We start from the raw sequence: 56,634 nt of genomic DNA on the forward strand, positions 1-56,634 counted from the left end.
AGCCGGAACGGGAGCCGGGTCAGCCGGAACGGGAGCCGGGTCAGCCGGAACGGGAGCCGGGTCAGCCGGAACGGGAGCCGGGTCAGCCGGAACGGGAGCCGGGTCAGCCGGAACGGGAGCCGGGTCAGCCGGAACGGGAGCCGGGTCAGCGGGAGCAGGCGGTCCCGGATCAACTGGCGCCGGCGGCTTCGGATCGGACGGTTCAGCCAGTGCAAACTCAAAGCTGTTTGTCCCGGAAACACTGAACCCATTCACAGTTTCCGCGGTGAACCGAAGCGCCTCATCGCCGTCAGGCGCCGGGAAGCTCCAGTTTCCTGCGGGATCAACCTGGACTTCGAAAGGATCCTCTCCGTCCAGCGTGATCCGGACTTTCGACCCCGCGGCGACGGCGGACGCGGGAGCCGCAGGAACCGTCCCGGTGACGCGCTGCCCCGGCTCATAAGTAGCGCCAGGCGCAGGCGTGGTGACGGTGGGCTTGTTGAGGAAGAGTTCCAGCTCATAGCCGGGCAGGACGGCCAGGCTGTCCGTGAGGGTTGCGGCGATAGCCATGTTTTGGATGACATTGCCGTTTTCGTCGGGGGTATCCCCTGCCGCATGCGTGCCCACCGCGTAGTTGCCGCTGACGTAGGGGCCGCCGGAGTCCCCGCCGCTGGACTGCACGGCGTAGGAGAGGAAGCCGCGGAAGGCGCGAAGGTCTGTGGGGTCGGCCGCGTAGCCGGGGCCTGGAACAACAAAGATGCCCACAGCGTCGATCGTCCCGCAGGACCAGAAGGACGACCGCCCGGACCGGCACACCGGCATTCCCGCCACTGGATCCGCGCTGCCGATGATCTTCACGTCGGGACCGGGCTCGGACTGGTTGCCCCAGGTACTGGCCGCCGGCAGCGGGTCAATGTCCGGTCGCAGGGACTCGATCACGGAGATGTCGGTGCCCACGTTTCCGGGATTATCCGGGTCCAGCGGATTTTCGATGATGCGGGAATTGCCCGGGCCACCGTACTGGCTGAACCCAAACCGGCCCAGCAGCCCTACCTGGTTGAACTGGAATTCCAGGGTCGCCGTTTCGGCTGCACCATCCGACGCGCAGTGTCCCGCAGAGAGGACGGCGGGAAGGCCAGCGGCGTCGAAGGCAGAGAAGCCAGTGGAGCAGATCCAGCCGGTGTCGGCAATGTAGCCGACTCCCCCGGGAACGTCCGCTTCAAGCGCAAGGGACGCACCGCCGTCGAGCTCCACGTTGGCGTACCGTGCCACGAACTCCGCGGGCGACACCTTTCCGGAACCGGCGGCCGGAGCACTGGCGCGCGCGTCCGACGTCGATTCCGGTATGTTGATGCCGCCGGTCCGGATGACAAATTTGCCATCGGAGGCCACCACGGACTGCAGGCCTTGGGGGCCCACCTCGCGCAGGTACGCCTCGAACAGTTGGTCGGCGCTCACCGCGAACTCTGCACCTTCGGTGGAGCGGGACTCCGGTGAAACGCCAGCACCGGGTTGCCCAGCCGCCGCTGCCGGCGCAGGTGACCCCGCAGGGGCCGGCGCTTCAAGGGCCAGTTCAGGGATCGTGACGGCAAGGGCCGCCACCTTCTCGAGCAGCTCTGCTCCCGACCCCGAGACCACAATCTGCCCGGCTTCCAGTCTGATGCCGGTGTATCCCGGCACATCCCGAAAAACCGTTGCCGCGTCGGCGGCTTTGGCGCCCAGCGCTCCGGCAGCAGCGAACTCCTCCGGGGTAAGCCCGAGGTCGCGCTGCACAGCCTCGGCAAGCGCACGCTCCGACAGGCCGGAGCCCGAGGCGTCCGGACCGTCGGTGGTGGCACCGGCAGGCTGGCCGGTTCCAGGTTCGCCCGTTCCCCACGCGGGCGCGGCCACATATGCGGACGACGCCAAAACCCCGGCGACGGCGCCCAGCGAGAGGAACCGCCGGAGGTTGCGTGCCCTCATCGGGCCACTCCTGCTCCGCACAGTGACAGGACGGCGTCCAGCTCATGGGAAGCCAGGCCGTTCCGCAGGAGGAAGTTCCGCGTATCAAGGGTCCGCACGAACTCCACAACAGCCAGGCCGCGCTGCTCCAGCAGGGGTTCAAGCTCGGCGTCCTCCACATACCGTTCCCGATCGTGTGGCGGGCCGTGGGTGCGGTAGCGCTCGTTGATGCCGCGGGCCGCCCGACGGTAGCCCTCCGCGATGTCCTGGTCGGAGTCCCCTGCCAGGTCCTGCACCATGGCGGCGACCATGCCGCTGCGGTCGCGGCCGGCCGCGCAGTGCAGCACTACGTCGCCACGGCCTGCTGCCGCGGCCAAGGCCTGGAAGACGCCGACGAGCTTTTCCGGGAAGATCCGGGCATTGTCGGCGTAGTAGGCGGGGTCGTTGAGGTAGGGGCCGGTGACGGCGGTCAGGCGAGGATCGCCGGGCTCCTCGGTGGGCGCTGCGACCACTGCCATGCCCTGCAAGGCCGCCCTGGAGACGACGGGATCGGTGTCCCGGCGCCGCGCTTCCGCTGCGTTCCGAAGGTCAAGAACGGTGCGGATGCCGGCGTTGTACGCCTGTTGCCAGCCCGCCTCCGTCAGCCATTCCCGGCGTCCCATCCGATAGACACCGCCGGCCACATGCCAAGCGTTGACAGCACCATCCCAGTCCATGGACCTGCCCGGTTTGCTCATTCGGACAGCTAATCACATCAGTCACAGGAGGCGCACGTCACAAACAGGTACACGTTCGCAAAGATGAGTACGTGGGCCCGGTGACCGGCGCGGAGGGTAAGCGTACTCTGGCTCCTAGATGTTGCCTGCCCCCCGCAGTTGATGTTCCAAGGAGAAGCCAATGGGAAACACAGCAGTACGACGGCGTCACGCAGGTTTTGCGGCCGGCCTCGCCACGCTCGCAATGATGTCTGGCGTGGCTTTAGCCCCGGCCCAGGCAGTAGACAAGACGAAATACATCGCCTTGGGAGATTCCTACGCTGCCGGACAGGGAGCTGGCCCCTACCTGGATTCCTGCTACCGAAGTGACAATACTTACTCTGAGCTCGCTGACGAAGCAAAAGCCATCAATTTGGTCGTGAACGAGGCCTGCAGCGGCGCCACAACTCAGATTGTGGTGGAAAGCCAGCTTGACGAGCTCAACAAGAGCACTGACCTCGTCACGATTACGGCTGGCGGCAACAATATTGGTTTTGGGAGCATCGTCACCTATTGCGGCGCGCTCGCCTTTGGCGATACGCGCGCAGCAGAGGCGTGTGCAGCTGCCACTGCCTACGCCGAGGCGCAGCTCAGTGGGCCTCTGTATGACGACCTGGTCGCAATGATCAAAGCAGTACAGGACGCCGCGCCAAACGCAGACATTGTGGTGACTGGCTATCCCTACCTCTTCGATCCGATTCCCCCGGGAGCAACCGATGCGCTGTCGCTGTTCATCTACCAGGCCACCGACCTGGCGGACAGCCTGAACGCCACCATCGAGGCCGCCGCATTAGCCACCAAAGCTGAGTACGTCGACGTCGCCGACGATTTCGCCGGCCACGGCGTCAACTCGGCCACGGGGGACCCATGGATCAACCTGGACCTCACCAAGCCGCTAAGTCCCGAGAATTTCCACCCTAACGCGGAGGGCTACGAGACGTACTTCACCGCGATCTACAGCGAGGGCTTCTATAACTAACGCCGTTACCCGCGCCGGGCCAGCCGGTACTCCAGCCCGGCGCGGACCATTGGCCACTCGTGCTCGAGGATGGAGAACACGACGGTGTCACGCAGGAGTCCGTCGCGGGTTCGGGAGTGGTTGCGCAGGACGCCGTCCTGCTTTGCCCCAAGCCGGGCGATGGCCTCCCGTGACTGGTGGTTGAGCCAGTGCGTGCGGAACTCGACCGCCGGGCAGCCGATGGTTTCAAACGCGTGCCGCAGCAGCAGAAGCTTGGAATCCGGGTTGGTCCCGGTCCCTTGCACGGACGCGGCGTTCCAGGTGGAGCCGATTTCCACCCGGGGCGTGCCGGCGTCGATGTTCATGTAGGTGGTCATGCCGATGATCCTGCCCGGGCCGCCGGTGGCCGGGTCGATCAGCCTCGTAGTAAACGGCAGCATGGAGCCCTCCTCCTGCAGCGCGAGCCGCCGCCGGATTTCGGCAGCCATCTCTTCCGGCGCTGGAACGGACGTGTACCAAAGCTTCCACAGTTCGCCGTCCTTGGCGGCCTCGACCAGGCCGTCGTGGTGTCCGGCGGCCAGAGGCTCGAGGATTACATGGCGCCCGGTCAGGGTAAGGGGTTCAAGGAAAGTCACTGCACCAGCCTAGGCCCCGTAATCAGGGCCGGTTACGCTGGGGGCAGCACCAGGACGACGAGCAAGGGAGTTGACGTGTCAGGAACCAACCCGGATCCGGAGGACGACAAGATCACAGGCCTGGAACCGGGCGGCGGAGTCCCTCCCGGCGAAACTCCTCCAGGTGAAGGTTCGGTGGCAGGCACCCGGGAGCCCAGGCAGCCGGGATCGGGGAAGGCCCAGCAGGTCTTCTGGATCGGTGCCATCGGAGCCGGTGTGCTGCTCTTCCTCCTGTACTTCATCGGTTACATCGTGGGCTTCTTCGACTAGAAACTGCTCAGCCGCGGGAGTACAGGATTTGTTCCAAGGCGTCTTCTCCCGGGGACAGCCCAAGGTGCACCAAGTCCGGGTAGCCGCCCACGGCATCACGCAGCGTTTCCGGCCAGTGTGGTGGTTCCCAGTCCTGGTGTTCGCTTTTGTATCTTCGGCCTGAGGGTGAGATCCAGCCGGGTGGTTCGTGTTTCGTGGCCGGGGTGGGTGTCCAGCCGCTGGTGTGCCTGAGGCGGTGGTGTTTGCGGCAGGGCTGACCCAGGTTGGATATTCCGGTGGTCCCGCCGTGATGCCACGCCAAAAGGTGGTCCGCCTCGTTGTCCAGGGAGTTGTTGCTGCAGCCGGGAAAGGGGCACTTCCCGTCCCGCATCCGCAACCAGCGGCGGATAGCCTTCGTAACCCGGTAGCTGGTGCGGCCGATCTCCAGCGGCGCCCCGTCCCGCGGATCCACCAGCACCCGGTAGAACGAGCCAGCCCCGTCCGCCACCAACTTCCGCGCCATCGACGCCGGGATCGGGCCGTGCCCGTCGAGCATCGCCGGTTCATCCGTCAGACCCATGAGCGAGAACACGGGCACCGTAACCAGGACCTCCGCGTGCGGGGTGCGGACCTCCGCAACCGTACGGCCGGGGCTCTGCCCGTTCTGCCTGTCCTGTCCGTTGCTGAGGACGGCGGCGGCGAAGATGTCGGCGCAGAGCTGGGGCAGGGTGCGGAACTCGTCCGGGCCCTGCAACCCCCGGGCGAGGGCGGTGGTGCGGTTCCACATCGCCGACGCGGTGTCGGCAGGGAGGTAGGCGTGGAACCAGGCCATTCCGTCCTGGTCAGGACGGTGTTCCACGCGCCGCTCCGCGACACTCCTGGCGTGCGCTTCTCAAGGGATTCGGGGTGGTGGCGTTCCCGCCAGGTCCGGGCCTTGTGCCGGAACCGGTGCGGCACCAACTCACCGGGCGCCGGCGCGGTGGCCGGACTGGGTGCGTCCGGGTCCAGGAAATGCGCCTCCAGCGCGGCGGCGCCGGCCCGATCCAGGGTGGCGGTTTCCTCCACCATGGCCTTCGCGTGAGCCCACGACAGGCTCCCGTCCTGCAACCCCGCCAGGGTCAACGGCAAAACATTGGCCAGCACCTGCGACTGCTCCAGCAGCACACCGGCAGCCCGCGCACCAATAGTCAACACACCCGCGACCTCCGCGACCATCGACGCTTCCTGCGCCATCGCCCCGCACGGCACCATCGCCCGTGACGCCACAGCCTTGGCAGCCTCTGCATACCCTGCAGCCAGATGCACCTTCAACGCAGCTGTCCCGGCCTCAAGCCGGGCGACCCCGGCGAGCCCGTCCAGGCTCCGATCCGCCTGCTCCCGCAACGGATCAAAACCCTCACCGGTCCCACGGAGCACAGCACCCAGCTCAGCAAGGGACGCCTCAAGGACCTCCAACGCTTCCAATGCCGCCCTGCCCGCCATAAGAAAACTATGACAGTGGGGTCTGACATTGTGCGGCCGAGGGTCAGGCCTCGGCAGCGGAAAGCCTAGCTGGGCCAGTCAAAAAAGCCCTTGCCGGTCTTGCGGCCCAGCTCGCCCCGGGCCACCTTGTCCTTGAGGATCTGCGGCGGGGCGAAGCGCTCCCCCAGGGTGGAGTGCAGGTATTCAGCGATCCCCAGCCGTACGTCCAGCCCCACAATGTCGGTGGTCTTGAGCGGCCCGGTGGGGTGCTTGTAGCCCAGGACCATAGCGGCATCGATGTCCTCCGCAGACGCCACGCCCTCCTCCACCATGCGCATCGCCTCGAGGGCGATGGCCACGCCGAGCCGTGAGGAGGCGAATCCGGGGGCGTCATTAACGACGACGGCGGTCTTGCCAAGTGCCTCAACCCACCCCTTTGCCGCGGTGGCGAGCGCGGGGGATGTCCGTTCGCCGAGCACCACTTCGATGAGCGTGGACGCCGGCACCGGGTTGAAGAAATGCAGGCCCAGGAAGTTCTCCGGCCGCTTCAGCTCCCGGGCCAGGCCATTAACGGACAGTGATGACGTGTTGGACGCCAGGTACGCGTCTTCAGCCAGCCGCTCCTCGATGCCGCGCAGCGCAGTTACTTTGAGGTCCCAGTCCTCCGGCACGGCCTCGACCACGAGCTGGCGTCCGGCAAAGGCGTCATAATCCACGCCCACTGTCAGCCGCGAGACCATCTCATCCAGATTGGCATCCACCACGCCGCGCTCAATGCTCTTCACAGCCGCCGATTCAACCCGTTCACGCGCGGCTTCGGCGGACTGTTCGTCGCGCTCGATGACCATCACGTCGGCGCCCTTAACCAGGAAGGCGTGGGCGATACCGGCACCCATGCGGCCGCCGCCCAGGACGCCCACCGCTGCGGGCAATCCGGAAGCTGCGGGCAGGCCGGAAGGAGGGAAGGAGTTGTTCATCAGTTCTTCTTTCCGGGCGTCTTGTCGGCTTTTTTGTCCAGGAATTTCTGCATCCGGTCGAACTTGGCCTGTGACTCAAAGAGGATGCCCTGGGCCAGCTGGTCGATCAGGGGATGGGCCTCCGCCGGGGCATGGAAAACGGACTTGGTGATCCGGACAGCCAGCGGGTCCTGCCGGCCAATGCGGTCCGCCAGGCTGTGTGCTGCGTCCAGGAGGCCGGCCGCGTCATGGATTTCGGTGATGAGGTTGACCGCCAGCGCTTCGTCGGCGCCAAGTACCCGCCCGGCCAGCAGGATCTGTTTGGCCACCGGTTCCCCCACCAGTTCCTTGAGCCGCCAGCTGGCACCGGCGGCCGCGAGAATGCCAAGCCCGGTTTCCGGGTTGCCGATGCGGACATCGGGCGTGCCGATCCGGAAATCCGCGGCGTACGCGAGTTCCGCTCCGCCGCCCAGGCAGTAGCCGTCCAGGGCCGCGATCACCGGCATGGGCAGTTTGGCGATCCGCACGAAGATGGTGGAGTTGATGCCATGGAGGGCGTCATCCCTGCGCCGCTCGCGCAGCTGGGCGATGTCGGCACCGGAGGCGAAAACGCCGTCGACGCCCGCCAGGATCAGCACCTTGGGGTTCTGTTCCAGGGCGGCGCAGACGGTATGCAGTTCATCCACCATCTGCTGGTCGATCGCGTTGCGCACCTCGGGCCGGTTGAGCAGCACCACCACGCGGTCGCCGCGTTCCTCCACCAGGAGGGCGTGGAACTTCTCCGCCGCCAGGTCCACGGCGCCCGGCATCAGACTTTCTCCAGCAGCATTGCAGTGCCCTGGCCCACGCCGATGCACATGGTGGCGAGGCCCACCTTGGCGTCCTCGCGCTCCATGCGGCCCAGCAGGGTGATGGCGATCCGTGCCCCGCTGGAACCGAGTGGGTGCCCGAGGGCGATGGCGCCGCCGTCGAGGTTAACAATGTCCGGTTCCAGTCCAAGCCGGCGGATGCACGCCAAAGACTGAGTGGCAAAGGCTTCGTTGAGTTCGACGGCGGCAAGGTCGCCTACGCTGAGTCCGCTCCGCTTGAGGACTTTCTGGGTGGCGGGCACCGGACCGATGCCCATGATTTCCGGTTCGCAACCGGCCGACGCGCCGTCAATGATGCGCGCGCGGGGTGCCAGGCCGAGCCGCTCAATGGCCGCTTCGGACGCGACGATGATGGCTGACGCGCCGTCATTGAGGGACGAGGAATTCCCGGCGGTCACCACAGACCCGCCGTGCGCCACCGGCTTCAGCCCGGCGAGGACGTCCATGGTGGTCCCGGGCCGTGGGCCCTCGTCGGTATCCACTACGGTTTCCGACTTGCGGCCCTTGACGGTCACGGGCACGATCTCGTCCTTGAACCGGCCTGCTTCAATAGCCGCCAGGGAACGTTCATGGGAGCGGACGGCGAAAGCGTCGGCGTCCTCCCGGGAGATGCTGTCCACGCGGGCCACTTCCTCCGCGGTCTCCGGCATGGAGTACGTCATCTTGCCGTCGCGCGACAGCCCGCCGTGCTGGAACCGGGGATTGGTGAAGCGCCAGCCGATGGAGGTGTCGAAAATATGGCCGGGCTTGGCGAAGGCGCTGGTGGGCTTTTCCTGCACCCAGGGGGCACGGCTCATGGATTCCACGCCGCCGGCGATCACGATGTCCGCGGCGCCGGCTTTGATCATGTGGCTGGCCTGGATGATGGCGCTGAGGCCGGAGGCGCACAGCCTGTTGACGGTGATGCCGGGGATGTGGAGCGGCAGCCCGGCCAGCAGGGTGGCCATGCGTGCCACGTTGCGGTTCTCTTCGCCGGCACCGTTGGCGTTGCCCAGGATGACTTCATCGATGCTGTCCGGATCAAGGCCCGCACGGTGCACTGCCTCCCGGACCACCAGGGCGGCAAGGTCGTCGGGGCGGACCGACGACAGCGCGCCGCCGTATTTGCCCACCGGCGTTCGGACCCCGCCAACAAGGAAAGCCTGCGGACCTGCGGTTGCAGCCATGGAAACACCCTTCACGCGATAAACAGCACTGTCATCGGCGCCCTGCGCAGCGGATTCCTCCACTTACCGACCGTTCGTTCTGTAAATAGTACACGGCAGGGCTGAGGATGCGTACCTCCGAGCGAAGCCGGTTACAGGACCGTCACGCCAAGGTGCGCCGCGAGCAGGGGTGCCAGGAGGCCCAGCTGGTAGTCGTCAATGACGATCCCGGCCATGCTGCCGAGTCCGCTGATGGTGCGGAAGTCGGTGCCGCGGACGTCGAAATCCTTGAGCTTGGCTCCGTTCAGGTCCAGCGTGCCGATGGCGCAGTTCTTCAGTGCTACCCGCGTTCCGGCGGCCGAGCCGAGGTCCAGTTCATTGATGATGCAGTCGCTGATCAGGACGTCTGTCAGCTTGGCTCCTCGAAGGTTGAGGAAGTCGAGCTTGCCGCCGTCGATCCGGACAGACTGCCAGCCGCTCTCGTAAAGTTCGGCAGACCCCAGCCGGGGATTGCGGAATTCCACGTCCCGCCACGTGGTCCTCGCTGCCCGAAAAACCGGGGCATACAGCTCACCCAGGATGCAGTCGCGGAAACCTGCCCCGCGCAGTTGGGTGTCATTGAAGGACACACCCGCAAACTCACACTCGGCAAAATCTGCGCCGCTCAACTCCAAACCGTCGGCGGCCGCACGGCTGTACCGCCCGCCGTCGTACTTTCCACCACGCTCGAAGTCCGCAGCCGGCCGGTCCGCCAAGTCCTCCAGCACCACCGGCGAAAGCCGGGGCGCGGCCACTTTCAGGCCGGCACTTTTCCCCGTCCCCGCCCGCGCGCCCGCCACTACAGCGATTCCGCTTTGGCAGCGATTTCCGAAAGGTCCTTCGCGAGTGCTTTGCGCGTGGCCGCCAGGCTCAACTTTCCGAAAAGCGCCATCATGATGCGGCTCGCGGCGTTGGGTTTAGTAACCTCAGCCCCGAACGCGAGGGTCAGATCGGTTCCGTCGCCGCGCGGGGCAAGGCTGAAGCGCGTACTGTAATCCGCGCCGCCCTGGACTGCCTTCACTGTGGTGCTCAGCGGCGGGTCAGCCTGGGCAACCCACATCTCCACGGTCTCAGACCGGCCCAGCATTTTCCGGGTCTCCTTCCACCGCGTGCCCTCCCCGTACGGGCCGTCCGTGAGGAGCTGCACCGCCTGCACACCGGACAATGTTGCGGCCGAACCGGGGATGTCGGTGATCACGGACCAGACCTTTTCGGGCGGAGCCTGGACGTGCTGGGTGAGGCTTGTGCTGTTCTCCATGAATTCGAGCCTAGCCGCGGGCAACGACATTCAACAGGCGCCCGCCCGCCAACCGCCAGCCCCACCTGCCGGATCAGTTGGACTTGAAATAGTAAGCAAGCTTCGTGTTAGGGTGAAAAGGCATTGTTTGATCAACGGAAACGAAAGGAAGCCACCACCATGGGCCTCGGAGACAAGATCAGTAACGCAGCAGAAGATATGGGCGGCAAGGCCAAGGAAGCTGCGGGCAACGCAACCGACAACGACCGCCTGAAGGCAGAAGGCCAGACCGACCAGGTCAAGGCAGACGCCAAGAAGGTCGGCGAAAGTGTCAAGGACGAGTTCAAGCGCGACTAGTCCTTCCTGATGCAGCCGCAGCGAACGGCGTGCTGCAGCAGTCAGAAATGGCGGTGGATCCCACGGGATCCGCCGCCATTCTGGTATCCAGCCACTTCACCATCCGCTGCGGGTGGGGGTATGCCCTTCCCGGGAGTCTGCGGGCATGGTCATTTCTGCCCGCAACCCCAGGAGCCGGATGGGCCGGTCCGGCTCGATTTTCGCCACCAGGTCGAGGGCACGGGCCAGCACCTCCGCGGGATCCGACGTCTCGGGGATCTTCCGGGCGTACGTCTTGGTGATGAACGGGGCGTAGCGGACCTTGAGCGTCAGACCGATGACCGGCCGGCCCTCGCCCGCGACATCGTCCAAAACGTGCGCTGCCAACTCCCGGACGGCGTCGTCAATCTGCCCGGGCTCCGTCAGATCGTGCTGGAAGGTGGTTTCCCGGCTGTGCCCGCGCGCCACCCAGGGCGTGTCATCGACTGTCCGCGAGCCGTCGCCCCGTCCGAGCTGCGCGTACCAGGGACCCATTTTCGGGCCGAACTCGGGAACCAGGTCATCAGGATTGGACGCCGCAAGCTGGGCAACAGTCTTGATGCCGAGCGTGACCAGGCGCCGCGACACCTTGGTTCCCACGCCCCACAGCTCGATGGTCGGCCTGCTCCCCATGACGTCCAGCCAGTTGTCGTCAGTAAGCCGGAAGACACCGGCAGGCTTGCCGAACGTGGTGGCTACCTTGGCGCGGACCAGGGTGTCACCGATGCCAACGCTGCAGTGCAGCCGGGTCTCCTCGAGTACGGCCTGCTGCAGTTGCCGGGCGTAGGCCTCCGGATCCGCCGCCTGCACGCCAATGAACGCTTCATCCCAGCCGAGCACCTGGACCGTGGCGCCCGGCTGCGAGCGCAGCACCGCCATGACCTGTTCGGATGCAGCGAGGTAGGCGTCCTGGTCGACGGGCAGGATGACGGCGTCGGGCACTTTCCGCGCGGCGATGCGCAGCGGCATTCCCGAGCCGACGCCGTACGCCCTGGCTTCATAGGACGCCGTGGACACAACCGCCCGCTCGGTGGGATCGCCGCGGCCGCCAACGATCACCGCTTTGCCCGCGAGCTCCGGCCGCCGGAGCACCTCGACGGCCGCAATGAACTGGTCAAGGTCCACATGGAGCACCCAGGGTTCGGTCACATGCCCCAGTCTGCCCCGGTGTCGTCGCGCCGCCAAGCATGCGAAGCAGCAGGCACCGGAACTTTGTGCGTTCCTGCCCGGTTACTACCGGTGCATGCCAGGCGCAGCCGCGACACCAGCCTCCTCGGGCCAGTGCCGCGGCGACTAAGTGGGCAGGAACGCACAGGAGGAAACGCCAACGGCGGGCCGCCCCCTCGAGGGTGACCCGCCGCCGTCGTACGGGCAAGGAGCCTAGCTGTAGAGCACGTTCTTCGGCTCGTTGTTCTTGACCTTCTGCCAGCCCAGCCACAGGACCACGGCGAAGAACGGGATGGTGGCCAGGGTCCACAGGCCCAGGTAGAACACCTCGCCGCTCTTGCTGGTCATGGTGTCGAAACCGATCAGCACGGTGATGGCCAGCAGCCCGATCAGTCCCGCCCAGCTGGTCCACGGCGAACCGGGCATCGGCAGGCTGGAGGTGACGCCCTTGCGGTGGCGCAGCGCGATCTGGCTGGCGAAGATGGCACCCCACGTGAAGATCACGCCGATGGAGGCCGTGTTGAGCGCCAGGTCGAACGCGTGGGAGCCGCCCAGCCAGATGTTGAGCAGGATGCCCACCAGGTAGAAGGCTGCGATGGCGAGGATGGCCGCGTACGGGACGTGCCGCTTGGACATGCGGGTGAGCCACTGGGGTGCGTGGCCGTTGTTGGCCATGGTGCGGAACACGCGGCCGATCGAATACAGGCCGGAGTTGCAGGAGGACAGGGCGGCGGTGATAACGATCATGTTCATCACGTCGCCCACCCAGGCCAGGCCCATCTGGCCGAACACGGTGACGAACGGCGAGGTTCCCGCCACGTACTGGTCGGACGGCAGCAGCATGGCCAGCAGGGTGACCGAACCAACGTAGAACACCACGATGCGGAGGACGACGGCGCGGATCGCCTTGGGCACTTCGCGTTCCGGGTTCTGCATCTCACCGGCGGTGATGCCCACCAGTTCGATGCCGTTGTAGGCGAAGATCACGGCGTTGAGGACCAGGACCATCACCAGGGCGCCCTTGGGGAACATGCCGCCTTCCGCGGCGAACAGGTTCGCCACCGATGCGTTGCCGTCGCCCACCTGGGCGTTGGTGATGACCATGAACGTGCCCACGGCCAGGAAGATGAGGATGGCGCCCACCTTGAGGCAGGAGGCCCAGAACTCGAATTCACCGAACGCCTTGACGCTCAGCAGGTTCACTGCCACCAGGAGCGCCAGCGCGGCGATGGCGGAGGCTTCCACGGGGACGTTGGGGAAGAAGAACTGGAAGTACAGGCCGATCGCGATGAGTTCGGCGATGCCGGTCATGCCCCAGTTGATGAAGTACATCCAGCCGGACAGGAAGGCGCCCTTCTTGCCGAACATTTCGCCGGCGTAGCTGACGAAGGAGCCGGAGGTCTGGCGGTACATGATGAGTTCGCCCAGGGCCCGCATGAGGAGGTAGGCGATGACGCCGGCAATGGCGTAGGAGAAAATCAGGGCCGGGCCGGTGGAGGCAAGGCGGCCGCCGGCTCCCATGAAGAGGCCGACGCCGATGGCGCCACCCATGGCGATCATGGTGACATGGCGCCTGCCCAGCGTCTTGCTGTAGCCCTCGGCGCTGAGGGAGGAGTCGGCGACGGCGGTGGATGGTGCCGTGCTGTTCTGGAGATCTGTGGGGGTACTTTGAGGCACAACGGTTCCTTGTGGGTTGGGGGTTGGCCGCATCCGGGATACGGATGATTTAGCTCACAAAATTCGGTCATTCTCTTCCGGGGCAACCGTTTGTGAGCGTAATTCTCCGTACAGCCGAAGCTTCGCGCGGCTCGTCCATCCTACAAGACGTGAGGGGGTGCTACGTGACGTGCACTACACGGCCCCCGTCTCCAGCACCAGATTCTGCTCGCCATCCAGGCTCACTCGGTAGGTGGCCAGCGGTTCCGTCCCGGTGGTTGAGCACCCGCTGAGAAGGTCGAAGGCGTGCTGGTGCAGCGGGCAGATCACCACATGCTGGTCGATGGTGCCGTCCGCGAGTGGTCCCCCGCGGTGCGGGCAGACCGCAGACACTGCCCGCAGGGACCCGTCCCGCAGCCGGAAGACGGCCACCTGTTTCCCGTCGACGGCGAAGGCCCGCCCCTCCCCCGGCGGGATCTGGTCAGCCGGGCCCAGGTTGTGCGACCGGACGCTGCCCATGCCGCTCATCATTCCGCTCATCGGACCGGCACCTGCGGCAGGACCGTCAGCGGCAGCGAGGTGCGGAACTGGCCGGGCGTCAGCGGGTCATCGCGCTCCCGCCACGGGTCCACGTAGCCGTCCACCGAGGCCTGCATGGCGGCGTCCAGTCCGGCTGCAAGGCCTTCCGCATCCTCCACGATCACGGCCCGAAGGTGCTCGATCCCCACCCGCGGCACGAACGCGTACGTCCGCTCCAGCCAGTTGGCGCGCTCGCGGTAGTACTGCATGAACCGTCCGGTAAGGACCTGGACCTCTTCCGGGCTGTCCACGGTGGCCAGCAGGTCCCCCTTGCGGATGTGGGCTCCGGCCGCTCCCCCTACGTAGATTTCCCAGCGGCCGCCCTCCACGGCCACCACGCCCACGTCCTTGACCAGGGATTCGGCGCAGTTCCGCGGGCAGCCGGACACCGCCAGCTTCAGTTTGGCCGGTGACTCCAGGCCCTGGAAGCGGGACTCGATCTCGATGCCGAGCTTTGTGGAATCCCCTGTGCCGTAACGGCAGAAGTCCTGGCCCACGCAGGTTTTGACGGTACGGAAGCTCTTGCCGTACGCGTAGCCGGAGGGCATGTCCAGGTCCGCCCACACCTGCGGCAGGTCTTCCTTCCGGATTCCCAGCAGGTCGATCCGCTGCCCGCCGGTCAGCTTGATCAGCGGAACCTTGTGCTTCTCGGCCACGTCAGCAATCCGGCGGAGCTGCTGGACGCTCGTCACTCCGCCCTTCATCTGCGGCACCACGGAGAACGTGCCGTCACGCTGGATGTTGGCGTGCACCCGGTCGTTGATGAACCGGGCGTCGCGTTCGTCGATGTACTGGTCCGCGAGCATCATCTTCAGCAGGGACGCCAGCCCCATCTTGGATTTTGCGTCCTCCGCGCTGCCGGGAGCCAGGGCCTGGAACACCTGGGAGACCGAGCGCAGCCCGCGTTTCCGGATTTCGGCCATCAGCATCGGCTTGTCCAGCGGGATTCCCGGGACGTAGTAGCTGGCGGCCGGGTCTTCCTCCACGGCACCACCGGCCGCCCATTCCACCACCTGCTGCACCAGCAGCTTGCACGAGCCACAGCCCTTGCCGGCACGGGTGGCGTCCATCGCTCCGGCGACTGTGGTGCACCCGCCCCGTACGGCTCCGGCGAGCGCCTTCTTACTGACGCCGTTGCAGTTGCAGACCTGCGCGTCGTCGTCGAGCTCTGCCACTCCCACGTCTTCCCCGGGGGTGCCGAGGTCGAACATCAGGCTGAGCCGTTCCTCCGGCAGCGGCAGCCCCCGGTCGAAGGCCTGGGTGAGGTAGGCCACCTTGCGGCTGTCGCCCAGGAGCGTGGCGCCCACCATTTTGTTGTCGCGGACCACGATGGATTTGAAGACGCCGCGGCTGGGCTCGGAGAAAACGATATGTTCGTCGGTGTCCAGTTCGGGCCCGTGCAGGCCCATGGAGGCCACTTCCACGCCGGCCACCTTCAGCTTCGTGGCTGTCCGGGAACCGAGGTACGCGGCACTGGTGTCGGCACCGGTGACGTGGTTCGCCAGCACCACGGCCTGTTCCCAGAGCGGGGCCACCAGCCCGTACACCTCGCCACGGTGCTGGACGCACTCCCCCACCGCGTAGATGTCGTCCTCGTCCTGGACCCGGAGCTGGTCGTCCACCACGATGGCGCGTTCCACGGGCAGCCCGCTGAGCACCGCCAGGTCCACGTTGGGGCGGATTCCGGCGGCCACCACCACCATGTCGCAGTTGATGTCGGGCTTGTCCCGGAGGCGCACCCCGGTCACCCTGTCGGTTCCCAGCACGGCCGTGGTGCGGCTGCCCGTGTGCACCCCGATCCCAAGTGCCTCCACGCTCCTGCGGAGCACCGCGCCGCCGTCGGGTCCCATCTGCGCACTCATCAGGTGCCCGCCGGAATGGACCACCTCCACCTCGATCCCGTGGCTGCGGAGGCCGTACGCGGCCTCAAGCCCCAGCAGTCCGCCGCCGATCACCACGGCCCGGCGGTGGTGCTCCTCCTTCGCGTGGGCCACCATTTTCCGGGTGTCGTCGATGGTGCGGAACCCGAACACCCCGGGTTTCACCGACCCGGCGGGCGTGTGCAGCCCGTCCATGGGCGGCATGTGCGAGCGGCTGCCCGTGGCGATGATGAGGGTGTCATATGGCGTCACCCGGCCGTCGCTGGAAAAGACGTGCTTGGTAAAGCGGTCGATCCGCTCCACCCGCACCCCGGCGTGCAGGTCGATGCCGTTGTCCCGGTACCAGGGAAGGGAGTTGAGGAAAATGTCGGCGTCGGACTCCTCTCCGGAGAGGACGTGGCTGAGCATGATCCGGTTGTAGTTTCCGTAGGGCTCGTCGCCGAACATGGTGATGCTGAACTGATCCGCGCCGCCCCGGGCCAGGATCTCCTCCACCGTCCGGGCTCCTGCCATCCCGTTGCCGATGACCACGAGGCGCCGGCGCGGGTCCCTGCCGGTTTTCCGGGCCCGGGGCGTGTCCAGGACGCTGGTCATCAGTGTTCCACCATGCCCAGGTCGATCACCACGGAACCATGGACACCTTCCGGCGCCGCCACATACAGCTCGATGACGGAGCCGCCCTCGATGTCCTCCACCACCCGGAGCGGAACGTGCACCTCGCTCTTGGCGCCGATGGGAAAGTACCGCATGGGGACGCCGTTGCGCAGGAGCACCACGGCGATCAGCTCGGCGCTGGAGTTGCCGCCGCGGAAGTAGAGCGTCTGGTTGATGACGCCGTCCGGGACGTAATGCGAGAGCTCACTGTGGATGGGCACGGGCTTTTCCATCCCCACGCCCTGGAAATGGTAGATGCCCTGCAGGAAAAGGTTCTTGGTCAGCACGGGGCGGAGTCCTTTCGGCCGGCAAACAACTGGCACAGCCCATCCTGCGCCGCCGATGTTTCCGCGCGCCGGTTCCCCGGTAAAGATCCCTTAACGCAAACCTCACCGTTTTCGGGGGTGGCCGCTTAGACGGTTCCCTGCAAGGTCGACGGCGGGCAATATCGAGTGCGCGGGGAACCGTCGAATCGGCGGCTATCAGACGGGGCGGCTAAGCCGCTGCGACAGCGCGTCTCCGCCGGGCCTTGGCCATGCGGGTCCCGATCAGGCCCTGCCGCGGGCTGAACAGGTAGACGAGCGCGAACACCACACCCTGCGTCAGCACCACCATGGCACCCGACGCCGTGTCCAGGTAGTAGCTGATGTAGATGCCGGCGATGGAGCACACGGCCGACACCGTGGGGGCGATGACCAGCATCCGGGAGAACCGGTCCGTCAGCAGGTAGGCCGTGGCGCCGGGAATGATAAGCATGGCCACCACCAGCACCACGCCCACGGTCTGCAGCGCCACCACCGATGTCAGGGCGAGCAGGCCGAGCAGCAGAGCCCCGAGCCGTTTCGGGGAGAGCCCGATGGCGTGCGCGTGCGTGGGGTCGAAGGCGTACAGGGTGAGGTCCCGCCGCTTCAGGATCAGGACGGCGAACGCCACCACGCCCAGGACCAGCACCTGGATGAGGTCCGGGACGCTGACGCCCAGCAGGTTGCCGAAGATAATGTGGTTGAGGTCCGTCTGGCTGGGCGTGACCGAGATCAGTACCAGGCCGAGCGCGAACAGCGAGGAGAACACGATGCCGATGGCGGCGTCCTCCTTGACCCTGCTGGTGTTCCGGACCACCCCGATCAGGGTCACCGCAACCAGGGCAAACACCAGGGCCCCCAGGGCGAACGGGGCGCCCACGATGTACGCCAGTACGACGCCGGGAAGCACCGCGTGCGAGACGGCGTCACCCATGAGGGACCAGCCGATCAGGACGAGCCAGCAGCTCAGCACGGCACAGACGACGGCGGCGAGCGCGGTGGTGACGATGGCGCGCACCATGAAGTCGTAGGTCAGGGGCTCGAAGAGGAGTTCCATCAGACGGCCCGCCTTCCGCCGTTGGCGGGCAGGCCGTCGCGGGTTTGGCCGTCGCGGGTTTGGGGGCCGGGATGAGGTTTCGTTTGGCTGCTTGTGGTGTCCCGGTTCAGCACGTCCAGGCCGAAGGCCATCGCAAGGTTTTCCGGCTGCAGCACCAACTCCGGGGGCCCGTGCATCAGGACCTTGTGCATCAGGAGCACGGCTTCGTCGCAGAGCTGCGGCAGGGCGTGCAGGTCGTGGGTGGAGACCAGGATGGTGCAACCGTCTCCCGCGAGCTCACGGAGGAGCCGGGTGATGGTGGCCTCGGATCTTTTGTCCACGCCTGCGAAGGGTTCGTCCAGGAGCATGGTGGTGGCGCCCTGGGCGATTCCCCGGGCCACGAAGGCGCGCTTCTTCTGGCCGCCGGACAGCTGGCCAATCTGCCGCCCGGCATAACCTCCGAGCTCCACCCGGTCCAGTGCTTCCTCCACGGCTGCGCGGTCCGCCTTGGAGGCGCGGCGGGTGAAACCCTGGTGGCCGTACCTGCCCATCATCACCACGTCGCGGACGGAGAGCGGGAACTGCCAGTCCACGTCCTCGCTTTGCGGCACATAGCCGATGCCGCCTTCCCTCCGCGTCCGCGAAGGTGACTGTCCGTTGATGCGGACGGTGCCGGCGTCGGGCTTGATCATCCCCATGATCACCTTAAACAGGGTGGACTTGCCGGAGCCGTTCATGCCCACCAGGCCGCAGATCCGCGCGGGGTCCAGGGTGAGGGACGCGCCATCCAGTGCCATCACCTCGCCGTAGTGGACGGTGACGTTGTCCACCAGGATGGCCGGGGTGGTCATGACCCCGCTCCGGTCAGCGCCTTGGTGATGACCTCCGCGTCGTGCCGGATCAGGTCCAGGTAGGTGGGAACCGGACCGTCGGCTTCGGAGAGCGAGTCCACGTAGAGCGTGCCGCCGAATTTTGTACCGGTGGCGCCCACCACCTGCTGCATGGGGGCGTCGGAGACGGTGGATTCGCAGAAGACCGCCGGGACGTTGTTCGCCTTGACGTACTCGATGGCGCGGGTGATCTGCTGGGGCGTGGCCTGCTGCTCGGCATTGACTGCCCATATGTAGAGCTCGTTCAGCCCGGCGTCTCGGGCCAGGTAGGAGAAGGCCCCTTCGCAGGTGACCAGGGCCCGCTGGTTTTCCGGAACACCGGCAAGGCTGGACGTCATCTGGTCCTGCACGGCCTGCAGCTCGGCCTTGTAGGCCTCGCCGTTGGCCTTGAAGGTTTCGGCATTGTCCGGATCCAGGTCGGAGAACGCCCTCACCATGTTGTCCACGTACACCTTGACGTTCAGCGGCGACATCCAGGCGTGCGGGTTGGGTTTGCCCTGGTAGGCGTCCTCGCTGATGGACATGGGCTCCACGCCCTCGCTGACCACGGCATGAGGCACATCCAGGCCCTCCACGAACTGGCCAAACCACGCTTCCAGGTTCAGGCCGTTGTCCAGGATCAGGTCCGCCTTGGACGCCTTCCGGATGTCTCCCGGAGTGGGTTCGTAGCCGTGGATCTCGGCGCCGGCCTTGGTGATGGACTCCACGCTGAGCTTGTCCCCCGCAACGTTCCGGGCGACGTCGGCCAATACCGTGAAGGTGGTCAGGACTACCTTCTTACCATCATCGCCGTTGCCCTCAGCCCCGCCTCCGCAGGCGGTCAGGAGGAGGGAAAGCACGACGGCGGCAACGGCTGCGGCGCGGAAGCGCACCGTCCGCGCGGCGCTGGTCCGGGCGGCTACTTTGGCGCACCGAAACATAGATTTAGGCATACCGAATATTCTAGGCGAAGCACGTTTTCTTGACCAACGTTCCCCGGAACACCCGGCGCCATCCCGCCACGGGACCCGTCCGCCCAACCAGGTCGCGCTAACTGTCGTTATGAGGCCCCATAACGACAGTTAGCGCTACCTGGTTGGGAGGCTAGGCTGAAGTATGGCCACCGTCCACCGCATACCGCCCGCACCGCAGCCACAGCTGTACCGCTTCTCGCCCCTGGATTTCGCCACGCTGGCGATGTACGTGGCGATCGCCGGGTTCTTCACCGTGGCCGGGAACCTCCTGGCACCCTTCCTGCGGCAGGTGGCCCCGAGTCCGGCGGCTGCGTCCTACGCCGTGAACCTGCTTTTCTACGGCTCGGTGGGCATCCTGGCGCTGCTCGCCGCGCGCCGGGTCATGGCCCGGGACCTGAAGGTCCTCGCCACCCGGCCGTGGTTCACGGTAATGATGGTGCCCGCAGCGGTGGTGGCCATGCTGATCCTGACGGCGATCGTGGTGGCGATCGGCGGCGAGGTGCAGACGTCGGAAAACCAGGCGGGACTGCAGCAACTGATGCAGCAGGTCCCGGCCTGGCTGATGGTGCCGGTGGTGGTGATTGTTGGCCCATTCGTGGAGGAGTACATCTTCCGGCACCTGCTCATCGGCAAGCTCAGCCGGCGCATCAACATCTGGGTGTGCTGCGCCCTGTCCGTCGTCCTGTTCGCAAGTATCCACATCGCGGGACAGGAAGCCATCACGCTCACCGCCCTGCTGCCGTACCTTGCCATGGGTGCAACGCTGGTGTTCGTCTACGTCTGGACCGGCAGGAACCTGATGTTCTCCTATTTCGTCCACGCCGCCAAGAACCTGCTGGCCGTCGTCTTCATCTACGCGATCCCGCCGGAACTCTTCGAGCAGATCCAGCAAGTGCCCGCCTAAACAGCCAACGCGGGGTCAGGTATCGCCCAAAAACCGGGTTCTTAAGGGCCAAAAGTGACTCCGCGTTGCTTCCTAACCTCGCAAGCTCGGCCAGGGCACCCTGAGGCGTGGGCCCCCGTTGTTGTCCGCACCCTATCGCCGGGGCACCTGCCGCCGTACCTTGGGTGGATGGGACTGAACATCCAGATTGTCATCGACTGCAAGAAGCCGCACGAGCTTGCCGACTGGTGGGCCGAAACCCTGCAGTGGGCGGTGGAGCCGCAGGACGCCACGTTTATCCGCTCCATGATCGACCAGGGCTTCGCCACCGAGGACCAGACCATGACGCACCGGGGAAACCTGGTGTGGCGGGACGGGTGCGCCATCCGCCCACCGGAGGAAATCGAGGCGAAGGCACCCAGCCGGCGCCTCCTGTTCCAGACCGGTGAGGACGAAAAAGTGGTCAAGAACCGGGTGCACTGGGACGTGCACCTGGCCGGCCGGGACAAGGACGAGGTCCGCAGCGAGCTGGAAGCGAGGGGCGCCGCCTTCCTGTGGACGGCCAACCAGGGTCCGCATTCCTGGCACACCATGGCCGACCCCGAGGGGAACGAGTTCTGCATCAGCTGAGCCCGATTACTAGACTTGGACGGTGAGCAACCAAATCCCCGCCCCGGTGTCCGACGTCTTCGATCCCACCCGCTGGCGGGTGGTGTCCGGATTCGAGGACTTCCAGGACATGACCTACCACCGCCAGGTGGAGCGCGACGCCGACGGCGCCTGGGTGCGTGACCTGCCCACCGTGCGGATCGCCTTCAACCGGCCCGAGGTCCGCAATGCGTTCCGGCCCGGCACGGTGGATGAGCTCTACCGGGCCATGGACCATGCCCGCATGACCCCGGACGTTGCCACCGTGCTGCTCACCGGAAACGGCCCCTCCCCCAAGGACGGCGGCCACTCGTTCTGCTCCGGCGGCGACCAGCGGATCCGGGGCCGGGACGGCTACCGCTATGCCGACGGCGAGACGCAGGAAACCATCGACCCCGCCCGCGCCGGCCGGCTCCACATCCTGGAAGTCCAGCGGCTCATGCGCACCATGCCCAAGGTGGTCATCGCCGTCGTCAACGGCTGGGCAGCCGGCGGCGGCCACTCCCTGCACGTGGTCTCCGACCTCACCATCGCCTCCCGCGAACACGGCAAGTTCAAGCAGACCGACGCCACGGTAGGAAGCTTCGACGCCGGCTACGGCTCGGCGCTGCTGGCCCGGCAGATCGGGCAGAAGGCCGCCCGGGAGATCTTCTTCCTGGCCCGTGAATATTCCGCGGAGGACATGGTCAGGATGGGCGCAGTCAACGAGGCCGTGGACCATGAGCGCCTCGAGGAGGTGGCCCTCGAGTACGCCGCCGACATCGCCCGGCAGTCACCCCAGGCCATCCGCATGCTGAAGTTCGCCTTCAACCTCGCCGACGACGGCCTGGCCGGCCAGCAGGTGTTCGCCGGCGAGGCCACCCGGCTGGCGTATATGACCGACGAGGCGGTGGAGGGCAAGGAAGCCTTCCTGCAAAAACGCGACCCCGACTGGTCCAGCTTCCCGCACTACTTCTAAGGCAGGAACGGCATTGAATAGCGGCCCCCTCAACATTGAACCGGCCCTGAAAGCCCTGGCGGCCGCCCTCCACGGCGAGGGCCCCGCCGTCGAACTCTCCATCGGCGCGGACGGCGCCCTGGTGGTGGGCCACATCGAAACGCCCGGCTGCGACGACGCCGTGGCCGTGGTCCGCACCTCCGGTTCCACCGGGTCGCCCAAGGCTACCGTCCTGACCGTGGAGTCGCTGGCCGCATCCTCCATGGCCACGGCGCTGGCGCTCAAGGGCGAAGGGCAGTGGCTGCTGGCGTTGCCCGTGCAGTACGTCGCCGGGATCCAGGTCCTGGTCCGCTCCCTGTTCGCCGGCACCCGCCCATGGGTCATGGACATGTCCGGCGGGTTCACTCCCGAGGCCTTCACGGCCGCGGCGCTGGAACTGACGGACAAGATCCGCTTCACCTCCCTGGTCCCCACCCAGCTGCAGCGGCTCCTCGACGATCCTTCCCCGGAGACGCTGGCTGTGCTCCGCCGCTTCAACGCCGTCCTGCTGGGCGGCGCGCCGGCAGCGGAATCCCTGCTGGCGGCAGCCCGGGAGGCCGGCGTGCGCGTGGTCACCACCTACGGTTCCGCCGAATCCTCCGGCGGCTGCGTCTACAACGGCTACCCGCTGGAGGGAGTCTCGGTCCGCGTGGACGGGGACGGCAGGATCCTGCTGGGCGGTGACACCATCGCCGCCGGCTACCTGGAAGCCCCGGACCAGGAATCCGGCACCTTCTTCGAGGAGGACGGCGTCCGCTGGTACCGCACCAGCGATCTGGGCAGCATCGACGACGACGGCCGCCTCAACGTGCTGGGCAGGCTGGACGACGTGATCATCACCGGCGGTGTCAAGGTTTCCGCCGCCCACATCCAGGAAGAGCTGGAAAAGTCCGACGCCGTCGCCGCGGCTTTCGTGGCAGGGGTGCCGTCCGCAGAATGGGGCCAGGCCGTGGCGGCCTACGTGGCGCTGGCGGGCGAAGGCGCCGCACAGGCCGGCGGCGGTCCGGACGGAAGCAGGGACCACGCCGTCGTGCTTGAACAGGAGTGGCGCCGTACGCTGGGGGTCCTTGCCCCCAAAACCGTCCTGGCCGCGTCCTCGCTGCGGATGCTGCCCAACGGCAAACCCGACCGGCTGGCCATGACCGCCGAACTCAGCGCCCTGCACCAGGGAAAGTAGAGTGGACGTGCACCATTGCGGCGGGAACGTGCTTTTCGCCCCGCCGAACTCCCGAACCAACATGAGGTACTGACCGTGGCCACAGCCGCACAATGGATCCAAGGCGCACGACTCCGAACACTGCCGGCTGCGATTGCGCCGGTGCTGATCGGCTCTGCCGCCGCCTACGAGATGGATTCGTTCCTTCTGTTCAACGCCATCCTGGCAGCGCTGGTGGCCCTCCTGCTCCAGGTGGGCGTGAACTTCGCCAACGACTACTCGGACGGCATCCGCGGGACGGACGACGACCGCGTGGGACCGCTGCGCCTCGTCGGTTCGGGGGCGGCCAAACCGGAGCACGTCAAAAGGGCCGCGTTCGGCACGTTCGCGGCGGCCATGGTGTTCGGGCTGGTCCTGGTGGTCATCACCCAGAGCTGGTGGCTGATCCTGGTGGGCCTGGGCTGCGTGATGGCGGCCTGGGGCTACACGGGCGGCAAGAACCCCTACGGCTACATGGGACTGGGCGACGTTTTCGTGTTCGTGTTCTTCGGCCTGGTGGCCACCCTTGGCACCACCTACACCCAGGCGGGACAGATCAACCTGCCCGCCATCATCGGCGCCATCGGCACCGGGCTGATCGCCACCGCCCTGCTCATGGCCAACAACGTGCGGGACATTCCCACGGACATGCAGGTGGGCAAGAAGACGCTGGCGGTACGGCTGGGCGACAAGCACGCACGGGAGAGCTACGTGCTGATGCTGGCCCTGGCCATCCTGCTGGTGATCATCCTGGCTCCGGGCCGGCCGTGGATGCTGATCGTGCTGCTGCTGATTCCGGCCTGCCTGATGCCTTCGTGGCTGATGATCAACGGCCGCAAGCGCAAGAGCCTTATCCCGGTGCTCAAGCAGACGGGCCTGATCAACCTCGGCTACAGCCTGCTGTTCTCACTGGGCCTGGTGCTCGGCCACGGGTTCTAGGGCTGATCCGGTCAGCCGCCTCGGCTAGCCGCGCGCCTTGGGGTCCTTGGCGTCGTTGCTGATGGCGACGTCCGGGTTGGCGTCCAGCAGGGAGTCCTCAGCGTGCGCGTCCTGGACTTCGCCGGCTGAGCGGAGCGGCTTGGCCTTGCCGGAGAACCGGTGGTGCAGGGCGGCGGCTGCCGCGTCCCGCTGCTTCTGGAAAAAGAGGTAGCTGACGGCAAAGGCAATGAGTGCTGCGCAGATAACGGACATCAGCACGCCCAGCTGCAGGAGGGTGAAGAGCACGAACAACGGCACGAAGAGTGCCAGGCGGATCAGGGAATATTTCAAAAAGGCCACATTCAAGTTTAGCGGCCTCCCGCCCGAGGTTCCGTGGGCCTCCTGACGATAGACTTAATGGCATGCTCCTCCGTGTGGCTTTGGCCGTGGCAGTCCTCGTCATCTTTGTGTATGGCCTCGTGGACGTGATCCGGACCGATGGCCGCCTCACGCGTGGGATCTCGAAGCCTGCGTGGATTGTGGTCATGATCGTCCTGCCCGTGCTGGGCGCCATCCTGTGGCTGCTCATCGGGCGGCCGCGCGGGACATCCCCGCAGCAGCAGAATTACCGCCATCCCGCAGCTCCGGATGATGATCCGGACTTCCTCCGCAAGCTCGAGGTCCGCCGCCGCCAGGAGGCCGAGGCCGCCAGGCTGAAGAAGCTCGAGGAAGATCTGGATGCCAAGGCCAAGGACGGCGACGGCGGGAAAGACAAGCACGAAACTGACGAGCACGATACCGACGGACTGAAGTAGGACGCATGGCTCACGAATCTGACGGACAAGAACGGCTGCGGACCGACCCCTCCGGGACCGCCTCCCCGCCAGAAGGGCCAAGCCCTACCCAGTCAGATTCACCAACCGGCCAGCCTGCACCACCGCCGCCTACCCAGCACGCGCCGCCGCCGCGGCCGGGTTTCTCGTATTCCGCCCCGGCACCGATCGCCGTTATCCCCCCTGCGCCCGGAACTATCCGGCACGGCAGGACACTGTGGCTTGTCAGCTTCGTGGCGGGGCTCGCCGTACTGGTGGGTTCCTTCCTCACCCGCGACGGCCACCTGGAGCGGCTACGCAGCGTGGTGGAGGAGATGGCTCCCGGTGGCGACGCCGAGGCTGTCACCACGGCCACCGGCATCGTCTTCTGGGGAAGCGGCGGCGCACTCCTGCTGGTGATGTTCCTGGAGGCCGTCATGCTGGGCGTAGTGCTGGGCCGCCAGGGCTGGGCCCGCTGGGCCCTGGTCCCGCTGCTGGCCGGCCACGCCTTGGTCATGCTGGTAGCCACCGCGTTCCTGGTTCCCGACGGCGAGGGCGGCAGTTACGTCATGCTGCTCTGGGGCGCCGAGCTGCTCCTGGCCCTGATCGGGCTGGTGCTGTTCTTCCTGCCCTCATCCGGCGCCTGGCTTAAGTCGAGCCGGCCCGCTTAGGCGGTGGCTGAGCTGAACTGGTTTCGACAAGCTCAACCACCGGACTTACGGCGATTGAGCCTGTCGAAACCAGGTTTCGACAGGCTCAATCGCCGGTGTGCTTAGGCTGGCTGGCGGTGGCGCTGACGGGCGGATGTCTCCGCCAGGATGCCCTCGCAGCTGCGGATGACCACGCGGCAGGCGTCAAGGGCTGACCTGTCCGTGAGCGGGTTTTCGGCCACGGCGCGCCACCGCAGGAGGAAGCGGCGCGCCTCATCGGACAGTTCGTCCGGCGTCGCGTCCGCATCCAGCCCCAGGCGCACGTGGGACGCAGCGCCCCAACCTCCAATGAGGCCCTCGGCCTCGTTCGCCAGCTCGGAGCTCAGCGACACACCGGTGGTCCGGAGCGTTGCAAGCAGCCGCAGCTCCCGGAACTCGTGGGCGTTTGCCTGCAGCCGTTCCAGGGCGGCGGCCAGATGCTCCGTTCCCGGGCGGGGTGAGGTGCGCAGCAGGGATTCCACGCCCACCAGCGCGGTCCGTGCCTTCAGCGCCTCGGCGCGGGCCTGGAACTGGCGGCCCAGCAGGTCCAGCAAGGGATCCAGGCCGCTGCGCCGGGCGAGCTCGTGCGCAAGTGGGGTCGGTTCGTCGAAGCCGTTCCGGATCAGGACCACGGCCAGCCGGATGCCGAACAGCCCGTACCTCGCCAGCAGGGAAGCCCTTGCCTCCGCGGTGAGCGATTCCGGGTTTGTGGACCGGAGGAACCTGTCGGCCGAGAGCAGCATCTTTTCCCGGTCTGCGCGGTCCAATCCGGCCAGCTGTTGGAGCGACACAAAATCCTGCTGGCGCATGGCCCGGGCGCTCTGAGCGAGGAGCCCCGCCACCGGGACAACCCCCAATGCCAGCTTCCGCAGGTTATGGTCCCGCCGGTACCTTTCGGCGATCTCGCCTGCGGACAGCAGCGAATCGATCCGGCCGGCGCCTACCTCGTCGGCCCTGGACAATACCGCGAGTGCGTTGACCGTGCCGGAGCGGCCCGCTTCCGTGTCCCGAAAGGATTCGAGGAAGCGCAGGTCGGAGGCGTGCATGTGGCGCATCAGGTAGATGACGGCATCCGCCTCCGACGGGGTGTCCTCGGGCGTGAGGAAGCTGGTGGACCGGGCGGATACGTCCTCGGACAGCGAGGCGATGCCGGGGGTGTCGATCAGGGTCATGGTTTGCAGCATCGGTGACGGCCACTCCACATCAAGCCGGTCCACGTCCTCCGCCTGCACGTCCCCCAGCACGAACACCAGCCGGCCGTCCACGCGTTTGAGTGGCAGGTTCCGCGGTTCCCCGGTCTTCGGGTGCAGCGTGATCCGTGGCGTGTGGCCGTGGCGGTACCAGGTGACGATGCGGGTGCATTCCCCGGTGTCCGTGGGGGCTATCTCCTCGCCGATGATCGCGTTCAGCAGCGTGGACTTTCCGGCTTTCACCATGCCTGCGATGGCAATCCGCAACGGCTCCGCGAGCCTCCGGGCATAACCCCGCAGCACGGCAGCTGCGGCGTCATCATCACCGTAGGCTTTCAATGCCTCCTGGACCAGGCTGGCGGCTCCGGAAACAGTTGTGGCAGTCATCAGACCGCCACCGACGACAGTTTCCTGCTGCCGGCCACTTCAGCCGCAACAACTTCCGCTGCCCGGTGGAGCGCATCCACCTTCTTCAGCTCCGCCTTGATTTCCCGGATCCGGACGTCCTTCTTCAGGGCGTAGGTGGTGGCTGCCTTTTGCGCTACCGTCACCGAATCCGTCAGGGAGCGGTGGTGTTCCTCCGCGATTTCGGTGAAGTGGTCGCGGATGGAACGCTGGACCAGCCGCAGCCGGTCCTTCAGCTGCTTGCCTACCTGGAAGGTGACGTCATCGATCTGTCGTCTGACCAGGGCCTTGGCTTCGCCCTGCCGGCGCTTGAGCCGGGCTTCCTTGTCCTCCCGGTATGCCTTGCGGCCCAGCAGCAAGCCGGCGCCCACCGAGAGCGGGTTGATCAGTGCCATACCGAAGATGCCGGTGAGGAGGCCAAACATCAGCACGCCGCCGTAGGATCCGCGCATGCCGATCAGTACCTTCTGCATAGGGTTGATGCGTCCATCCTCCATGCCCGGCATCGCGTCCACGGGGTCAAGTGCGTCACCGGAGTCGGACACCCGCATCACCGGCAACGACACCTCATCGGCTGCAAAGTGTTCAGCCACCTGGGCTGCCAGCCACTGGGCACGCTCGTTGGTCCAGACGAAGGTGTCGGAGATGGCAGCGGCCGCGCATTCCTCCAGCCACTTGGAAAACTCATTCCAGCTGGGGCCCGGGTCACCCTGGTCGATGGCGGTCTCGGCTTCCCGCTGGATGCGGCGGAGACGGTCCCGGAGGTCGTACTCCATGTCGGCGATGAGGTCGCTGATGCCGTCGTTGAGGGTGATCTGCCAGCGTGCGGACCGTTTCCGGAGGTCGTCGGCTTCGGCGCGGGCCAGTTCCAGCTGCGCGATCATCTGGGGCGTGCCTGCAGGGTTTTCCAGTGCTTCCAGCTCGGTCTGCAGGGAGAGGCGCAGGTTCTCGGTGACGGACAGCAGGTCCTGGCTGACGGAGCGCCGCTGCAGGCGCTGAGCGTTACCCACGATCTCGTTCCGGAGGTGGCTGATCAGCCCGGGAAAGCCGGATTCGTTGTTCAGCTCGCTGTCCTGCAGGCGTGCGGCCTCAAGGCGGAGGTCCGAAGAGACCGGGAACAGCGGGATATCGGGGGCCACCTTGCTTAGATGGAACCGGTCCGTCTCCTCCACCCGCCGCCAGTCCGGGTACAGGTCGGTCTTGGACAGGACACCCACAACGCTGGGGGTGATCCGCATGGCCTGGCGGAGGAAGCGCAGTTCCGGTTCGGTGTACTCCTGGGAGGCGTCTGAAACCAGGAGCATGGCATCGGCGGTGGGCAAGGCCGTAAGGGTGGTGAGGGTGTGGGAGGAGCCCATGCCGCCAACACCGGGCGAGTCGATGACGGTGAGCCCGCCGGTGAGGACCTTGCGGGGAAGGTAGACCTCGGCGGCGACGAGCTTCTTGCTGTTCCCGGGGTTTCCCTGCTCGGAAACGTAAGCCGGGAGATCGGCCATGGGGATCTGCTGGCGTTCAACGGTGCCTTCGTCCCCGGCATCCCCATCGGCTTTCGGGACCAGGATGGCCGCCGAGGCCGGATCACCGTACCGGACCACGGTGGGGACCGATGTGGCAATGTCGTCGTCAACGGGGCACGCCGGTGCGTTGACCAGGGCATTGATGAGCTTGCTTTTGCCTTGCTTGAATTCACCCACCACGATGACGCGGATGCTGGGATCCTTAAGCCGTCCCATGGTCTGGTCCAGGCGCTTGCGGAGATCTGCCCTGTCGCCCGTGCCAACCAGTGTGAGTCCATGCTCCACGAGTCTGACCAGTTGCCCGGCGGTGGCCGGTGCTGTCGATTTTGCCGGTCCTGCTTCTGCCACAGCGTTTCCTTTTGCGTTGAGCCCCGAATTGGAACGTGGGATGGGTTGGGAAGAGCCCGGCAGGAGGTGGGAACCTCCTGCCGGGCTTTCCTGTCCGGACTGGCTGCTAGCCCGCCGTGGCCTCGGCGTCGTCCGCGGCGAGTGCGAGGTTGTTGTCCTCTACGTTCACATCGGTGTTGATGGAGTTGTCCTCAGTGAACTCGAGCTCGTTGTCGGCGACAACAACGTTGTCCTCGACATTGACCGGGTTGAAGGAATCCTCGACCTCTACCTCGACATCGGTCTCGGTGGTCTGCGAGTTGTCGTTGAACGAATCGTTCAGCTCGACGTCCGTCTCGGTGGAGTTGTCCTGGAAGGAGTCCTCGATCGTGACTTCGGTGGTCTCGGAGTTGTCCGTGTTGAAGGAATCCTCGAGCTCGACGTCAACCTCGGTGTTCGTCGAGTTGTCGTTGAACGAATCCTCAACGTCGACCTCGGTGTTGGTGGAGTTGTCCGAGTTGTCGTTGAACGAATCCTCGACGTCGACCTCCAGGTCGTTGTTGGTGGAGTTGTCGGAGTTGTCGTTGAACGAGTCGTCGATGTCGGCATCGATGTCGACGTCGGTGTTGAAGGAGTCCTCGATGTCGGTCTCTTCGTTGCCGATGTTGACGTCGCCGCCGGCGCGGATGGAGTTGTCCGTGGAGTTATCCGTGGAGTTGTCCGTGTTGTAGGAATCCTCGATGTTGTTGGAGTCCTCGACGTCAGCGTCGTCGCCGGCGGCGATGGCACGGTCACCGGAAGCGACCACCGAGTCGTTGTCGAACCACTGGGTGACGTCGCCGTCGGCCCAGATGTTCTGATTCACGGACTGGTCCGTGATGGTGTCGCGGTCATCCACCGTGGAGGTGTAGGAGTAGTTATTCACAACGTGGTGCAGCTGCTGGACTGCGTGCGCGTGGTCGTCGCCACCGTGGTTGTTGCCGCCGCCGTTGCCGCCGCCGTGGTGGCCGCCGCCGTGGTGGCCTCCACCATGGTTGCCGCCACCGGTGCTGCCGCCGCCGCCGTTGTCGTCAGTGTGGGAGCGGTTGCCGCCGGTGTTGTACTCCCGGTCGAAGCGGGAGGCGTTGACGGTGACCGGAGCGTAGTCCAGGACTACCGGCATTGCGGCGTCGACGTCTGCCGAGCAGACCTTGCCAAGTCCGTGGTCTTCAAGGACCTTCTCCGGGTCATCCAGGAAGTCCTGGGCGGCCTGGCGGTCTCCGAAGAGGTTCATAAGGAACTGGACGAGATCGTTTGCGAGTGTCATTTGAAGGTCCCCTGCTTTTCTATGAGTTGCGGTTCGCCCTGCGTCGTTGCTGGGCTTGAATCAAACGTATGGGCCGGGGGTAGGACCGGGCATCGGGCCGGTTCCCCCTACCGGCAGTCCCCCGCGTGGGGAACCGCCGGGCCCCCGGTTAGGGGCATTAGGGGCTTACTCCTGAGGGGGATTCTCGGAGCTCAGGGCAAGGCGCAGCCGGGCCAGCAGGTCCGAGCGGTTTTCGGCACCCAGGCGGCGGCGCATCCGGGCTATGTGGTGTTCGGCAGTCCTCGGGGAGATGTAGATGGCCTCGCCGATCTCCCGGTATGTCTTGCCCTCAAGCACCAGCCGGGCAACCTCTTTTTCCCGTTCGCTGAGCCCTGATCCGTCCGGCTGCACGCCGTTGCCGGTTTCTGCGGTGGGAGCATTGCGCGTCTCGCCGGAACCCGAGGTTCCGTTGCCCGTGGACGTTCCCTGCGGATGGAGGTCCCGGGCGCAGGACAGCAGGCGCACCATGTCCTTGCGCTCTTCCGCCCGGGCTGCGGCGTGTCCGGCAAGCCTGGCGCCTTCCCACGGCATCCCCACCCTGCCCAGGCCACGCGCGGCGGCCTCGACGTCGGCGGGCTGGAACCTGCCGGCCAGCACCGAAACCCATGCCTTGCCCGCGGTAGCCAGCACGGCTGCCAGGTGGCTGTGGTGCGCGGCCCGGGCCAACGCTGCGGCATGAGGTGCCAGGTCAGCGGGGCTTTCACTGAGCAGGGCGGCCTGGGCAGCTGCCCAGTGGAAAGGCACCGCCCACAGCGGCGGGTTGCCGAGGCGCTCCAGGAGCTGCTTTGCCTCGTCCAGGTAATGCGCCACCCGCCGGGTTTCCCGCAGCCGGGCTGCCGTGATCATCAGCTCACCCCACGGCAGCAGGCTGTAGAGGTCCACGGACGTGTGCAGCATCGCTTCGCGGGCGCGTTCCCACGCCATGACAAGTTCGGGAATTTCGCCGTTCCGCCGGGCGAGGCCCACTTCCAGCGCCGCCCGCAAAAACTCGTCCCGCGGAACCAGGGGCCAATGATTGGCCTTGGAAGCCTCGTTGATGGACAGCCGGGCGTCCTCGAGCTTATCCTGCTGCATCGCGGACCATGCCTGTAGCAGGTAGAGCCGCGGCTTCGCAGCATTTCCGCCCTGGCCGGCGGCAGTGGCTGCCCGGCAGACCGTCTCGGCGAGATGCGGCTCTCCGCTGTTCAGCGCCGCCAGGGCGGCCAGGGCTGCCGGGGTATCGGGAAGCGGAAGGGCTGCCCCTGCCGCGTTCAGCATGTCTGACGCGTGGATCAGGACCGGCAGCGCCTGGTGCGGATCGCCGGCCAGTGACTCCAGGATTCCCTTACCGGTTTCGGTCATCGCGGCGGCCAGGAGGGTGGGCGATGCCGGGGGTGCGTCAGCTTTGAACACCGCATCGGCTCCCGGCCGGTTGCCGCAGCCCACCATGGCTACGGCGGCCAGCGGCGCCGAGGGTCCCAGCCGGGCGGCACCCAGCCAGCTGAAGGCGTCCGCACCGCGGGCCAGCATGCCGCGCTGCGCCCAGACGGCGGCGGCTACGTTCACGCCCCGGCGTACGTCCGGCGGATCCTCCTGCACCAGGAGGGTGTCGATGATCCGGGTGGCTGCGTCCAGGTCCCCGTCCCCGGCTGCGGCCTGGGCACGCCGCGCGGCCGTGGCTATTTCGTCGGCTCCTGCCAGCAGGGCTTCATCGTAGAGCTGGCAGGCCAGGCCGGGGTCGTGTTCCAGCGCCTTGTCCGCCGCATGCTCCAGCTCTGCCGCCACGCGCTGGTCCGCCAGGCCCCCGCGGGCCAGCTCGCGGGCGAAGTCGCCCAGCGGCTGGCCGTCCGTGACGTACACCGTGACGAGTTCACGCTGGAGCGCGTGGACTTTCGTGGTGGGTGCCACGGTGAGCAGGGCGTGCTGGGCCGGTCCCACCACGGTCCCGTCGGGTGTCAGCAGGCCTGCTTTTTCTGCCCGTTCAACCAGCGCAGCGAGGCTTTCCACCTCGCCGCCGTCAATCTTTCGCTCCAGGTCCGCGGGCAGCGGTCCCGGCAGGGCAAAGCCCACTGACAACGCCAGCAGCAGCTCGCGGACTGCGGCGTTCTCGCCCTTGAGCTGCCGGGCCATGAGCTCTGCAGCGTGGGGCGACTGCCCCGGATGGTTCAGTTCCGCATGAAGGAAGGCCGGCTCTTGCGCGCGCATCTGATGACCCACCATGCTAAGCCGCCGGTTCAGTCGCGGTCGTGGGGGCAGGATCCGTCACCACTGGCGCATCGGTAGTGGTTGGCGGTGGTGGAGCAACCGTTTCTGATGGCGCCGGCTCCACGGGAACCGGAACACTCGGCGCGGGGTCCGACGGCAACGGATCGACCGGAGTGGGGTCGACGGGTGTCGGATCCACCGGAGTGGGATCGACCGGCGCAGGATCCACCGGGGTGGGGTCAACCGGAGTCGGGTCAACGGGAGCGGGCTCTACAGGGCTTGGATCCACGGTGGGATCCGGAACCGGCGCACTGGTACCGGGAACAGCAGGATCAGTGGTTCCAGTACCCAGCGTGGGGGTGCCGTTGGGCTCGGTGGTGCCGCCCGGCGTCGTACTTCCGGTCCCTGGTGCCGTGCCCGCGGCACCAGGATCCGCTGCTGCACTGCCCGTGGATCCTCCGCCGGCAACGGCCTTGTCCGCAGGTGTGCTCGACGAGGGCCGGCTGGTGGGCGAGGCCGCCACGTCGAGGCCGGCCTTCTTGTCGGGAGCAGCCTTGTTCACGCCGGCCTCGATGCCTGCCAGCGGTGCTGAGCCATCCCCCGGAGCACCGGCAGCGGGTCCCCCGGCACCATTCCCGCCGCCGCCGGAACCTCCTGCTCCGGCTTCCGGGGCGGCACCAGCTTCCGGGACGAACATGGACGTGAGGTTGGTGAAGCCTTCCGGGCTCTGGGCTGCGGTGGCGGTAAGGACGGTAAAGAGGGCAGCGGCTGCTGCGATGGCCGTGAGCCGCACGGTGGGCTTCGGAGCATGTGCTCCGCCATGGTGCCCGTGTCCCGGGCCGTGGCCCGCGGCCGGGGCGGCGGGCGTCTTACGGGACCAGCTGGCCAGCCGTACGGGCGCGTGCCCGTCTTCCGAAGCGTCTTCACCGGAGGAAGGCGCGACGGCGGTTCCGTCGGCTTCCGCGGCGGCCCCACCGGCAGCAGCTGCTGCCGGAGCAGCTTCCGGCTGTGCCAGCACCGCGGACACGGCCGCGCCCAGGCAGATGGATGACTTGGGATCGGCGTCCACGGCGATGGGCCGGTCCAGCTGCTCCGAGATCAGCTGCGCCACGAGGGGGATGCGCGAGGATCCGCCGATGAGCAGCACGGCGGTCAGGTCCGCCGGCTCGAGCTCAAGCTGTGCCAGGGATTGTTCCAGGGCGTCAACAGTGTCCCGGATGGGTTCTTCAATCAGCTCTTCGAATTCGGAACGGACCAGGCGGATCTGCTGCTGGATGCCGGGGAGGAGCACGGAAATACTGGCTTCGCTGTCCGAGGAGAGAGCTTCCTTGGCCTCCACGCACTCCCGCCGCAGCCGGGTCAGCGCCGCAAGCACGCCCGGCTCGGCGGTGTCGAGGCCTGCCAGGGCGCCGCCGGTGTTTTCAGCGACGTAACGGAACACGGCAGCGTCGAAGTCGGCGCCGCCCAGGTTCTCAATCCCTTCCGGGCGCCCCAGGAGTTCAAAGTGGTTGGTGCCGGCTTTGCGCAGGACAGCTGTATCGAAGGTTCCGCCGCCCAGGTCGTAGACGGCGATGGTGCTGCCGTCCTCCACCCGCACCTGCGATGCGTAATGCAGGGCGGCGGCTTCCGGCTCCGTCAGCAGGGTGACGTTCCCAAGGCCTTTCGCTGCCAGGGCGTCGCTGATGACGGAGGTCCGGTGGCTGCCCCATGCAGCGGGATGGGTCAGGATGATTTCCGACGGCGGTGCACCCTCGCGCTCGGCCGCCCGGTCAACCACCCAGCGGGCCATGGTGGCGAAGACGTCCTCGGGAGGAAGGGACAGCGTCCCAACGGAGATGGGCACGGCATCGCCAACACGGCGCTTGAACTCCCGTACGACGCGCCCGGGGGAATCGAGCCCGCGGCGTTCCGCGGCCTCCCCCACCAGGATGGGGCCTTCCTCCGGGTAGTACACCACGGAAGGCACAGCTGCCCCGCGAAGGCCCAGCGGCAGGCTCTCCGGGACTGGTGTAACTCCTTGGTGAAAGCGGACAACGGCAGCAGCCGTAAAACTTGTCCCGACATCGATGGCGAGAACGTAACTCATGGAAACCCCAGGAAAAACTTGCGTTTCGCCAGCAACTTCATTACGGGCGAACGTCACCAACGTAGCACCACCCGGGGACCGGGAACACCCCCATTGCTACATCGATTTGTTATTTACCTCGGGTCCACCGGGCTTTCACGTGAATGCCCTGCTCAGAGGCCTGAGTAGGAGTGCAGACCGTTGAAGAACTGGTTCACGATGGTGAAGTTGAAGATGACACACAGGTAGCCGACGATCGAAAGCCAGGCCGCACGGGTGCCCGTCCAGCCGCGGGTTGCCCGGGCGTGCAGATAGCCGGCGTAAACCACCCAGATGACGAACGTCCAGACTTCCTTGGTGTCCCAGCCCCAGAACCGGCCCCAGGCCTTCTCAGCCCAAATGGCGCCGAACATCAGCGTGAAGGTCCAGCCGATGAAGGCAATGGCATTGATGCGGTAGGAGAGGTTCTCCAGGCTGAGCGCGGACGGCACCAGGCGCATGAAGCCGAGCTTGTCCGCGCCTCCGGCCGCCACGGTCTTCTGGCGGTGGGACTGCACCAGCTGCAGGGCGGACATGGCGAAGGTCAGCGTGAACAGCGCCGATGAGAGCACGGCGATGGAGACGTGGATGATCAGCCAGTAGCTCTGCAGGGCGGGAACCAGGTGCCCCACCGGCGTCCAGTACGCCACGGAGGCGGCGACCAGCATGATGATGGCCAGGCCCACCACGAAAGTGCCCAGGAAGCGGAGATCGCGGCGGATCAGCACCAGGAGGAATACCGCAATGGCCACGAAGGCGCCGGTGGTGAGGAACTCGTACATGTTGCCCCAGGGCACGCGTCCGGCGCCGAGGGCGCGGGTCACGACGCCGGCGCCATGGATGAGCGCACCCAGGACGGTCAGGGCCACCGCCACCCGTGCAGGAGCGCGGCGTTCCGCAGCATACTTCATGTCGGCGTCGGCCGTTGCAGCTCCCCCGGCCACTGCGGACTTCGCCGTTGACGACGACGGCCGTTCGGCCCGGCCCGCCGGCCCGGCAAGGTGGGACTCGCTGCGCGCCCCCGTCCCCGCGGCTACGGGAACCTTGGTGGCCTCTTCAGCCTGCGCGGCCTTGAGGTCGATGGCCCGCAAGGCTTTGCTGCTCTTGGCAAGGTCCCAGGCGAACGCGATGAAGGCGACGGTGTATGTGCCTGCGGCCAGCAGCATAAAGAGCTCGCTGTACTGGCCCATGGTTTCGTTGATTCCAAACGGCATTACTGGTCCTTTTCGGGCCCTTGCGGGCCTGCTGGGGTTGGGGTGGGGGAAGATTTTGCAGCCTGGTCATCCGCCAGCTGCCACTCTTCGGAGAGCAGCTTCCGCAGGGCGGCTGCCTCCGCGGCCAGGCGGTGGTCCTCACCGCGGGCGAGGAGCCCGTATTCCACCATGGTGCGGCCGTCGTCGTGCGTGCCGGTGCGTACCCAGGCCCGGCGGCGGTTGACGTAGAGGGAGAGGATGAGGCCGGCAACGGCGAGGAGCGCGAAGACCAGGGCGTACAGCTGTCCCGGGTTGTGGTGGATATCCACGCCGATATAGCGCTTTACGCCGTCAAAGCTGATGGTGCCCTTGCCGTCCGGCAGGGTGTAGGACGTTCCGGGGGCAAGGGTGATGCCGCCGGCGTCGAGGTTCCTGGCGTTAAGCGGCGTCAGGTCCTGCACATCCAGTTCGAACACGTTCTGCGGGGCGCCGTCATTCAGGCCCAGGTCCCCGTAGTAGGAGTTGAGGGTCAGCTGCGGGTTGAAAAGTTCAGGGTCGCCGCTGAAGGACACGCCGTCATTGGACACGAAGGCCGTGGGCAGGAAGAAGCCGGCGAAGCCCAGCTGGTCCGGCTTGGCATCGGGAACCTTGATCACCACTGAGGAGTAGTAGTTGTCCCCCTGCAGCTTGGCCACCACCGGGCCCTGCATGGCCACGTTCCCGTCGCCGTCGCGGATGGTCACCACGGGGGCGTAGCCGTTGCCGGTGAGGTAGATGCTGGTGCCGCCCAGGGTGATGGGATCGTTGACCTTCAGCGTTTCCTGCCTGGCCGGCGCGTCCGGGTTTTCCTTGGTGGTCACGGCAGCGGAGAAGTCGATGGGCTGGCCGAACTTGCCCTGGGACTCACGGTCGAAGGTGATGTCGAACTTGTCCAGCTGGACCGAGTACGGTTGCAGCTGGCCCGACTGGAAATTGGTGCCGGGGTTGAACTGGTCGTAGCCCACCAGGGTGTTCACGAAGGTGTCGCCCTCCACCAGGATGCGCTGGCCGCTGTAGCCGAACAGTCCGCCGACGGCCACCGACACCAGCACGCCGATCAGCGACGTGTGGAAGACGAGGTTGCCCACCTCCTTCAGGAAGCCGCGTTCGGCGCCCAAAGACGGCCGCGCGCCGTCGTCGTCCCGTACTTCAACGCGGTAGCCGCGCTTCTTCAGCAGCCCGGCGGCGCTGTGGATGGCATCCGACGCCGGGATGCCGGCGTCGGCGGGAATCACCAGCGTGCCGTACTCGGGAAGGCGGGAGAGCCGCTTGGGGGTCCGCGGCGGCTGGGAGCGCATCGCCTTGTAGTGGGCGATGGCGCGGGGCACCACGCAGCCGATCAGGGAGATGAACAGCAGGAGGTAGATCGCGGAGAACCAGGCCGAGGAGTACACGTCGTACAGCTGCAGGGAGTCCAGCAGCTTGCCGTAGTCCGGGTTGTCCTTGATGTACTGCGTGACCACGGACGGGTTGGCCGGGCGCTGCGGGAACAGTGACCCCGGGACGGCAGCCACCGCCAGGAGCAGCAGCAGGAACAGGGCCGTCCGCATGCTGGTCAGCTGGGTCCACGCCCAGCGCAGCATTTCCTTCGGACCCAGGGCCGGCAGCGCGGCGTCCGCCTTTGCCTCGGCCACTGTGGCGCCGGGCTCGTTTCCGCCGGCCGGTGCGGAAGACTTTTTCTTTACGTTCACACGCTCGCTCATCAGATTGGCAACTTCACGTCGGTTTGGAACCAGTACTGCAGCCCTGTCACCCAGGTTCCCCAGACGCCGCTGGCCATCAGCAGTCCGAGGACCACCAGGATGCCGCCGCCGGTGCGCTGGATGGCGAGGCGGTGCTTGCGGAAGAACGCCATCACGCCCATGCCCCGGCGCAGTGCCAGGGCGATCAGGAGGAACGGGATCCCCAGGCCCAGGCTGTAGACGAACGCCAGGAAGGCGCCCTTGGCGGCCGACGATCCGCCGGAGAGGCTCAGCAGCTGGACAGCGGAGTAGGTGGGACCGATGCACGGAGCCCAGCCCAACCCGAAGGTCAGGCCCAGCAACGGCGCACCCCATAGGCCTGCCGGTGGCTTGGCATGGATCTTGGCGTCGCGCTGGAGCCAGCTGAAGCCGCCCATGAACACCACGCCCATGATGATCACCAGGATGCCCAGGAGCTGGGTGATCCAGGCGTTCTGGGAGCCGGTGATCAGGGTGCCCAGTTGGCCGAAGGCGCCGCCCAGCAGCACGAAGATCACGGAGAAGCCCAGGACGAACAGTCCGATCCCCACCAGCATGCGGCCGCGTTTCTGCTTCTGCAGGTCCACGCCGCTCAGCCCGGTCACGTATCCCAGGTAACCGGGAACGAGTGGCAGGACGCAGGGCGAGAGGAAGGAGACCAGTCCGGCGAGCAGGGCCACCGGGATGGCAAGCAGGAGCGAGCCGTTCAGGATGGCTTCGGCGAAGGGGCTGTTCACGGTCCGGGCCAGCCGCTACTCTGCCACGGCGGCAGCGATAAGGGCTTTCAGGGTGCCCTTCTGGATTTCACCGAGGACGCGGGAAGCCACGCGTCCCTGCTTGTCCAGGACCAGGGTGGTGGGAACGGCTCCCGGCGGAACCAGCCCGGACACGGACAACAGGACGCCGCCGTCCTTGTCATCAAAGCTGGGGTAGGTCAGGTTGAAGGTCTTGTCGAAGGCCTCGGCGGTGGCTTTCTCGTCGCGGAGGTTGACGCCGAAGAACTGCACGCCCTGGTCCTTGAACTCCTGGTGGAGCTCCTCGAGGATGGGTGCCTCAACACGGCAGGGCGCGCAGGCGGCGAACCAGAAGTTCAGCACGGTCACCTTGCCCTGGAAATCGGCAGGGGCCACCGTGGTGCCGTTGAACAGCGTGCCGTTGACCTGGACGGGCGACTTGCGGTCCGCCGCTGCGAACTCGGTGACCGATCCGTCGCCGGCCACATAGTTCTTGTTGTCCCCGGCTTTGGCCTGCTGCGCCAGGGCATCCTCCTGGGCGCAGCCCGAGAGTCCCATAGTGAGCGCGGTCAGGGCTACTCCGCCTGCAGCCAGGAGGCTGCGGCGGGAGCTGATGGGCCCTTGTCCGGCACGGGTATTCCTGAAATTACTGTCGGTCACTACTAGGCTCCAGGGGTGCTGGCGGCACCGGGAAGAAGGGACGCCGCGGGCTCGCTGTACTGCACGCGCAGGAGGGTGCCGTCGTCGTCGAACACCAGGGACGTGATGGAGGTAAGGGTGCATTCCCGCTTCCGCGGATCATGCCACAGGGGCTTGCCTTCGGCGCTCAGGCGGGTGGCCCAGATGGGAAGCTGGTGGCTGACCATGATCGCCTCCGGGCCGGCCATTCCGAAGTCGCCATTTGCCAGTTCGATGGCGCGGACGCGCGCTTCCTGCACCGCGTCCATCACCCGGGACGCCTGCTTCTTGTAGGGCTCGCCCCAGGAGGGCCGCAGGGGGTTGACCAGCATAGGCCAGTGCTTGGGCCGGCGGAGTTCCGCCTTGGTGACCTTCATGCCCTCGAAGTAGTTTTCAGCCTCGATGATCCGCGCATCAGTGTGGATTTCCAGGCGCAGGGCCTCGGCAGTGGGTGCGGCTGTTTCCTGCGCACGGTCCAGCGGCGATGCTGCCAGGTACGTGATCCTGGCACCGTTGGCAACGCGCTGGCGGAAGTGCTCCGCGAGCATACGGGCCATCTCCCGCCCCAGTTCGGAGAGGTGGAATTCGGGCAGCCTGCCATACAGGACGCCGTCGGGATTGTGTACCTCGCCATGGCGGAGCAGATGGACAGTGGCTTGGGGCATGTTTACCAGTTTCTCAAAGATGGCGTGCGATCCGAAATCTTCTACACCCAGTAGAACTGAAGTTTATGAAGAAATGTTCCGGGATCGGGAACAAAAGATGCAAATGCATGTTTATAGTAGATGCAGCAGTTAGTTGAGGCTTCAACATATGAAGCTTCAACAGCAGGACACCAACAGGCACGCACATACAAGGAGCATCATCATGGCACTTCCCGCAGACGTCACCACCGGCACCTGGACCCTCGACAACTCCCACAGCGAGATCGGCTTCACCGTCCGCCACGCGGGCATCAGCAAGGTCCGTGGCCAGTTCACCGAAGCCGCCGCCACCCTGGACCTCTCCGGTGACGTTGCCGACGCCAGGATCAGCGCCACCATCAACACCGCCAGCTTCGACTCCGGCGACGCCAACCGCGATGGCCACGTCAAGGGCGAGGACTTCTTCGACGTGGAGAAGTTCCCCGAAATCTCCTTCGTCTCCAACGGCCTCGTCGCCAAGGGCAACAGCTACGAACTGACCGGCGACCTCACCATCAAGGGCGTCACCCGCCCGGTCACCCTGGAAACCGAGTTCAACGGTGTAGCCGTTGACCCGTTCGGCAACACCCGGGCCGGCGTTTCCGCTGAAACCACCATCAGCCGCAAGGACTTCGGCCTCACCTGGAACGCAGTCCTCGAGACCGGCGGCGTCCTGGTCAGCGACAAGGTTGCCATCAACCTGGAACTGGCCTTCATCGCCCCCGCTGCATAGTCATTACTTCCGCCGGAACCCCGGCACCGGCTTTCACGCCGGTGCCGGGGTTCCGTCTTTAATAGCGTCCGGCTTCAGTGGCGTCCGTCGTCCCGGCCTGCGCACTGAAGCCGCAGTCCGCTGCGCAGGGGCAGTCCCGGCGGACCGAGCCTCGCCATGGCGCCGCCCGGGCGGGACTACAGTGAACGCCATGAGCAACTCCCCCAGCGCCCGGCCCGGCGGTTTAGCCGCGCTGTTTTCAGTGGCCGGCCGCCCCACGGAAATCAAGGTCTCGTTCTGGATCTGGTTCGCCGGCGGCATCCTGGGCGCCATGGGCGGACTGCTGGGGATGCTTGCATCCCTGGTGCTCTTTGCTGCGGCACCCGCGGCAGCCGCGGCCGTGGTCACCCTGATGCTGCTGGCCTCCGCGGTGGGCGTTGCGCAGATGGTTTTCGCGGTAAAGATGAAGGCTGGACGGACGTGGGCACGGGTGGCCCTGACAGCCCTCGCCGCCATCACGTTGGGCCTGGCCGTGATGAACATGCTGACCGGCATGGGCCAGGGTGGAAACTGGGCAGCCTTCCTGGTCAGCCTCGCGGCAACGGTCCTGATGTGGCTGCCCAATTCCCGGGCATGGTTTGCCGCCGGCCCGTCCCGGAATACCTCCGCAGAATGACCCACAACGCGGCGGCCCGGGGGTACGGTGGACTTAAGCCATGCTGGGGGCAGGCTACAGGACCGCTCCCGGCAGCCTCCCTGGAAACCGACATGCAGAAGGACCGCTCATGAGTACTCCTCCCGTCCCCCCTCCCGTACCCAATGACCCGCATTCCAATGGCTCACAGGGCGGCACCAACCAGCCCGGCAATAACCAGCCCGGTGACCAGTCCGGCGGGCAGCCCCGCTACGGCGAGAACGCGCCGCAGTACGGACAGAACGCTCCGCAGTATGGCCAGAACGCACCCCAGTACGGACAGAACCCGCCGCAGTACGGTTCCCAGCCGCCGTCGGCTCCGCAGTACGGCCAGAACGCACCCCAGTACGGCCAGCAGTTTGGCCAGAACCCGCCGCAGGCTCCCGGTTACGGGCAGCAGCCGTTCGGCCAGTCCTCCTACGGCCAGTCGCCGTATGCCCAGTACCCCTCGGAACAGCCGCAGCCTTCGGGGAGCGCCGGCGTTCCTCAGCTGGTGAACATCTCCTTCTGGCTGCTGATCGCGTCAGCAGCTATCTTCGTGATTTCCCTGTTGACGGGCCTCACCCAGCTGGACGATCCGCTGTTCCGCCAGACGTTTGAGGACCAGATGGAGGCCAGTGGCGCCACCGGCGTCACCTACGAGGACATCAAGGGCGTCATTGCCGGCACCCTGGTGGTATTCGCCATCCTGGGCGCCGGGCTGTACCTGTTGGTGGCCTTCTTTATCCGCAAGGGCAAGAATTGGGCCCGCATCCTGGGCACGGTGTTCGCCGCCCTGTCCATCTTCGGCCTCTTCGGCCCGCCCTCGATCGGAACCCTCGGAACCCTGCTGGGGATCGCCGCCATCGTGCTGCTGTATCTTCCCGCAGCGGCTCCCTATTTCCGGAAGCAGCAGCCCTTCGCCAACCCGTACGGCGGCGGCATGGGCAACCCCTACGGCAGGTAAGCGCACATTTCCACACCTGCGGGCGTGGGTTCCGGAAACTGCCGAAATCTAGGCAGTCTGACCCGGGGCCTGCGCCCGCTGTGCGTGGTAGGCCAGGATCTGCAGTTCGGTGGCCATGTCCACCTTGCGGAGGTTGACGCCCTCCGGGACCTGGAGCATGACGGGGGCGAAACTCAGGACGCTGTGGACACCGGCCGCCACCACGCGGTCGCACACGTCCTGCGCCACGGCCGCCGGCAGTGCCAGCACCACCATGTTGGCTCCGGTGCGGTGCAGCACGGTTTCCAGGTCCGCGACGTCGCTCACCCGCAGCCAGCCCACCTCGTTGCCCACTACCATCTGGTCGGCATCAAAGATGGCCACGACGTCGAAGCCCCGGGACTCGAAGCCGCCGTACCGGGCCAGGGCCTTGCCCAGGTTTCCGGCACCCACAATGGCGACTTTCCAGTCGTGCGTCAGGCCCAGGGCGGCGGCGATGTGGCGGCTGAGGTACTGCACCTCGTATCCCACGCCGCGCGTGCCGTAGGAGCCCACATGGGAGAGGTCCTTGCGCAGCGTGGACGAGCTCACTCCGGACGCTTCCGCGAGGGACTCGGAGGAGACACGCTCCACGCCGTCTGCAAGCAGCGTGTTGAGGGCACGGAGATAGAGCGTCAGCCGGGCCACCGCTGCGGGCGGGATCTGTTTGGCTGGCGTGCCCGTGGCGCCCGGAAGATCCGGAACAGCCTGGGGGGTTGAGTCCAGCGAAGTCACCAGCCCCTCCCTTGAGTCGCGTTGTGACTCCACTCTAGAGCCCCATCGCCGGTGCCAACAAAGCAGGCGTCATCACCGGAAACCACTCCCTTGTTTGCGCCCATCCTTACTGAACCACTGCGCTTACTGGAACACTGCGCTTATTGGGCCATGGCGCGCTGGAGTACGCGTTCCAGCCGGGTTTCGTCGATTTTCCAGAAATCGCGCTGGACGCCGTCCACCAGCACCACCGGGATTTCCTCGGCGTACCGTTCACGGAGCTCCGGCTGGTGGTCCACCCGTTCTTCGGTCCACTCCAGCCCCAACGCAGCGGTAACCCGGCCGACGGCGAGGCGGGCCTCCTCGCAGAGGTGGCAGTCAGCTTTGGTGATGAGGACGACGCGCGGTGTTGCCATGGCTTAACCGTAGCCCCGTCCGCGGTGCCCGGCACGCCGACGGTTTCCAGCCAGTGCATTGACTAGACTCAAGTCCATGCCCCAGGAGAAGTACGTCGCCGTAGTCACCAAGCCGGTTGCTGCGCCGCAGCCCGGCGAGGCGGCGTTCTTCGATGTGGACAATACCCTGATGCGCGGTGCCAGCCTCTTCCACGTGGCACGGAAAATGTATCAGCGGGGCGCCTTCACCATGGCCCAGGCCGCCGGCTTCGCGTGGAAGCAGTTCAAGTTCATGGCGCGGGGCGAGAACATCGACGACGTCCATGCAGTCCGGGACTCTGCCCTGACTCTCGCCGCGGGGATCACCGTTGACGACATCAAGGCTTTGGGCGAGGAAGTTTATGACGAGATGATCGCTTCCCGGATCTGGCCGGGTGCCAAGGCCCTCGCCGAACAGCACCTGCGGGTGGGCAGGCGCGTCTGGCTGGTGACGGCCACCCCCATCGAGGTGGCCACGGTGATCTCCACCCGGCTCGGACTGACCGGAGCGCTGGGCACCGTGGGGGAAATTTCGGAAGGCATGTACACCGGACGGCTGGTGGGCGACATCCTGCACGGTTCCGCGAAGGCCGTGGCAGTCCAGGGCATTGCCGACGCCGAGGACCTGGACCTCAAGCGCTGCTGGGCCTACAGCGATTCATACAACGACATCCCGCTGCTCAGCCTGGTGGGCCACCCGGTGGCCATTAACCCGGATGCCCGCCTCCGCCGGCACGCCCGCGACAACAACTGGCCCGTGTACGATTTCCGCGCCGGCCGCCGCGCAGCAACCTTCGGACTGAAGGCGGCCACGGCCGGCGGCGCCGTCTACGGCCTCTGGAAGGGCTTCGCAAGGATCCGCGGCCCGCGCGCGTAGGAATCCGTCGGATCCTAAGCTTGTCCGCGAATCCGAACCGTGACGGTAAGGATCTGCGAACAAGGCCAGGAAGCTGCACCAGGAAAAATGAAATGCCCGCCGCTGGAAGGCGACGGGCATTTCTACGCTGTTCGAAGTATCTCTACTTCTTATTGCGGCGCTGGTGACGGGTCTTGCGAAGCAGCTTGCGGTGCTTCTTCTTGGCCATACGCTTGCGACGCTTCTTGATAACTGAACCCACGAAAGTTCCTTACAAACTAGATGCAGTACCTGTCTGATGGAAATTGTTCGTGGACAGAGCTACGAACTGAACAACTGACAGATTCTTACAATGACGTAAAACGTTCCTTAACAGGGTACCGCTTATCGGGAGGGGCTACTGACAGCGGGGCTCCCACCGGCTCAAATACAGGGCATTGCGACGAAAAGAGTGCGTCAGGCGGTCTCGGTGTGGCCGTCCACCACAGCACCTTTGAGGTACTGCTCCACGGCATTCTCCGGAACCCGGTACGAGCGGCCGAAGCGCACAGCGGGCATTTCACCGGAGTGGACCAGCCGGTACACGGTCATTTTGGAGACGCGCATGACCTGGGCTACTTCAGCCACGGTCAGGAACTTCGCGTTGGAGAAGTTCTGTTCTGACGACATTTCCCTATTCCTTTGCTGACGGATGGACAACAGTGACCCCAGGTACATGCCAATGCGGTGTTCCGATGCTGAGCCATCCACCAACCACCTACCTAGATACTCTAGATGTTCCTGTGGCAGATGTGAAAGTAGTCCGCTCCCCTATTTGGCTCCCCTACTTCACTGCGCGGCGCTTGCGTGCGGACGCCGCAAGCTGGTCCAGCACGGAGACCGAGACGTCCCATTCCATGCATGCGTCCGTGACGCTTTGGCCGTAGACGAGTTCCGCGCGGCCGGCTGCGTTCTCGGCGACGTCCAGGTTCTGGGCGCCGCCCACCAGGAAGCTTTCCAGCATGACGCCGGCAATCGCCTGCGCGGACGTGCCGCCATCCTCGAGCTGGGCGCCGATTTCCAGTGCCACCTCAGCCTGCCGGTGGTGGCTCTTGCCGCTGTTGGCGTGGCTGGCGTCCACGATCACCCGCGGGTTGAGGTGCTTGCCGGCCAGCTTGGCCGAAGCAGCCTCGACGTCGCCCGCGGAGTAGTTGGGCCCCTTGCGTCCGCCGCGGAGGATCACGTGCGTGTCCGGGTTCCCGGCGGTGGCCACCAGCGCCGCCCTGCCGTCGCCGTCGATGCCGAGGAAGGCCTGGGCTGCCCCGGCGGCACCGCAGGCATCGATGGCAACCTGCAGGTCGCCGTCGGTCCCGTTCTTGAATCCGATGGGCATGGACAGGCCCGAGGCGAGCTGCCGGTGGATCTGGCTTTCCGTGGTGCGGGCACCGATGGCACCCCAGGAGATCAGGTCAGCCATGTACTGCGGGCTGATCGGCTCCAGGAATTCGGTGGCGGTGGGCAGTCCCAGGGCCGTGACCTGCTGCAGGAAGTGCCGGGCGGTCCGCAGGCCGGTGACCATGTCGTGGCTGCCGTCCAGGCGGGGATCGTTGATCAGGCCCTTCCAGCCGACGGTGGTGCGGGGCTTTTCGAAGTAGGTCCGCATCACGATGAGCAGGTCTTCCTTGTGCTTTTCGGCCTGGCTGACCAGGCGGCGGGCGTATTCCAGCCCCGCCTTGGGGTCGTGGATGGAGCACGGCCCCACGATGACCAGCAGGCGGTCGTCCACCCCGTCCATGATGGCGCGGACTTCGTCGCGTCCGCGTTCGACGACGTCCGTCACCCGGGCGTCCAGCGGCAGTTCGGCGATGAGTTCAGAGGGCGTGGGCAGCGCGGTGAATTCGCTGACGCGCAGGTTCGAGGTGGTTTTTGCGGCGGCGGTGCTGGCTGCTGATGCTGTTGCGGTGCTCATGGTGGGTCCTGTTCCAGATGGGAAGCGGGCCCAGTTCAGAACCCGCCGGAGAAACGGCGAAGGGCAGAGAATGATCTCTGCCCTGTTGGCTCTGAAGGAAAGTTGGATGCGTGTCAGTTAGACGCGGGCCCCTCCAGAGCCAACGAAAAATACGCATACCAACGGTTAGTCATGCCTCAGACCATAGCCGCGGTTTGTCCCCGGGCGCAAACCATGTCCGTCACATGACTTTTTCGGACGCCGCCGGCTCCCCGCTACGGCTGCCAGCTATCGGCTCGACTGCAGGCCGGCCACCAGCTCGGCGTGCCTCTTGTCCGTCAGGCGGTACCAGTACATGATTCCGGCGGCGGCCAGCACCAGGGCTGCGGGCAGCAGCCCGGCAGCGGCGCGGATGGCCAGAACGGCGGTTTCGGCCTGCTCCGGCGCCGCGGACGAGTATCCGCCCCAGGCCAGCGAGAAAGCCACCACCCCGCCGCCGAACCCCATTCCCAGCTTCCGGGTGGCGGCCAGGAGGGCGTAGTTGATGCCCTGCACCCGGACACCGGTTTTCCACTCGCCGTATTCAACGGTGTCCGCGATCAGCGCCCAGGTGAGGATGCTGACCGAAGCAGACGAAAGCATTGCCAGCACAAGGCCCGTTACCGCAAGCCAGGGCAGCCCCGCCGGAGCGAGGAACACCATCAGTCCGCCTGCAGCACCGGCGCAGCCGCCGGCCGTGTAGGCAGCCCGTTTGCCCCAGCGTGCCACGAGGCGCGGCATAACGACGGCGAGTGTCAGGGTGATTGCCACCTGCGCGGCGGCCATGACGGGAAACAGGTCCACCCGGGAGAGGACATCCCGCAGGTAGAAGAACTGTGCGGCGCCCGTGGCTGACGTGCCGGTGACGAAGAGGACGGAGCTGATGCAGAGGACCACGAGCGGCGAGTTGGCCTTCAGCGCGTCCGTGCTTTGGCGCAGGGTGATTTTGGGGACGCTGCCGCCGATCTGTTCCCGGCAGGCAACAGCCGCGAACAGATAGAGGGCGGACCCCACGGCGGCAAAAACCAGTGTCATCACGGTGAAGATCTGCTGCATATCCCCGCCGGCGCCCAGCAGGGGCGCGATGAAGAAACCCAGGGTTGCCCCCACTGACAGGCCGCCGATGGTCCGGGCGCCGCCGAGCCGGGCGCGCTCCCGGGGGTCCTGGGTCATGGCCCCCACCAGGCAGCCATAGGGCACATTCACCAGGCTGTAGGCCAGGCAGACCAGCCCGTAGGTGCAGTAGGCGTACAGCAGCTTGGAGGACGGATCCACGTCGGGAACGTGGAACACCGCAGCGCCCAGCAGGAGCGGAACGAAGCCGAACATCAGGAAGGGGCGGAACTTGCCCCACCGCTTGCTCTGCACCCGGTCCACGATGCGGCCGGCGGCAATGTCGGTGAAGGCATTGAACACGCGCGCCACCACCAGCAGCGTTCCTGCCGCCGCTGCCGCGATGCCGGCCACGTCCGTGTAGTAGACGAGCAGGAACATGTTAGCCGTACTGATGATCATGCTGTTGGCTGCGTCGCCGGCACCGTAGGCCACAACGCTGAGCCTGCTGAGTTTCTTCATTGGTTCCTTGATTCCCCGGACTCGGAAACCGTTTTCTCAAGCCCGCAACAAGGAACTTACCCCAAAATTTTGCGGAGAAACAGCAGCTGCCGGATCCAGTGGTGTTCCTGGCCGCCCTCGTGGTTGTTGAATCGGTACACCTCAATATCCTTCGCGGCGTCCGTGGGAGCGGTACCGGCCGCCCCGGAGCCGTAGGCGTTGAAGCTGGCAAAAACGGTGGACGGCGGGCAGATATCGTCCATCTGGGCTGCCGAATACAATGCCGGTGCCGTCGCGAGCCGCGCCAGGTTGACGCCGTCGAAGTAGCGAAGGACGTCAAGCACGGGCTCGTAGCGGTCCCGGTGGCGCGCCAGGAACTGGGCGATCTCCGGGTACGGGCCGCGCGGGGTGATGTCGATGGCGCGGGGGAAGTCCTGCAGGAACGGAACATCCGGCAGCGTGGCGATGACGCCGTCGAGCCGTCCTGCCGCCAGCCCCGCAGTGGCAACCACGATGCCGCCGCCCTGGCTGACACCTGCCAGCACCACCTTCTCAGGATCGACGCCGGGGTGCGCCTGTGCAGCCTCCACCGCGCGGAAAGCGTCCACGTACACCCGGCGGTAGTAGTAGTCTTCCCGGCTTGCGATGCCCCTGGTCATCAGGCCTGCGTGGGCCACGCCGCCGGCGGAGGGGTGCGGGTCGGGCGTCTCGCCCAGGGTCCCGCCGTAGCCCTGGCCTCGGGTGTCCATGATGAAGTGCGCGTACCCGGCCTGGGCCCACCGGGTGTCCTGGTTGACCAAGCCGCGGCCGCCCGAGTATCCCACATAGTGGACCACCACGGGCAGCCTGGCCCCGGCTTCCCGGTGCGCGGGGAGGTGCAGCCAGCCCTTGACGGGGGCGCCGCCGTAGCCGGAGAACGTCACGTCGAAGGTGTCGATGACGGAGAGGTAGTTTTCTGCCGGCTCAAAGGACGCATTCAACGGAAAGGCCCGGGCTTCCGCAATGGTGGCGTCCCAGAAGGCAGTGAAGTCGGCGGGCGGCGTCACGTCCGAGGTATAGCTGCGCAGCTGGGCCAGGGGAAGGTCGAAGAGTGGCATGGGCTATCCGGTCCTGTCAGGTAGTTGGCTTGTCTACGGCCCTGCTTACAGGCCGGCGAGACGCTTCTCGAAGATCTTAGGGGCCGCCGCACAGTCCCGGCATGGACGCATGACGCCACGTTCAGGAACGTGGCGTCATGCGTCCGCACCTTGCGGATCTTTGCTGCGCAGGACCTACAGTCGCGACAGCTCCGGGGTGAACGTCTGCAGCTGGTGTGACCGCACCACCAGGCTCCGCAGCTCGGTCAGTCCGCCGGACACCGCACCGGCCGCCCGGGCCTGCACCAGGACGTTGCCCAGGGCAGTGGCTTCCACCGGTCCTGCAATCACCTTCTTGCCGGTCACGTCCGCGGTGAGCTGGCAGAGCAGTCGGTTCTGGGAGCCGCCGCCCACCACATGCACAACGTCCACGGAGCGGTCGGCCAGGCGTTCGGCGTCACGGATGGTGCGTGCGTAGCCGGTGGCGAGGCTGTCCATGATGCACCGGGTAATGGCTGCCGGATCGTTCGGCAGCACCTCGCCCGTGCGGCGGACCGCTGCGCGGATCCGGTCCGGCATGTTGTCCGGCGCAATGAAGTAGGGATCGTCGGGGTTGATCTGCGGTCCGCCCGGGGGCAGCGCGGCGGCCGCTTCCAGCAACGCCGGAAGCTCCGGCTGGAATCCTTCGGCCGCCCAGGTGCGCTGGCACTCGGACAGGAGCCACAGTCCGCCCATGTTGCGCAGGTAGCGGATGGTGCCGTCAACGCCGCGTTCGTTGGTGAAGTTCGCTTCCCGGCTGGCCTCGGTGAGGACCGGGTGCTTGAGCTCCAGCCCCACCAGGGACCAGGTGCCGGAGGAGATGTACGCGAAGTCCTCTTCCTGCGCCGGAACGGCGGCGACGGCGGAGGCGGTGTCGTGCGAGCCGACGGCCACCACTGTCGTGTCCTGCGGGAGCCCCACCTGGGACGCGATCTCCGGCAGGAGGGTCCCGAAGGATTCGCCGGGCTGGATCAGCGGCGGGAACAGGTCCTTCCGCAGGCCCAGGGCGGTGAGGAACTCGGTGGCCCACTCCCCCGCGACGGCGTCGAACAGTCCGGTGGTGGAGGCGTTGGTGGCCTCGGTCCGGCGCTGCCCGGTCAGGAGGAACGCGATCAGGTCCGGGATGAGGAGCGCCTGCAGCCCCTCCAGGTCCGGTTCGGTGGCGAGCTGGTAGATGGTGTTGAACTGCAGGAACTGCAGGCCGGTGGTGCCGTACAGCCGCGCGGGGTCCAGCTTCCGGTGCACCGGCTCTACGGCAGCCCGGCTGCGGTCGTCGCGGTAGCTGAACGGCTGGGCCGTCAGCTTTCCGCCGGCGTCAACCAGGCCGTAGTCCACGGCCCAGGTGTCGATGCCGATGCTCGCTACCTTCTCGTCTTGGGCTGCGGCGACGGTTGCAGCGGCCCTCAGCCCATCAAGAACCTCCGCGAAGAGCGCGTCGAAGTTCCAGCGGAGGCCGCCGTCGATTTCCACAACACCGTTGGGAAAGCGGTGGACCACCTCGAGCTGCACAGCCGCTTCCGTCGCGGTGCCACCGGCAGCCACCCGGCCGAGGATGACCCGGCCGGAGGAGGCGCCGATGTCGACGGCGGCAAACACCTTGCCGCCGTCGACACCCTGAACCTGCCCGCTCATCGCAGGAAGGCTGCGGCCACTCCGGCGTCCACGGGGATGTGCAGGCCGGTGGTGTGGGACAGTTCGTTGCTGGTGAGCACGGCGGCGGCGTTGGCCACGTGCTCGGGCAGGACTTCGCGCTTGAGCAGGGTGCGCTGGGCGTAGTACTCGCCCAGTTTCTCCTCGTCCACGCCGTACACTGCGGCGCGCTTGGCGCCCCAGCCGCCGGCGAAGATGCCGGAGCCGCGGACCACGCCGTCGGGGTTGATGCCGTTGACGCGGATGCCGTGCTCGCCCAGTTCGGCCGCGAGCAGGCGCACCTGGTGGGCCTGGTCTGCCTTAGTGGCGGAGTAGGCGATGTTGTTGGGGCCGGCGAACACGGAGTTCTTGGAGGAGATGTAGATGATGTCCCCGCCCAGGCCCTGCGCGATCATGACCTTGGCGGCGGCCTTGGCCACCAGGAACGAGCCCTTGGCCATGACGTTGTGCTGCAGGTCCCAGTCCTTCTCGGTGGTTTCCAGCAGCGGCTTGGAGATGGACAGGCCGGCGTTGTTGACCACCAGGTCCACGCCGCCGAATGCCAGGACGGCGGCGTCGATGGCGGCGGCCACCTGGGCTTCGTCCGTGACGTCGGCCTGGACACCGATGGCGACGTCCGGGCCGCCGAGCTCTTCGGCCACCTTTTCGGCGTTCTCGAGGTTCAGGTCGGCGATGACCACGCACGCGCCCTCCGCGGCGAGGCGGGTGGCGATGGCCTTGCCGATGCCGGAGGCGGCGCCGGTGACCAGCGCGATGCGGGTGGCGTGGGACTTCGGCTTGGGCATCCGGGCCAGTTTGGCTTCCTCCAGCGCCCAGTACTCGATCCGGAACTTCTCGGATTCCTCGATCGGGGCGTAGGTGGAGATGGCTTCGGCGCCGCGCATCACGTTGATGGCGTTGATGTAGAACTCGCCGGCAACGCGGGCGGTCTGCTTGTTGGCGCCAAAGGAGAACATGCCCACGCCGGGCACCAGCACGATGGCCGGGTCAGCGCCGCGCAGGGCCGGGCTGTCCTGGTCTGCGTGGCGGTCGTAGTAGGCCTGGTAATCCTCGCGGTAGTCCGCGTGGAGCTCGTGCAGCCGGGCGATGGAGTCCTCGATCGAGGCGTCGGCGGGCAGGTCCAGGATCAGCGGCTTGACCTTGGTGCGCAGGAAGTGGTCAGGGCACGAGGTGCCCAAGGCGCCCAGCCGCGGGTGCTCGGCGGCTTCGAGGAAGTCAAGGACGACGGCGTCATCGCTGAAGTGCCCCAGCTGCGGCTTGTCCGTGGAGGCCAGCCCGCGGATCACGGGTGCCAGCGCTGCGGCCTTGGCGCGGCGCTCCGCCTCCGGCAGGGCGGCGTAGCCGGGCAGCTTGGCACCGAAGGGTTCGGCCTTGCCGTTGTCCCGGATGTACTTCTCGGCCTGCTCGATGATCCACAGCGAGTTCTGCTCGGCCTCTTCACTGGTGGCGCCCCAGGCGGTGATGCCGTGCCCGCCCAGGATGGTGCCGATGGCCTGCGGATTGGCTTCCTTGATCGCGGCGATGTCCAGGCCCAGCTGGAACCCGGGGCGGCGCCAGGGCACCCAGACAACCTTGTTGCCGAAGATCTTGGTGGTCAGCGCCTCGCCGTCCACCGCCGTGGCGATCGCGATGCCGGAGTCCGGGTGCAGGTGGTCCACGTGCGCGGCGTCCACCAGGCCGTGCATGGCGGTATCGATCGAAGGAGCGGCGCCGCCCTTGCCGTGCAGGCAGTAATCGAAGGCGGCAACCATCTCGTCTTCACGCTCGACGCCCGGGTAGACGTTCTTCAGCGCGTTCAGGCGGTCCAGCCGAAGAACGGCAAGGTTTTCGGCCTTCAGGGTGCCAAGGTCCCCGCCGGAGCCCTTGACCCACAGCAGCTGGACGTCCTCGCCCGTGACCGGGTCCTTTTCGGTGCCCTTGGCGGAGGTGTTGCCGCCGGCAAAGTTGGTGTTCCGCTTGTCCGCGCCCAGGCGGTTGGAACGGGAAATCAGGTCTTCAACGGTCTTGTTGCTCATGCTGGTTATGCGCCCCATCCGGCTTGCTGGCCGCCCACGCGGTCCTCATTGATCTTCTTCTGGTAGCCGCTGGCCTTGAAGGCGGCCAGCGGGTCCGCGGGCAGGCCGCGGGATTCACGCCACTCGGCCAGGACCGGGCGGACGTCGGTGTAGAACGCGTCGTTGAAAACTGCGTTCGCTGCCAGGACATCCCCTGCGCGCTGTGCTTCGTTAAGTGCGGCCGTGTCCACCAGCAGGGCGCGGGCAGTCATTTCCTGGACGTTCAGCACCGAGCGGATCTGGCCCGGGATCTTTTCTTCCAGGTTGTGGCACTGGTCCAGCATGAGGGCCACACCGGAGTCCTTGCCGTAGCCGCCGCCCCGGATGACCTCGTACATGATGCGGAAGAGCTGGAACGGATCGGCGGCACCCACGATGAGGTCGTCGTCGGCGTAGAAGCGGGAGTTGAAGTCAAAGGAACCCAGCTTGCCCAGGCGCAGCAGCTGCATCACGATGAACTCGATGTTGGTGCCCGGCGCGTGGTGACCGGTGTCCAGGCAGACAAACGCCTTCTCTCCCAGGGCCAGGGTCTGGGCGTAGGACGTGCCCCAGTCCGGAACATCGGTGTGGTAGAAAGCCGGCTCGAAGAACTTGTACTCCAGCACCAGGCGCTGCTCGTCGCCCAGGGCTGCGTAAATTTCCTGGAGCGATTCGGCCAGGCGGTCCTGGCGGCCGCGCATATCGTCCTGGCCCGGGTAGTTGGTGCCGTCAGCCAGCCAGATCTTCAGGTCCTTTGAACCCGTGGCATGCATGATCTCGATGCAGTCCAGGTGGTGATCGATGGCGCGGCGGCGCACCGTTTCATTGGACGAGGTCAGGGAGCCGAACTTGTACTCATCGTCCTGGAAGGTGTTGGAGTTGATGGTCCCCAGGCCAACGCCCAGGCCTGCCGCGTACTCCTTCAGTGCGGCGTAGTCATCCACCTTGTCCCACGGAATGTGCAGGGCCACGGTGGGGGCCAGGCCGGTCAGTTCGTGGACCTTGGCGGCGTCCGCCAGCTTCTCCTGCACGGTGCGCGGAGTGCCGGGGGTACCGAACACCTTGAACCGCGTGCCTGAATTTCCATAGGCCCACGAGGGGACCTCGATGGCAAGCTCCTCGAGCCTGCCCAGCGCCGTTGCTACGTCATTCATGATGGTTCTTTCCGGTGTCTGTGATGGGTCTGTTGTTGGTCGCCCCGCTGCTGGAGCCTGTTTGGGTCAGCCCGCGTGCTTCAGGAGGAAGAGGTTCCTGCGGCCGCGAGCTGGTTGTCGAGGTTGAAGACTTCTTCCATGACCTGGAACCCTTCGTCGGGCGCCTGGCCGGAGTCTTGGAAAAGTGTTGCCATTTCGGCCTGCCACCGGGCGTTCACGTCCGTGAGGGCCATGCGTGCCCTGGCCGCTTCGAAGTCGTCGCACTCCAGGTAGCCCACCAGGAGCCCGTCCTCCCCCAGGAACAGGGAGTAGTTGTTCCATCCGGCGTCCTTGAGGGCGCGGAGCATCTCCGGCCAGACGGCAGCGTGGCGGCGCTTGTATTCCTCCAGCAGCGCCGGCTGGACGGAGGAGCGGAAGCACACCCTCATCTGGAACTCTCCTGAACTCGCGAACCTTTGAATCGTTTCATTGTTACGATTCAAAGTACTCTTGAACGTGAGTAGGTGTCAAGCATTCCGGCGCGCAGTTTCGCGAGCTGCCGGGAGCACGGCACGCAGGCCATCAGCACGGAGAATCATGAACCGCTCAGCCAGCATCAAGGACGTCGCCACCCATGCCAGCGTGGCCGTAGGCACCGTCTCAAATGTGCTGAACTACCCTGACCGGGTATCGCAGCGCACCAAGGAGCGGGTGCTGAAGGCCATTGATGAACTGGGGTTTGTCCGCAACGATGCTGCCCGCCAGCTGCGCGCCGGCCACAGCCGCACCGTAGGGCTGATTGTCCTGGACGTGGGCAACCCCTTCTTCACGTCGGTGGTGCGGGCCGCGGAGGATGCCGCGGCCCTGAACGGCAGCGCCGTCCTGCTGGGCGACAGCGGCCACGACGCCGCGCGCGAAGCCAACTACATTGACCTCTTCCAGGAGCAGCGGGTCCAGGGCCTGCTGATTTCCCCCGTGGGCGATGTCACCGAGCGGCTTGACCTGCTGCGGGAGCGCGGCGTGCCCACGGTCCTGGTGGACCGGCTGGCCGATGAGTCCAAGTTCAGTTCCGTGGCGGTGGACGACGACGCCGGCGGGTACCTCGCTGCCCGGCACCTGCTGGACACCGGCCGCCGTCGGCTGGCTTTTGTAGGCGGGCCCACCTCCATCCGGCAGGTGGCAGACCGTCTGCAGGGGGCGCAGCGCGCCGTGAAGGAGGAACCGGACGCCACGCTGGAGGTCCTGAACTCCGACGGGCAGAGCGTCCTGGCCGGCCGCAGCGTGGGCAACATGCTGGTGGAACGCGGCCAGGAGGATTTGCCCGATGGAATATTCTGCGCCAACGACCTGCTGGCCCTGGGCGTCATGCAGTCCCTCACCATGACGCACACCTTCCGCATCCCGGAGGACGTTGCGCTGATCGGCTACGACGACATCGACTTTGCCGTCTCGGCGGTGGTTCCGCTGTCCTCCATCCGGCAGCCCACCGAGGCACTCGGCCGGACCGCCATCGAGCTGCTGACCGAGGAAGTTGAGTCGCAGAACCCGACGCACCGTTCGGTGGTGTTCACGCCCGAGCTCGTGGTCCGGCAGAGCACCGCTGCCGCCGGGGCGTCAGCGGAGAGCTGAGCTTCCCCAGGCCGCTCAGGCCGGAATCAGCCCCCGCTCCTGAAGGTCCTGCCACAGCTCGCGGGGAACCTCTGCGGACATGCGCTCGGCGCTGTTACTGATTTGCTCCGGCCTGCTGGCGCCCACCGTGACGTTGACGACGGCGGGGTGGCGGAAGGGAAACTGGATGGCTGCGGTGGGAAGCTCAACGCCGTGTTCGCTGCAGACGCGTGCCAGGAGCCGGGCGCGCTCCAGGATCTCCTCGCTGGCTTGGGAGTAGTTGTAGTGGGCATCCGACGGCAGGTCGGGCTTGGCCAGGATGCCGGAGTTGTAGACACCGACACTCACCACTCCGGTTCCCAGCTCCAGGCAGCGGTCCAGCAACCCTGCGCCCGGGCGGCCATCGGATCCCGGCTGCTCCAGCATGGTGAACCTGCCGGCCAGCATCAGGAAATCCAGGTCCGCCGCTTCCACACACTCCATGGCGGCGCCCGCAGTATTGGTCCCGACGCCGATGGCCCGCACCAAGCCCTCGGCCCGGAGCTTCTCCAGGGCCGGCAGCGCCGTCTTCACCGCATCTTCCATGCTGTACACATCAGGATCGTGCAGATAGGCGATATCGATGTACTCGAGGCCCAGCCGCTCCAACGACTGCTCGATGGTGCGCCTTGCCCCGGCTTCCGAAGGATCCCATTCACGCCGGAATTCGGCGGGGACGTCAAAGCCCTCCGGATCCCTGGTGTCCTTTGTTGCCGGCGACGGCACGAGGACCCTGCCCACCTTTGTTGAGACAACGAATTCTTCCCTTGGCTTGCCCGCCAAAACCTGGCCCATCCGCCGCTCGGACAGGCCAAGCCCATAGTGCGGAGCTGTATCGAAGTAGCGGATGCCGGCATCCCAGGCGGCCTCCAAGGTCGCGGCAGCTTGCTCATCGGAAATAGCGCGGTACAGGTTCCCCACCCCGGTACCCCCAAAGCCAAGACGGCCAAGCTGGTCCCGCAACTGCCATTTGCCCTGGTTCATGGTCCTTCTTCCCGCACTCTTCGGCTCACGATGGCAGGAGCCTAAAGAGCGGGCATTGGTGCTGTCAACGAATGCCCGGGCCTCAGCTGATCCTGCGGCGGTGAATCGTGGAGACTAACTTTTCGGCATGGCTACGGGTGGTGCTTCAGGCCTAAAATGCACCTGCATGGAGGGCCATCCGA

54 protein-coding genes and 1 pseudogene are annotated in these 56,634 nt (G+C 66.3%); 15 read left to right on the top strand and 40 right to left on the bottom strand.

Annotated elements, in window-relative coordinates; genetic code table 11:
• Positions 1–1,941, bottom strand: a 1,941-nt coding sequence (locus tag DXK94_RS21395) for a S1 family peptidase (protein WP_181884787.1), incomplete at its 3' end; no start/stop codon positions are given.
• Complete coding sequence (locus tag DXK94_RS09455; protein WP_258868502.1) at positions 1,938–2,657, bottom strand: tyrosine-protein phosphatase; 720 nt, start codon at positions 2,655–2,657, stop codon at positions 1,938–1,940. The genes DXK94_RS21395 and DXK94_RS09455, both read right to left, overlap by 4 nt.
• 160 nt (positions 2,658–2,817) lie before the next feature.
• Between DXK94_RS09455 and DXK94_RS09460 the strand changes: the two genes are divergently transcribed.
• Positions 2,818–3,654, top strand: coding sequence for an SGNH/GDSL hydrolase family protein (locus DXK94_RS09460; RefSeq protein ID WP_115524775.1), 837 nt, complete (start codon positions 2,818–2,820; stop codon positions 3,652–3,654).
• A gap of 5 nt (positions 3,655–3,659) precedes the next feature.
• On the opposite strand, the gene DXK94_RS09465 is transcribed toward DXK94_RS09460, so the two are convergent.
• Positions 3,660–4,268: a GNAT family N-acetyltransferase gene (locus DXK94_RS09465; RefSeq protein ID WP_115524776.1), complete on the bottom strand. Its 609-nt coding sequence runs from the start codon at positions 4,266–4,268 to the stop codon at positions 3,660–3,662.
• Between the two features lie 75 nt (positions 4,269–4,343).
• Between DXK94_RS09465 and DXK94_RS09470 the strand changes: the two genes are divergently transcribed.
• A complete protein-coding gene (locus DXK94_RS09470; protein WP_115524777.1) occupies positions 4,344–4,577 on the top strand; it encodes a DUF6480 family protein in 234 nt (77 codons plus the stop codon).
• Positions 4,578–4,584: 7 nt separating this feature from the next.
• On the opposite strand, the pseudogene DXK94_RS09475 reads toward DXK94_RS09470, so the two are convergent.
• The 6 genes and pseudogenes from DXK94_RS09475 to DXK94_RS09500 form a co-directional block, all read right to left on the bottom strand.
• A pseudogene (locus tag DXK94_RS09475) lies at positions 4,585–6,038 on the bottom strand (DUF222 domain-containing protein).
• Between the two features lie 65 nt (positions 6,039–6,103).
• The gene (locus DXK94_RS09480) at positions 6,104–6,994 is read right to left on the bottom strand and encodes a 3-hydroxyacyl-CoA dehydrogenase family protein (protein WP_115524778.1); all 891 of its coding nucleotides are present in this window, start codon (positions 6,992–6,994) and stop codon (positions 6,104–6,106) included.
• Positions 6,994–7,782, bottom strand: a complete 789-nt coding sequence (locus DXK94_RS09485) for an enoyl-CoA hydratase/isomerase family protein (protein WP_115524779.1) — start codon at positions 7,780–7,782, stop codon at positions 6,994–6,996. Before DXK94_RS09485 ends, DXK94_RS09480 begins: the two co-directional genes overlap by 1 nt.
• The gene (locus tag DXK94_RS09490) at positions 7,782–9,008 is read right to left on the bottom strand and encodes a thiolase family protein (protein WP_115524873.1); all 1,227 of its coding nucleotides are present in this window, start codon (positions 9,006–9,008) and stop codon (positions 7,782–7,784) included. Before DXK94_RS09490 ends, DXK94_RS09485 begins: the two co-directional genes overlap by 1 nt.
• Positions 9,009–9,139: 131 nt before the next feature.
• Complete coding sequence (locus DXK94_RS09495) at positions 9,140–9,781, bottom strand: pentapeptide repeat-containing protein (RefSeq protein ID WP_258868503.1); 642 nt, start codon at positions 9,779–9,781, stop codon at positions 9,140–9,142.
• Between the two features lie 44 nt (positions 9,782–9,825).
• Entirely contained in the window at positions 9,826–10,284 is a 459-nt protein-coding gene (locus DXK94_RS09500) for an SRPBCC family protein (protein ID WP_115524781.1), read from the bottom strand.
• A gap of 159 nt (positions 10,285–10,443) precedes the next feature.
• Between DXK94_RS09500 and DXK94_RS09505 the strand changes: the two genes are divergently transcribed.
• Positions 10,444–10,620 (top strand): CsbD family protein, encoded by a 177-nt coding sequence (locus DXK94_RS09505; RefSeq protein WP_079597484.1) that lies wholly within the window; start codon positions 10,444–10,446, stop codon positions 10,618–10,620.
• Positions 10,621–10,716: 96 nt separating this feature from the next.
• On the opposite strand, the gene DXK94_RS09510 is transcribed toward DXK94_RS09505, so the two are convergent.
• The 8 genes from DXK94_RS09510 to DXK94_RS09545 all read right to left on the bottom strand — a co-directional run bounded on the left by DXK94_RS09510 (position 10,717) and on the right by DXK94_RS09545 (position 19,734).
• Positions 10,717–11,772: a DNA polymerase IV gene (locus DXK94_RS09510; RefSeq protein ID WP_115524874.1), complete on the bottom strand. Its 1,056-nt coding sequence runs from the start codon at positions 11,770–11,772 to the stop codon at positions 10,717–10,719.
• A 246-nt stretch (positions 11,773–12,018) separates the two neighbouring features.
• Complete coding sequence (locus DXK94_RS09515) at positions 12,019–13,482, bottom strand: amino acid permease (protein WP_115524782.1); 1,464 nt, start codon at positions 13,480–13,482, stop codon at positions 12,019–12,021.
• A 174-nt stretch (positions 13,483–13,656) separates the two neighbouring features.
• Entirely contained in the window at positions 13,657–14,001 is a 345-nt protein-coding gene (locus DXK94_RS09520) for a Rieske (2Fe-2S) protein (RefSeq protein ID WP_258868504.1), read from the bottom strand.
• A complete protein-coding gene (gene nirB / locus DXK94_RS09525; RefSeq protein ID WP_115524784.1) occupies positions 13,998–16,514 on the bottom strand; it encodes a nitrite reductase large subunit NirB in 2,517 nt (838 codons plus the stop codon). Before nirB ends, DXK94_RS09520 begins: the two co-directional genes overlap by 4 nt.
• Complete coding sequence (locus tag DXK94_RS09530; RefSeq protein WP_079597487.1) at positions 16,514–16,861, bottom strand: molybdopterin oxidoreductase; 348 nt, start codon at positions 16,859–16,861, stop codon at positions 16,514–16,516. The genes nirB and DXK94_RS09530 overlap by 1 nt, the downstream gene beginning before the upstream one ends.
• Before the next feature lie 208 nt (positions 16,862–17,069).
• A complete protein-coding gene (locus tag DXK94_RS09535; protein ID WP_115524785.1) occupies positions 17,070–17,933 on the bottom strand; it encodes a metal ABC transporter permease in 864 nt (287 codons plus the stop codon).
• Positions 17,933–18,763, bottom strand: a complete 831-nt coding sequence (locus DXK94_RS09540; RefSeq protein WP_258868506.1) for a metal ABC transporter ATP-binding protein — start codon at positions 18,761–18,763, stop codon at positions 17,933–17,935. Before DXK94_RS09540 ends, DXK94_RS09535 begins: the two co-directional genes overlap by 1 nt.
• Positions 18,760–19,734, bottom strand: coding sequence for a metal ABC transporter substrate-binding protein (locus DXK94_RS09545; protein WP_220272968.1), 975 nt, complete (start codon positions 19,732–19,734; stop codon positions 18,760–18,762). Before DXK94_RS09545 ends, DXK94_RS09540 begins: the two co-directional genes overlap by 4 nt.
• Before the next feature lie 163 nt (positions 19,735–19,897).
• Between DXK94_RS09545 and DXK94_RS09550 the strand changes: the two genes are divergently transcribed.
• From DXK94_RS09550 to DXK94_RS09570, 5 genes are all read left to right on the top strand, one after another.
• Positions 19,898–20,659, top strand: coding sequence for a CPBP family intramembrane glutamic endopeptidase (locus DXK94_RS09550; protein WP_115524786.1), 762 nt, complete (start codon positions 19,898–19,900; stop codon positions 20,657–20,659).
• 168 nt (positions 20,660–20,827) lie between these two features.
• Positions 20,828–21,268 carry a VOC family protein gene (locus DXK94_RS09555; protein WP_115524787.1) on the top strand — a complete coding sequence of 147 codons (441 nt, stop codon included), beginning with the start codon at positions 20,828–20,830 and terminating at the stop codon, positions 21,266–21,268.
• Positions 21,269–21,290: 22 nt separating this feature from the next.
• Positions 21,291–22,244 carry a 1,4-dihydroxy-2-naphthoyl-CoA synthase gene (locus tag DXK94_RS09560; protein ID WP_115524788.1) on the top strand — a complete coding sequence of 318 codons (954 nt, stop codon included), beginning with the start codon at positions 21,291–21,293 and terminating at the stop codon, positions 22,242–22,244.
• A gap of 13 nt (positions 22,245–22,257) precedes the next feature.
• Entirely contained in the window at positions 22,258–23,439 is a 1,182-nt protein-coding gene (locus DXK94_RS09565; RefSeq protein ID WP_115524789.1) for an AMP-binding protein, read from the top strand.
• A 75-nt stretch (positions 23,440–23,514) separates the two neighbouring features.
• Entirely contained in the window at positions 23,515–24,396 is an 882-nt protein-coding gene (locus DXK94_RS09570; RefSeq protein WP_115524790.1) for a 1,4-dihydroxy-2-naphthoate polyprenyltransferase, read from the top strand.
• 24 nt (positions 24,397–24,420) lie between these two features.
• Here DXK94_RS09570 and DXK94_RS09575 read toward each other — a convergent pair whose 3' ends face one another.
• A complete protein-coding gene (locus DXK94_RS09575) occupies positions 24,421–24,735 on the bottom strand; it encodes a DUF4229 domain-containing protein (protein ID WP_079597605.1) in 315 nt (104 codons plus the stop codon).
• Between the two features lie 62 nt (positions 24,736–24,797).
• On the opposite strand from DXK94_RS09575, the gene DXK94_RS09580 reads away from it, so the two are divergent.
• Both DXK94_RS09580 and DXK94_RS09585 read left to right on the top strand, forming a co-directional pair.
• The gene (locus DXK94_RS09580) at positions 24,798–25,190 is read left to right on the top strand and encodes a PLD nuclease N-terminal domain-containing protein (RefSeq protein ID WP_079597495.1); all 393 of its coding nucleotides are present in this window, start codon (positions 24,798–24,800) and stop codon (positions 25,188–25,190) included.
• 5 nt (positions 25,191–25,195) lie between these two features.
• Complete coding sequence (locus DXK94_RS09585) at positions 25,196–25,858, top strand: hypothetical protein (RefSeq protein WP_258868507.1); 663 nt, start codon at positions 25,196–25,198, stop codon at positions 25,856–25,858.
• A 101-nt stretch (positions 25,859–25,959) separates the two neighbouring features.
• Here the strand turns inward: DXK94_RS09585 and DXK94_RS09590 are convergent, their stop codons facing one another.
• From DXK94_RS09590 to DXK94_RS09635, 10 genes are all read right to left on the bottom strand, one after another.
• Positions 25,960–27,453: a dynamin family protein gene (locus DXK94_RS09590; protein WP_115524791.1), complete on the bottom strand. Its 1,494-nt coding sequence runs from the start codon at positions 27,451–27,453 to the stop codon at positions 25,960–25,962.
• Complete coding sequence (locus DXK94_RS09595; RefSeq protein WP_115524792.1) at positions 27,453–29,336, bottom strand: dynamin family protein; 1,884 nt, start codon at positions 29,334–29,336, stop codon at positions 27,453–27,455. The genes DXK94_RS09590 and DXK94_RS09595 overlap by 1 nt, the downstream gene beginning before the upstream one ends.
• Positions 29,337–29,442: 106 nt before the next feature.
• A complete protein-coding gene (locus DXK94_RS09600) occupies positions 29,443–30,621 on the bottom strand; it encodes an IniB N-terminal domain-containing protein (RefSeq protein WP_181884788.1) in 1,179 nt (392 codons plus the stop codon).
• A 165-nt stretch (positions 30,622–30,786) separates the two neighbouring features.
• Entirely contained in the window at positions 30,787–32,844 is a 2,058-nt protein-coding gene (locus DXK94_RS09605) for a helix-turn-helix transcriptional regulator (RefSeq protein WP_258868508.1), read from the bottom strand.
• 16 nt (positions 32,845–32,860) lie between these two features.
• On the bottom strand, positions 32,861–34,930 hold the full coding sequence (locus DXK94_RS09610; protein ID WP_115524795.1) for an Hsp70 family protein: 2,070 nt from the start codon (positions 34,928–34,930) through the stop codon (positions 32,861–32,863).
• Between the two features lie 152 nt (positions 34,931–35,082).
• Positions 35,083–36,162: a c-type cytochrome biogenesis protein CcsB gene (ccsB, locus tag DXK94_RS09615; protein WP_079597502.1), complete on the bottom strand. Its 1,080-nt coding sequence runs from the start codon at positions 36,160–36,162 to the stop codon at positions 35,083–35,085.
• Complete coding sequence (locus tag DXK94_RS09620; RefSeq protein WP_115524796.1) at positions 36,162–37,883, bottom strand: cytochrome c biogenesis protein ResB; 1,722 nt, start codon at positions 37,881–37,883, stop codon at positions 36,162–36,164. The genes ccsB and DXK94_RS09620 overlap by 1 nt, the downstream gene beginning before the upstream one ends.
• A complete protein-coding gene (locus DXK94_RS09625; RefSeq protein WP_079597504.1) occupies positions 37,883–38,638 on the bottom strand; it encodes a cytochrome c biogenesis CcdA family protein in 756 nt (251 codons plus the stop codon). Before DXK94_RS09625 ends, DXK94_RS09620 begins: the two co-directional genes overlap by 1 nt.
• 15 nt (positions 38,639–38,653) lie before the next feature.
• Entirely contained in the window at positions 38,654–39,193 is a 540-nt protein-coding gene (locus DXK94_RS09630; RefSeq protein ID WP_115524877.1) for a TlpA disulfide reductase family protein, read from the bottom strand.
• A 104-nt stretch (positions 39,194–39,297) separates the two neighbouring features.
• Positions 39,298–39,978, bottom strand: coding sequence for a histidine phosphatase family protein (locus DXK94_RS09635; protein WP_079597505.1), 681 nt, complete (start codon positions 39,976–39,978; stop codon positions 39,298–39,300).
• A 202-nt stretch (positions 39,979–40,180) separates the two neighbouring features.
• Here DXK94_RS09635 and DXK94_RS09640 point away from each other — a divergent pair, with 202 nt between their 5' ends.
• From DXK94_RS09640 to DXK94_RS09650, 3 genes are all read left to right on the top strand, one after another.
• Positions 40,181–40,729 (top strand): YceI family protein, encoded by a 549-nt coding sequence (locus tag DXK94_RS09640; RefSeq protein ID WP_115524797.1) that lies wholly within the window; start codon positions 40,181–40,183, stop codon positions 40,727–40,729.
• 190 nt (positions 40,730–40,919) lie between these two features.
• Positions 40,920–41,384 carry a hypothetical protein gene (locus tag DXK94_RS09645; protein WP_115524798.1) on the top strand — a complete coding sequence of 155 codons (465 nt, stop codon included), beginning with the start codon at positions 40,920–40,922 and terminating at the stop codon, positions 41,382–41,384.
• Positions 41,385–41,493: 109 nt separating this feature from the next.
• On the top strand, positions 41,494–42,348 hold the full coding sequence (locus DXK94_RS09650; RefSeq protein WP_115524799.1) for a Yip1 family protein: 855 nt from the start codon (positions 41,494–41,496) through the stop codon (positions 42,346–42,348).
• A 48-nt stretch (positions 42,349–42,396) separates the two neighbouring features.
• On the opposite strand, the gene DXK94_RS09655 is transcribed toward DXK94_RS09650, so the two are convergent.
• Positions 42,397–43,101, bottom strand: a complete 705-nt coding sequence (locus tag DXK94_RS09655) for a redox-sensing transcriptional repressor Rex (RefSeq protein WP_079597509.1) — start codon at positions 43,099–43,101, stop codon at positions 42,397–42,399.
• 140 nt (positions 43,102–43,241) lie between these two features.
• Positions 43,242–43,496 (bottom strand): glutaredoxin family protein, encoded by a 255-nt coding sequence (locus DXK94_RS09660; protein ID WP_079597510.1) that lies wholly within the window; start codon positions 43,494–43,496, stop codon positions 43,242–43,244.
• Positions 43,497–43,572: 76 nt separating this feature from the next.
• On the opposite strand from DXK94_RS09660, the gene DXK94_RS09665 reads away from it, so the two are divergent.
• Positions 43,573–44,391, top strand: a complete 819-nt coding sequence (locus tag DXK94_RS09665) for an HAD family phosphatase (protein WP_079597511.1) — start codon at positions 43,573–43,575, stop codon at positions 44,389–44,391.
• 142 nt (positions 44,392–44,533) lie between these two features.
• Here DXK94_RS09665 and DXK94_RS09670 read toward each other — a convergent pair whose 3' ends face one another.
• The 9 genes from DXK94_RS09670 to DXK94_RS09710 all read right to left on the bottom strand — a co-directional run bounded on the left by DXK94_RS09670 (position 44,534) and on the right by DXK94_RS09710 (position 54,270).
• A complete protein-coding gene (locus DXK94_RS09670; RefSeq protein WP_003792170.1) occupies positions 44,534–44,632 on the bottom strand; it encodes a 30S ribosomal protein bS22 in 99 nt (32 codons plus the stop codon).
• Positions 44,633–44,826: 194 nt separating this feature from the next.
• Positions 44,827–45,039: a helix-turn-helix domain-containing protein gene (locus tag DXK94_RS09675; RefSeq protein ID WP_079597512.1), complete on the bottom strand. Its 213-nt coding sequence runs from the start codon at positions 45,037–45,039 to the stop codon at positions 44,827–44,829.
• Between the two features lie 154 nt (positions 45,040–45,193).
• Positions 45,194–46,318, bottom strand: a complete 1,125-nt coding sequence (locus tag DXK94_RS09680; RefSeq protein ID WP_115524800.1) for a 3-deoxy-7-phosphoheptulonate synthase — start codon at positions 46,316–46,318, stop codon at positions 45,194–45,196.
• 267 nt (positions 46,319–46,585) lie between these two features.
• Positions 46,586–47,911, bottom strand: coding sequence for a glycoside-pentoside-hexuronide (GPH):cation symporter (locus DXK94_RS09685; RefSeq protein WP_115524801.1), 1,326 nt, complete (start codon positions 47,909–47,911; stop codon positions 46,586–46,588).
• 56 nt (positions 47,912–47,967) lie between these two features.
• Positions 47,968–48,987 carry an acetylxylan esterase gene (locus tag DXK94_RS09690; RefSeq protein WP_115524802.1) on the bottom strand — a complete coding sequence of 340 codons (1,020 nt, stop codon included), beginning with the start codon at positions 48,985–48,987 and terminating at the stop codon, positions 47,968–47,970.
• A gap of 174 nt (positions 48,988–49,161) precedes the next feature.
• Complete coding sequence (locus DXK94_RS09695; RefSeq protein ID WP_115524803.1) at positions 49,162–50,637, bottom strand: rhamnulokinase family protein; 1,476 nt, start codon at positions 50,635–50,637, stop codon at positions 49,162–49,164.
• The gene (locus tag DXK94_RS09700; RefSeq protein WP_181884790.1) at positions 50,634–52,670 is read right to left on the bottom strand and encodes a bifunctional aldolase/short-chain dehydrogenase; all 2,037 of its coding nucleotides are present in this window, start codon (positions 52,668–52,670) and stop codon (positions 50,634–50,636) included. Before DXK94_RS09700 ends, DXK94_RS09695 begins: the two co-directional genes overlap by 4 nt.
• Before the next feature lie 5 nt (positions 52,671–52,675).
• Positions 52,676–53,842, bottom strand: coding sequence for an L-rhamnose isomerase (gene rhaI, locus DXK94_RS09705; RefSeq protein WP_079597517.1), 1,167 nt, complete (start codon positions 53,840–53,842; stop codon positions 52,676–52,678).
• An 80-nt stretch (positions 53,843–53,922) separates the two neighbouring features.
• Positions 53,923–54,270, bottom strand: a complete 348-nt coding sequence (locus DXK94_RS09710; RefSeq protein WP_115524805.1) for an L-rhamnose mutarotase — start codon at positions 54,268–54,270, stop codon at positions 53,923–53,925.
• Positions 54,271–54,418: 148 nt separating this feature from the next.
• Between DXK94_RS09710 and DXK94_RS09715 the strand changes: the two genes are divergently transcribed.
• Positions 54,419–55,450 carry a LacI family DNA-binding transcriptional regulator gene (locus tag DXK94_RS09715; protein ID WP_115524806.1) on the top strand — a complete coding sequence of 344 codons (1,032 nt, stop codon included), beginning with the start codon at positions 54,419–54,421 and terminating at the stop codon, positions 55,448–55,450.
• A gap of 15 nt (positions 55,451–55,465) precedes the next feature.
• Here DXK94_RS09715 and DXK94_RS09720 read toward each other — a convergent pair whose 3' ends face one another.
• On the bottom strand, positions 55,466–56,452 hold the full coding sequence (locus DXK94_RS09720) for an aldo/keto reductase (protein ID WP_115524807.1): 987 nt from the start codon (positions 56,450–56,452) through the stop codon (positions 55,466–55,468).
• Between the last annotated feature and the right edge of the window lie 182 nt (positions 56,453–56,634).

Source organism: Arthrobacter sp. RT-1 (genome assembly GCF_003367205.1).
Classification (GTDB): Bacteria; Actinomycetota; Actinomycetes; order Actinomycetales; family Micrococcaceae; genus Arthrobacter.

Excerpts from the sequence above, each read along its gene's own strand:
- DXK94_RS09535 (WP_115524785.1), bottom strand. The coding sequence starts at position 17,933 with ATGGAACTCCTCTTCGAGCCCCTGACCTACGACTTCATGGTGCGCGCC.
- DXK94_RS09630 (WP_115524877.1), bottom strand. The coding sequence starts at position 39,193 with ATGGGACTCTCGGGCTGCGCCCAGGAGGATGCCCTGGCGCAGCAGGCC.
- DXK94_RS09650 (WP_115524799.1), top strand. The coding sequence starts at position 41,494 with ATGAGTACTCCTCCCGTCCCCCCTCCCGTACCCAATGACCCGCATTCC.
- DXK94_RS09640 (WP_115524797.1), top strand. The coding sequence starts at position 40,181 with ATGGCACTTCCCGCAGACGTCACCACCGGCACCTGGACCCTCGACAAC.
- DXK94_RS09605 (WP_258868508.1), bottom strand. The coding sequence starts at position 32,844 with ATGCGCGCGCAAGAGCCGGCCTTCCTTCATGCGGAACTGAACCATCCG.
- DXK94_RS09500 (WP_115524781.1), bottom strand. The coding sequence starts at position 10,284 with ATGGAGAACAGCACAAGCCTCACCCAGCACGTCCAGGCTCCGCCCGAA.
- DXK94_RS09480 (WP_115524778.1), bottom strand. The coding sequence starts at position 6,994 with ATGAACAACTCCTTCCCTCCTTCCGGCCTGCCCGCAGCTTCCGGATTG.
- DXK94_RS09545 (WP_220272968.1), bottom strand. The coding sequence starts at position 19,734 with ATGCCTAAATCTATGTTTCGGTGCGCCAAAGTAGCCGCCCGGACCAGC.
- DXK94_RS09635 (WP_079597505.1), bottom strand. The coding sequence starts at position 39,978 with ATGCCCCAAGCCACTGTCCATCTGCTCCGCCATGGCGAGGTACACAAT.
- DXK94_RS09460 (WP_115524775.1), top strand. The coding sequence starts at position 2,818 with ATGGGAAACACAGCAGTACGACGGCGTCACGCAGGTTTTGCGGCCGGC.
- DXK94_RS09485 (WP_115524779.1), bottom strand. The coding sequence starts at position 7,782 with ATGCCGGGCGCCGTGGACCTGGCGGCGGAGAAGTTCCACGCCCTCCTG.
- DXK94_RS09585 (WP_258868507.1), top strand. The coding sequence starts at position 25,196 with ATGGCTCACGAATCTGACGGACAAGAACGGCTGCGGACCGACCCCTCC.
- rhaI (WP_079597517.1), bottom strand. The coding sequence starts at position 53,842 with ATGAATGACGTAGCAACGGCGCTGGGCAGGCTCGAGGAGCTTGCCATC.
- DXK94_RS09555 (WP_115524787.1), top strand. The coding sequence starts at position 20,828 with ATGGGACTGAACATCCAGATTGTCATCGACTGCAAGAAGCCGCACGAG.
- DXK94_RS09675 (WP_079597512.1), bottom strand. The coding sequence starts at position 45,039 with ATGTCGTCAGAACAGAACTTCTCCAACGCGAAGTTCCTGACCGTGGCT.
- DXK94_RS09600 (WP_181884788.1), bottom strand. The coding sequence starts at position 30,621 with ATGACACTCGCAAACGATCTCGTCCAGTTCCTTATGAACCTCTTCGGA.
- DXK94_RS09550 (WP_115524786.1), top strand. The coding sequence starts at position 19,898 with ATGGCCACCGTCCACCGCATACCGCCCGCACCGCAGCCACAGCTGTAC.
- DXK94_RS09455 (WP_258868502.1), bottom strand. The coding sequence starts at position 2,657 with ATGAGCAAACCGGGCAGGTCCATGGACTGGGATGGTGCTGTCAACGCT.
- DXK94_RS09610 (WP_115524795.1), bottom strand. The coding sequence starts at position 34,930 with ATGAGTTACGTTCTCGCCATCGATGTCGGGACAAGTTTTACGGCTGCT.
- DXK94_RS09645 (WP_115524798.1), top strand. The coding sequence starts at position 40,920 with ATGAGCAACTCCCCCAGCGCCCGGCCCGGCGGTTTAGCCGCGCTGTTT.
- DXK94_RS09715 (WP_115524806.1), top strand. The coding sequence starts at position 54,419 with ATGAACCGCTCAGCCAGCATCAAGGACGTCGCCACCCATGCCAGCGTG.
- DXK94_RS09710 (WP_115524805.1), bottom strand. The coding sequence starts at position 54,270 with ATGAGGGTGTGCTTCCGCTCCTCCGTCCAGCCGGCGCTGCTGGAGGAA.
- DXK94_RS09490 (WP_115524873.1), bottom strand. The coding sequence starts at position 9,008 with ATGGCTGCAACCGCAGGTCCGCAGGCTTTCCTTGTTGGCGGGGTCCGA.
- DXK94_RS09685 (WP_115524801.1), bottom strand. The coding sequence starts at position 47,911 with ATGAAGAAACTCAGCAGGCTCAGCGTTGTGGCCTACGGTGCCGGCGAC.
- DXK94_RS09680 (WP_115524800.1), bottom strand. The coding sequence starts at position 46,318 with ATGAGCACCGCAACAGCATCAGCAGCCAGCACCGCCGCCGCAAAAACC.
- DXK94_RS09505 (WP_079597484.1), top strand. The coding sequence starts at position 10,444 with ATGGGCCTCGGAGACAAGATCAGTAACGCAGCAGAAGATATGGGCGGC.
- DXK94_RS09580 (WP_079597495.1), top strand. The coding sequence starts at position 24,798 with ATGCTCCTCCGTGTGGCTTTGGCCGTGGCAGTCCTCGTCATCTTTGTG.
- DXK94_RS09720 (WP_115524807.1), bottom strand. The coding sequence starts at position 56,452 with ATGAACCAGGGCAAATGGCAGTTGCGGGACCAGCTTGGCCGTCTTGGC.
- DXK94_RS09520 (WP_258868504.1), bottom strand. The coding sequence starts at position 14,001 with ATGAGCGGAATGATGAGCGGCATGGGCAGCGTCCGGTCGCACAACCTG.
- DXK94_RS09690 (WP_115524802.1), bottom strand. The coding sequence starts at position 48,987 with ATGCCACTCTTCGACCTTCCCCTGGCCCAGCTGCGCAGCTATACCTCG.
- DXK94_RS09695 (WP_115524803.1), bottom strand. The coding sequence starts at position 50,637 with ATGAGCGGGCAGGTTCAGGGTGTCGACGGCGGCAAGGTGTTTGCCGCC.
- DXK94_RS09700 (WP_181884790.1), bottom strand. The coding sequence starts at position 52,670 with ATGAGCAACAAGACCGTTGAAGACCTGATTTCCCGTTCCAACCGCCTG.
- ccsB (WP_079597502.1), bottom strand. The coding sequence starts at position 36,162 with ATGCCGTTTGGAATCAACGAAACCATGGGCCAGTACAGCGAGCTCTTT.
- DXK94_RS09665 (WP_079597511.1), top strand. The coding sequence starts at position 43,573 with ATGCCCCAGGAGAAGTACGTCGCCGTAGTCACCAAGCCGGTTGCTGCG.
- DXK94_RS09590 (WP_115524791.1), bottom strand. The coding sequence starts at position 27,453 with ATGACTGCCACAACTGTTTCCGGAGCCGCCAGCCTGGTCCAGGAGGCA.
- nirB (WP_115524784.1), bottom strand. The coding sequence starts at position 16,514 with ATGACCAGCGTCCTGGACACGCCCCGGGCCCGGAAAACCGGCAGGGAC.
- DXK94_RS09660 (WP_079597510.1), bottom strand. The coding sequence starts at position 43,496 with ATGGCAACACCGCGCGTCGTCCTCATCACCAAAGCTGACTGCCACCTC.
- DXK94_RS09540 (WP_258868506.1), bottom strand. The coding sequence starts at position 18,763 with ATGACCACCCCGGCCATCCTGGTGGACAACGTCACCGTCCACTACGGC.
- DXK94_RS09620 (WP_115524796.1), bottom strand. The coding sequence starts at position 37,883 with ATGAGCGAGCGTGTGAACGTAAAGAAAAAGTCTTCCGCACCGGCCGGC.